The sequence below is a fragment of the Mycobacterium sp. pV006 genome, from assembly GCF_041287115.1.
GTDB lineage: Bacteria > Actinomycetota > Actinomycetes > Mycobacteriales > Mycobacteriaceae > Mycobacterium.
The window spans coordinates 112,075-168,484 of record NZ_JBGGKT010000011.1; the positions used below are offsets into that span (position 1 = coordinate 112,075).

The window sequence follows — 56,410 nt, forward strand, 5'->3', positions numbered from 1 at the left end:
CGGCGGTCCGGAAATGGTAGACCGCGTAGGCGGCCAGCACCGTCACGACGTAGGCCGGCATGATGCGGCGCACCCGGCGCCACGCGTAGCGGCGCACCGACGGGGCGGGCCGGCCGGCCGCCGCCCGACTCACCCACGGGCTGAACAACAGGAAACCCGACAGCACGAAGAAGATCGGCACACCGATCTCCATGCGCGAATACACCAGCCCGGAGAAGCCCTGAGGGTACTTGCCCGTGGTGTAGGCCGCGTGTGTCAGCACGACCAGCAGCGCTGCGACAGCGCGGATCCCGGTGAGCGAGTCGACGCGACCGGTCGCGGTCACCGACTCGAGGCCACCCTGGGCCTCTGTCCTGTCGGACAAGGTCACTTCGATTTGTACTTCCCGCGATGCGGTTTGGGGCCGCGATCGGGTTGCAGGTTGATCAGCTGACCCTGGATCCTGGTGTTCTCCAGCGCCTTCAGCGTCTTGTGGGGCAGCTTGGCCGGCAACTCCACCAGCGAGTAGTCCAGCTTGATCGCGATGTGCCCGAAGTCGCTGCGGTTCAGACCGCCCTCGTTGGCGATGGCGCCGACGATCGCGCCCGGGGCCACCTTGTGCCGCTTGCCGACCGCGATGCGATAGGTCGCCAGGTCGCTGCGCCGCTCCCGGGGGGCGCGGTCCTCGCGCATCGGCTTCTCGCGCCGCTCCCGCTTCTTCTCCGGTGGCGGCTCGGTCATCAGGAACTCTTCGCCGTCGCGGCTCTGCAACGCCAACGCCGCGGCGATGTCGGCCATCGGCACGTCGTGGTCCCGTTCGTAGGCCTCGACGAGCCGCCGGAACAGGTCCAGGCCCGGCGCGTTGAGCGCCTCGGTGATCGAGTCGCGGAACTTGGCCACCCGCCTCTCGTTGACGTCGTCGACCGAGGGCAGCGCCGATTCGACGAGCTTCTGCCGGGTGACGCGTTCGATGGCGTTGAGCAGATGGCGCTCCCGCGGGGTGACGAACAGCAGCGCCGCACCGGAGCGACCGGCGCGGCCGGTTCGGCCGATGCGGTGCACGTAGGACTCCGGGTCGTGCGGGATGTCGTAGTTGAGCACGTGGGAGATGCGTTCGACGTCGAGGCCGCGCGCGGCCACGTCGGTGGCGATCAGGATGTCCACCGAACCGTCCTTGAGCGCGTTGATCGTGCGTTCGCGGACGGCCTGGGGGATGTCGCCGTTGATGGCCGCCGCGGAGAATCCGCGGGCCCGCAACTTCTCGGCGACCTCTTCGGTGGCCTGCTTGGTGCGGACGAACACGATCATCGCCTCGAACGGCTCGACCTCGAGCAGCCGGGTCAGCGCGTCCATCTTGCGATGGCCGGAGACCTGGACATAGCGCTGGCTGATGTTCTCGGCGGTCTGGGTCTTGGCCTTGACCGTCACCTCGACCGGGTCGTGGAGGTACTTGGCGGTGATCTTCTTGATCGCCGGCGGCATGGTCGCCGAGAAGAGCGCCACCTGCTTGTACTCGGGGGTGTCGGCCAGGATCCGCTCGACGTCCTCGGCGAACCCCATCTGCAGCATCTCGTCGGCCTCGTCGAGCACCAGGTAGTCCAGGTGCGACAGGTCCAGGCTGCCCTTCTCCAGGTGGTCGATCACGCGGCCCGGGGTGCCGACGACGATCTGCGCGCCGCGCTTGAGGCCGGCCAGCTGCGGGCCGTAGGAGCTGCCGCCGTACACCGGCAGCACGTTGATCCGCAGGTGGGCGCCGTAGCGGCTGAACGCCTCGGCGACCTGCAACGCCAGCTCGCGGGTGGGCGCCAACACCAGCGCCTGCGTGTGCCGGCTGTCGGCGTCGATCTTCGACAGCAGCGGGATGGCGAACGCGGCGGTCTTGCCGGTGCCGGTCTGCGCCAGGCCCACCACGTCGGAACCCGCGAGCATCGCCGGGATGGTCTCGGCCTGGATCGGCGAGGGTGATTCGTAGCCGACGTCGTTGACGGCCTGCAGCACCGCTGGGTGAATCTGCAGGTCAGCAAAGGTCAGGTCGAGGGGTGCGTCAGCACTGTCCGGCGCCGGGTCCGAGGGGTTCATCGTGGCGCAAGTCTAGTGCCAACCGGCGGCGATTCCCGCCGCGAGCCTCGGCGGGGTGACCGGCGCGACACGGTACGGTGCGCTGTTGTGAAGTGGGCCGGGACCGTCGGGACCCTCGCCGGCGTGGTGGTGATCGCGGTGGCGGGATGCAGTTCGGGCGATTCCACCGCCTCGAAAACCCCGGGACCGACCGCCCCGCCGGCACCCACCTCGGAGGTTTCCGCGCCACCACCAGCCGCTCCGCCACCGCCCGGTCCCACCGTGGCCGAGGACCCGTGCGCGGTGAACCTGGCCGCGCCGGAGATCGTGCGCGCGATCTCCGAACTCCCCCGCGACCCCCGTTCGGGGCAGGGATGGAGTACCGAGCCGTTGGACGGCAACTACAACGAGTGCGCGCAACTGTCGGCGGTGATCGTGCGCGCCAACACCAACGCCGACAACCCCAACACCCGCGCGGTGCTGTTCCACCTCGGCAAGTTCATCCCGACCGGCGTGCCCGACACCTACGGGTTCAACAGCATCGACACGACCGCCAGCACCGGCGACACCGTGGCGCTGAAGTACTCCGACGGGACGGGCCTGGACAGTGTGGTGCGCTTCCGCTGGAACGGCAGCGGGGTCGAACTGATCAGCAACGCGCAACGCTGACCCCGCCGGGGTGTGGCCCGGGGCCGGGTGTCGGCGCACTGGCCTACAGTGGCGAGGGTGTTCGTCCTCGACGATCGCGTGGTGTTCAGCGCGTCCGACCTCGCCGCCGCGGCGCGCTGCGAGTATGCCCTGTTGCGCAGCTTTGACGCGCGGTTGGGTTGGGGCCCAGCGGTTTCCACCGATGACGACCTGCTGGCGCGCACGGCGACCCTGGGTGACGAACACGAACGACGTCACCTCGACCAGCTGCGCGGTGACGTCGACGTCACCGTCATCGGGCGGCCGCCGTACACCCTGGCCGGTCTGAGCGCGGCCGCCGAGCAGACGCTGCGCGCCGTCGAGCGGGGCGCGCCCGTGATCTATCAGGCCGCGATGTTCGACGGCCGTTTCGTCGGGTTCGCCGACTTCCTGCTGCGCGAGGACGGTCCCGACGGTCCGCGCTACCGACTGCGCGACACCAAGCTCGCCCGCTCGGTGAAAGTCGAGGCGCTGCTGCAGATGGCGGCGTACGCCCAGACGCTGATCCACGCCGACGTCGCCGTGGCCGACGAGGTCGACCTCGTGCTCGGCGACGGCGCCGCGGTGAGCTATCCCATCCACGAGTTGCTGCCGGTGTACCGGCTGCGCCGAGCCGCCCTGCAGGACCTGCTCGACCGCCATCTCGCCGGCGGTGTGCCGGTGGCCTGGGAGGACGAAGCGGTGCGTGCCTGCTTCCGGTGCGCCGAGTGTCAGACGCAGGTACGCGCGAGCGACGACCTGCTCCTGGTGGCCGGGATGCGGACCAGCCAGCGCGCCCGGCTCGTCGACGCCGGCATCACCACGGTCGCCGAGTTGGCGGCCTACGACGGCCCGACTCCGCCGGAGATGTCGCCGCGCACCTTCGTGGCACTGAGTTCGCAGGCGCGGCTCCAGGTTTCGGAACCGGTGGACGGCAAGCCGGCCTACGAGGTCATCGACCCGCAGCCTCTGATGGTGCTGCCCGACGCCGACAGGGGTGACCTGTTCTTCGACTTCGAGGGTGACCCGCTGTGGACCGAGGACGGGCACGAGTGGGGGTTGGAGTACCTCTGGGGCGTCCTGACCATGACCGACGACTTCCGCCCGCTCTGGGCGCACAACCGGGCCGACGAGCGCAAAGCACTGACGGACTTCCTCGAGCTGGTCCGCAAGCAGCGGCGCCGCCATCCCGGCATGCACGTCTATCACTACGCCGCCTACGAGAAGAGCGCCCTGCTGCGGCTGGCCGGCCGCTACGGCGTCGGCGAGGACGACGTCGACGAGTTGCTGCGCGACGGGGTACTCGTCGACCTCTATCCGTTGGTGCGCAAGAGTATCCGCGTCGGCACGGAGAACTACAGCATCAAGTCGCTGGAGCCGCTGTACATGGGCGGTGAACTGCGCACCGGCGACGTCACCACCGCCACCGCATCGATCACCGAGTACGCGCACTACTGCGAGCTGCGCGACAACGGAGACCTCGACGAGGCCGCCACCGTCCTCAAGCAGATCGAGGAGTACAACCGCTACGACTGCCGCTCCACCCGCCGCCTGCGCGACTGGCTGATGGCCCGCGCCATCGACTGCGGGGTCCCACCGCGCGGACCGATGGTACCCGGACCCACCACACCGCAGCCGCCGGCAGACCCGCCCGACCGCGTCGAGCAGGCCCTGTGCGCGTTCGCCGGGGACCCGGTCGCCGAACGCAACCCGGAACAGGTCGCCGCTGCGATGTTCGCCGCGGCCAAGGGTTTTCACAGACGCGAGGCCAAGCCGTTCTGGTGGGGACACTTCGACCGGGTCAACAACCCTGTCGAGGAATGGGCCGACACCAGCGGAGTCTTCCTCGCCGACCGACACGACATCGTCGCCGATTGGCATCAACCGCCCAAGGCCCGCAAACCACAACGCCACGTCCGGCTGTACGGACAGTTGGCCGCCGGGGACCTCGACTCGACGATGTTCGCGTTGTACGAGCCGCCCGCCCCGGCCGGGTTGGCCGACGATCCGGACCGCCGCGGGTACGGCAAGGTCTCGGTACTGGAGTGCGACAACCCCGACGCCCCCACCGAGGTGTTGATCTGCGAGCGTCCGCCCAAGGACGGCGGCGTCTTCGACCAGGTGCCGTTCGCGCTCACGCCGGACGCGCCGATCAACACCAAACCCATGCAGGAAGCGATCGCCGCCGCCGCGGAGGCGGTCGCCGATGCGCTGCCGCACCTGCCCCGCGACGCGGTCACCGACATACTGCTGCGCCGACCGCCGCGGACCGTCAGCGGCGCGTCGCTGCCCCGCACCGGCGATGTCGTCGCCGACATCACCGCGGCGCTGCGCGACCTCGACTCGTCCTATCTGGCGGTGCACGGACCGCCGGGTACCGGCAAGACGTTCACCGCGGCGCGGGTCATCGCGGACCTGGTGAACACCCACCGGTGGCGGATCGGGGTGGTCGCCCAAGCCCACGCGGTCGTGGAGAACCTGTTCACCGGCATCATCGCCGCAGGCGTGGACGCCGCAGTGGTCGGTAAGAAGACGAACTCGGGCACCGCGGCCTGGACCGCCCTGGACAACGCGGACTTCGCGCCGTTCATCGCCGGGAACGACGGCTGCGTGGTCGGCGGCACGGCGTGGGACTTCTCGAACGCCAACAAGATCGCCGCGGAGAGCCTGGACCTGTTGGTCGTGGAGGAGGCCGGCCAGTTCAGCCTCGCCAACACCATCGCGGTGGCACGCGCGGCACGTAATCTGCTGCTGCTCGGTGACCCCCAGCAGCTCCCGCAGGTCAGTCAGGGCACACATCCGGAGCCGGTCGACGGCTCCGCGCTCGGATGGCTGGTCGACGGCCACCACACCCTGCCCGAGGAACGCGGGTACTTCCTGGACCGCTCGTTTCGGATGCACCCCGCGGTGTGCCGCGCGGTGTCCGACCTGTCCTACGAGGGCCGGCTGCGGCCCGAGGCCGTCGCACTCACCCGCCGCCTCGACGGTGCTCCCGCCGGGGTGCGCACACTGCTGCTCGACCACGCCGGCAACGCCACCGACAGCCCGGAGGAGGCCGCCGCGATCGTCGCCGAAATCCTTCGCCTACTGGGTCGCCGCTGGACCGACGAGGACGGTTCCCGACCGTTGGAGCAGCGCGACGTCCTGGTGGTGACGCCGTACAACGCGCAGGTGATGACGGTGCGCCACCACCTCGACGCGGCGGACCTCACCGGGGTGCGGGTGGGCACGGTCGACAAGTTCCAGGGACAGCAGGCACCCGTGGTGTTCGTGTCGATGACGGCGTCCTCGATCGGCGACGTTCCGCGCGGAATGTCGTTCCTGCTCAACCGAAACCGTCTCAACGTCGCTGTCAGCCGCGCGAAGTATCTGGCCGTCGTCGTGCGGTCGGCGCAGCTGACCGACTACCTGCCGGCGACCCCGGACCGGCTGGTGGAGCTCGGCGCGTTCCTGTCGTTGACCACATGTGATACACCGACGAGGTGACCGAATCCCTGGCCGATCACCTCGCCGGCATCGTCGGGGCGCGCCACGTCAGCACCGACGCCGACGTGCTCGCCGGACGCAGCATCGACCACACCGGCCGTTACCGCGGCCGCGCGCGGGCGCTGGTCCGGCCCGGTTCGGCCGACGAGGTCGCCGCGGTGCTGACCGCCTGCCGGCAGGCCGGGGTGCCGGTCACGGTGCAGGGCGGTCGCACGTCGTTGGTGGCCGGCACCGTCCCCGAGCACGACGACGTACTGCTGTCCACGGAGCGACTGCGTGACATCGGTACGGTCGACGTGGTCGAGCGTCGGGTGCACGTCGGCGCCGGGGTCACCCTCGCCGAAGTGCAGAAGGCCGCCGCGGCGGCCGGTCTGGTGTTCGGCGTCGATCTGGCCGCCCGCGACACCGCCACCGTGGGCGGGATGGCCTCGACCAATGCCGGTGGCCTGCGGACGGTCTGCTACGGGAACATGGGCGAGCAGATCCTGGGACTGGATGTGGTCTTGCCCGACGGCTCGTCGGTGCGCCGGCACAGCAACGTCCGCAGCGACAACACCGGCTACGACCTGGCGTCGCTGTTCGTCGGCGCCGAGGGCACGCTCGGGGTGATCACCGGCCTGGACCTGCGACTGCACCCCGCTCCCCGGGCGCGGATCACCGCGGTCTGCGGCTTCGCCGACCTCGACGCGCTGGTGGCGGCCGGTCGCGAGTTCCGCGACCTCGACGGGATCGCGGCCCTGGAGTTGATCGACGCGCGAGCCGCGACGTTGACCGCCGAACACGCCGACGTGCGCGCACCGGTCGCCGGCGACTGGCTGCTGCTCGTCGAGCTGGTCGGTGCGCGCGAAGACGCTCTGACCGAGCGGCTCGCCGACGCGCTCGACGGGGCCGACCTGACCGACGAGCCCGCCGTCGGAACCGACGTCGCCGCCGCGCAACGCCTGTGGCAAGTCCGCGAAGCCATCGCCGACGTGCTCGGTGTCTACGGTCCCCCACTGAAATTCGATGTCTCGCTGCCACTTTCGGAGATCTCGGCGTTCGCCACCGCTGCCGCGGCACTCGTCGCAGGACACGCACCCGATGCGATTCCGGTGTTGTTCGGGCACGTCGGCGAGGGCAACCTGCACCTGAACCTGGTGCGCTGCGTTCTCGACGGCGACGCCGAACGCGCGCTCTACTCGGCGATGATGGAACTCATCGACGAGCACGGCGGCAACGTGAGCTCGGAACACGGCGTGGGCTCCCGCAAACGCGAATACCTGTCGATGTCGCGCACCGACGCCGACATCGCCGCGATGCGTGCAGTCAAGGCCGCGTTCGATCCGACCGGCTTCCTGAACCCGGCGGTGTTGTTCAATTAGCCTGGCGGGCAGTGACCAGCATCGAAACTGACTATCTCGTGGTCGGGGCGGGCGCCATGGGTATGGCGTTCGTCGACACCCTGCTGTCGGAGACCACCGCCTCCGTCGTGCTCGTCGACGAGAACCACCAACCGGGCGGGCATTGGAACTCGGTGTATCCGTTCGTCCGGCTGCACCAGCCGTCGGCCTACTACGGGGTGAACTCGCGGCCGCTGCCGTCCGAGGACCGCATCGACGAATCCGGGTTCAACGCGGGCTTTTTCGAGCTCGCGTCCGGTCACGACGTGTGCGCGTACTACGACCAGGTCATGCGCCACCACCTGCTGCCGACCGGACGGCTGTCGTATCACCCGTCCTCGCGGTACCTCGGCGGGAACCGGTTCCGCACCCTCGACGGTCGCGAGCACACGGTGACGGTGCGCCGTCGGGTGGTCGACGCCACCTATCTGCTGACCGTGGTGCAGTCGATGCGGCCGCCGCCGTTCACGGCCGCCGACGGCGTGGAGGTGATCTCCCCCGGCGAGCTGCCGCGCAGCGCCGCTCGGCACGAACACTTCACCATCGTCGGCGGCGGCAAGACCGGCATGGACTGCTGTCTGTGGTTGCTACGCAACGGAGTCCCGGCCGACCGGCTGCGGTGGATCATGCCGCGCGACTCCTGGCTTCTCAACCGTGCCCACGTGCAGCCCGGCGCGCCGTTTCTCCGGCAACTCCGCGCCTCGATCGGCGCCCGGATGGCAGCGGTCGACGAGGCGCGTTCGGTCGAGGATCTGTTCGACCGACTCGAGGAGACCGAGAACCTGCTGCGCCTCGATCCCGCGGTGCGCCCGACCATGTATCACTGCGCGATCGTGTCGGTCGTCGAACTCGAGCAGTTGCGCCTGATCACCGACGTCGTGCGGCTGGGCCACCTGCAGCGCGCCGAACGTGACCGCCTGGTCCTGCGGGACGGATCGGTGCCGACGGCACCGTCGCTGTTCATCGACTGCACTACCGAGGGGTTGCCGCGTCCGCCGTCGGTGCCGGTGTTCGACGGTGACCGCATGGTGTTGCAGAGCGTGCGCGGCTGCCAGCAGGTGTTCAGCGCCGCGTTCATCGCGCACGTGGAAGCTGCATATCCCGACGACGAACTGCGCAACGAGTTGTGTGTGCCGATCCCGCATCCCGACGCACCGCTGGATTGGCTGCGGATCCTGCTCAGCGACAACCGGGCTCACCTGCGTTGGGTGCAGGATCCCGGGTTGATGGACTGGTTGAGGTCGGCTCGACTGAACGTGTTACGCGACGTGTTCCCCTCGTTCCCGGACAAGCCGCGGGTGCAGGAGAAGGCGATCGGGGCGCTGTCGGTGGCGTTGCGCAAGACCAACGATCGGCTCGCCGAACTGATGGCCGCTGCTCAGTGACGGGAGTGCCGCCCGTAGCGTTCCGGCTCCTCGAGCACGGCTGAGCCGTTGACGCGCGGCTCTTCCGGTTCGTCGAGCATGCGGTCCAGGATGAGTCGCCAGGCGTGCTGGGTGGTCTCGGTCTCGTCGGGGGCGGGGTGTTCGACATGATCGACGTCGGTGCCCGGGTCCTCGACGAGGAACTCGACGTAGTCGTCGTCGTCCAGGGCGTACCCGTCGTCGGCGTCCCAGCCGTCCCGATCGTCGGGACTGTCCACGACCGTCGGGGTGACCAGGGGTGAGTTGGGGAAGCCCAGGAAGAAGATCGCGGCGACCACACCGAGCAGCGCCACCGCCGCCGGCAGCAGCATGGCCTGCGACATCGCCGCCGCGAACGGCTCCCGGAGAAACGCCGGCAGAACCTGGACCGAGGACTCGGGTCGCGCGTCTGCGGCTCCGGGCATCTCGGCCGACAGCCGCGACGCCATGAACGCCGCCATCCCGGCGCTGCCCAGGACCGACCCGACCTGTCGGGTGGTGTTGTACACGCCCGAGCCGGCGCCGGCGAGCTGGGCGGGCAGGTTGCGGGTCGCCGTGGCGGCCAGCGGAGACCAGATGAACGCCATCGCCACGCCGAGCACCGTGATGGGAAGCACCAGCCGCCAGATCGGCGTGGTCGGGGTCATCTCGATCGACAGCCAGGTCACCCCGATCGCGAGCGCGGCGAAGCCGAACCCGATCACCGAACGGGGATGGGCCCGGTCGACGATCCGGCCGACGAACGGCGCGAGCACACCGGTGGCCACCGCCATCGGCGCGACCAGCATCGCGGCCCGCGTCGGGGACAGACCGCACACCGACTGCGCGTAGAACATCAACGGCAGCAGCATCCCGGTGGCCACGAACCCGATCGTGGCGACACCGAAGTTGGAGATCGAGAAGTCCCGGTCACCGAAGATGCGCAACGGCACCAACGGCTCACCGGTGTTGATCGACTGCCAGTAGACGAACGCGACCATCACGGTCGCGCCGACGGCGATCGAAGCCCAGATCCAGGGTGCCCACTGGTTGGCTTGGCCTTCCTGCAGCGCGAACACGATGAGGAACAGCCCGATCCCGGAGAGCAGCACACCGGGGATGTCGAAGTGGTGGGTCTGGGTCGGCAGCGCGGGCACCAGCCACACCGCGAGCACCAGCCCCAGAACACCGATCGGCACGTTGACGATGAAGATCCACGGCCAGCCGAAACCGTCCACCAGCACGCCGCCGGCGAGAGGGCCGACCAGTGTGGCCACCCCGGCGGTGGCACCCCAGACGCTCATCGCCACCCCTCGGCGGTGGGCGGGGAAGGTGCGGGTGATCACGGTCAGCGTCTGCGGCGTCAGCAGCGCCGCACCGATGCCCTGCAGCACCCGGGCGGCCACGAGCATGCCGATGGTGTCGGACAGACCGCACCACAACGACGCGACCGTGAAGATCGCCAGACCGGCCAGGTAGATGTTCTTGGGACCGAACCGGTCGCCGAGGCGGCCGGCCACCAGCAGCGGGACGGCGTAGGCCAGCAGGTAGGCGCTGGTCACCCAGATCACCGCGTCGTAGCCGACATTCAGGCTGGCCATGATCGCCGGGTTCGCCACGGCCACGATGGTCGCGTCGACCAGGATCATGAAGAACCCCACCAGCAGTGCCCACAGGGCCGGCCAGGGACTGGCCGTCTGCGCACGGGTGAACAGGGATCGCGGCATCACAAACTCGACTGGTGGGGGTTCGTCAGGGGTGGGGGCGACCGGAACGGTCGCGCCCGACGGTACGGGCGCACCGCACCGCCGACAAGTCCGCGGGGAACGTGTCGGAGCTCAGCCTTGCAGGACATCCGCGGGTGCCGGTGCGGCCTCCCGAGGTCCGGTGACTTTGTGCGACCCGGTCACCACGAGCGCCACCAGCGCCAGCACGACGCCGGACGCCATCACGATCGCCATGGCCAGTTCGTCGTTGCCGAGGATGCCCACCAGGGGCGCGACCGCGGCGCCGCCGGCGAACTGCACGGCACCCAGCAGAGCAGCGGCGGTGCCTGCGGCGTCGGGATGACGGGTCAGCGCCACCGCCGGTGCGTTCGGGATCACCAGGCCCATCGCGCCGAGGATCGCCCAGACCGGCACCACGAACCCGACCACGCCGCCCACCCCGGTGACCGCCAAACCGACGAAGATCAGCCCGGAAACCGCGGCACCGACCAGCGCCCACACCATGATCTGCTGCGGTGCGAAACGCCGCAGCAGCACCACATTGCACTGGGTGGTGCCGATCAGCGCGATGGCGCCGGCCCCGAACACCAGCGCGAACGCGGTCTGCCCGAGCCCGAAGCGGCCCTGCAGGACGAACGAGGCCCCAGCGATGTAGGCGAACAACCCCGACATGCCCAGTGCGGCGACGAGCACGAGGATGACGAACCGCACATCACGCAGCAACTCCAGGTAGGTGCGCGCGATGCTGCCCACCCGCGCCGAGCGGCGGTGGTCCGGCGGCAGGGTCTCCGGCAGCGCCAGCGCCGCCATCACCAGCAGCGCCCCGGCCACCACGACCAGCGCGGCGAACACCCAGTGCCAGGATCCGTGCAGCAGCACCGCCGCCCCCAGCGAGGGCGCCAGGACGGGCGCCACGCCGAGCACGAGCATCAAACGTGACATCACGGTGGCGGCCACCGAATCGGTGTACAGGTCACCCACGACGGCGATGGCGACCACCATCCCGGCGGCGGCACCCATGCCCTGCAGTCCACGCGCGATCCCGAGCATCGTGATGTCGGTGGCGAACATGCACAACAGGGACGCCAGCATGTGCAGGACGATCCCCGCGATCAACGGCTTGCGCCGGCCCAGCGCGTCCGACAGCGGACCGATCACGAGTTGACCGAGCGCCAACCCGGCCAGGGTGCCCGTCAACGTCAACTGCACGACCGACGACGACACCGACAGTTCCTCGGCGATCTTGGGCAACGCGGGCAGGTACATGTCGATGGTCAGCGGACCCAGCGCCACCAACAGACCGAGCACCACGATCATCCGAGTGCGTCCCGGCTGCCTCACGTTCACGTCAGGGGATACTGCCATGAGATTGATTAGCGTCGCTTTCCAATAATTTCTTCCCGATTCCGCCGATCGTGACGCGATCGGTCCGCGCACGGCGCCTTGACCGGCACGACTGCCGCAACGACTAGCCTGGTGTGCGCGGTAGACACAGGAGGGGGCGACGATGAGAGCCCGGTCACGTACCAAAGGCGAGTCACCGGCGATTCCCGACGAGGACCCCGGCGCCGTCGCCAAGGCCCTGTCGCGCGTCATCGAAGGCGGGACGCGGGTGCAGGGACCGGCGGTCAAGAACTACGTCGGCCGCTTGCGGGCCGACCAGCCCGACGCCTCACCCGCCGACATCGTCGCCGCGCTCGACCGGCGATACCTCGCCGCGGTCCTGGCCAGCGGTGCGGCGGTCGGGTCGGCGGCGGCGTTCCCCGGGATCGGCACCCTGGTGGCGATGTCGGCGGTGGCCGGCGAGACCGTCGTCTTCCTGGAGGCCACCGCGCTGTACGTCCTGGCGTTGGCCGAAGTCCACGGCATCCCGATCGACGAGCGGGAACGTCGACGGGCACTGGTATTGGCCGTCCTGGTCGGCGAGGACAGCAAGCGCGCAGTCGGCGACCTGCTCGGGCGACGACGGGTCAGCGGCGGCTGGCTCTCCGATGGTGCGGCGTCGTTGCCGCTGCCGGCGCTGTCGCAGCTGAACACCCGACTGGTGCGGTACTTCGTCAAGCGCTACACCCTCAAACGCGGGGCGATCGCATTCGGCAAGTTGATGCCGGTCGGTGTGGGTGCGGTCGTCGGTGGTGTCGGAAACCGCTTGATGGGCAAGAGGATCGTCGCCAACGCCCACGCGGCGTTCGGGCCGCCGCCGGCGCGGTGGCCGTCGACGTTGCACCTCGTGCCCGCGCAACGTCCGTGACCGGGTTCGTCCGGCCGTCGCCGTTGCATGCTCCGGCAACTGACGGAAGCGCTAGCCTTTATACGGCGGACAAGCGGGGTACCCGCACGCAAGGTCGAAAATGAGCACACAGGGTCGAGATTGAGGTGGCCGGCTGCCACGGGGCGGCGTCGGCCGGAAGCGAAGAATCGAGGCGAACAGCAGCCGTGAACTCCCCTTCACCATTCGGTCAGAACGAGTGGTTGGTCGAAGAGATGTACCGCAAGTTCCGCGAGGATCCCTCGTCGGTGGATTCGAGTTGGCACGAGTTCCTCGTCGACTACAACCCGGAGCCGACCGCCGAGGCCGCCTCCAGCGGTAACGGCCGAGCCTCCTCGGCGCCGATCTCGCCCCCGGAACCGGCGCCCGCACCGCCGCCGAAGAGTTCCGCCGCCAACGGCACCGCAGAACGCAAGGCCAAGCCGGCCGAAAAGCCGGCAGACAAGCCCGCCTCGGACGACAAGACCGCCGAGAAGGCGCCGCCGAAGTCGGCGGAGAAATCCAAGGCCGCCCCCAAGCCGCAGAAGTCTGAGCAGAAGACCGAGAAGAAGCCGGCACCGCAGAAGAGCGCCGACAAGGATTCCTCGCCGAAGGAAGACGAGAAGACCGTGCTGCGCGGCGCGGCCGCGGCCGTGGTCAAGAACATGAACGCCTCGCGCGAGGTGCCGACCGCCACCAGCGTGCGCGCGATCCCTGCCAAGGCGATGGTCGACAACCGCATCGTCATCAACAACCATCTCAAACGCACCCGCGGCGGCAAGATCTCGTTCACCCATCTGCTGGGTTACGCGATCGTGCAGGCGGTCAAGAAGTTCCCCAACATGAACCGCCACTACGCCGAGGTCGACGGCAAGCCGGTGGCGGTGACCCCGGCGCACACGAATCTTGGCCTGGCCATCGACCTGCAGGGCAAGGACGGCAAACGGACCCTGGTGGTCGCGGCGATCAAGAACTGCGAGACCATGCGGTTCGGCCAGTTCATCGCGGCCTACGAGGACATCGTGCGGCGCGCACGCGACGGCAAACTGACCGCCGAAGACTTTGCGGGCGTGACCATTTCGTTGACCAACCCGGGCACCATCGGCACCGTGCACTCGGTGCCGCGGTTGATGCAGGGGCAGGGCACGATCGTCGGCGCCGGCGCAATGGAATATCCGGCGGAGTTCCAGGGCGCCAGCGAGGAGCGCATCGCCGAACTCGGTGTCGGCAAGCTGATGACGCTGACGTCGACCTACGACCACCGCATCATCCAGGGTGCGGAGTCTGGCGACTTCCTGCGCACCATCCACGAGTTGCTGCTCGACGACGAGTTCTACGACGAGATCTTCCGTGAGCTCGGCATCCCCTACGAGCCGGTGCGCTGGCGCATCGACAACCCGGACTCGATCGAGGACAAGAACGCCCGCGTCATCGAGCTGATCGCGGCCTACCGCAACCGCGGCCACCTGATGGCCGACATCGACCCGTTGCGGCTGGACAACACGCGCTTCCGCAGCCACCCCGACCTCGACGTCAACACCCACGGCCTGACGTTGTGGGACCTCGATCGCGAGTTCAAGGTCAACGGCTTCGGCGGGCAGACCAACAAGAAGCTGCGCGATATTCTCGGCCTGCTGCGCGACGCCTACTGTCGCCACATCGGTGTCGAGTACACCCACATCCTCGAGCCCGAACAGCAGCAGTGGCTGCAGGAACGCGTCGAGATCAAGCACGAGAAGCCGACGGTCGCCGAGCAGAAGTACATCCTGAGCAAGCTCAACGCCGCCGAAGCGTTCGAGACGTTCCTGCAGACGAAATACGTTGGCCAGAAACGATTCTCACTGGAGGGCGCGGAGACCGTCATCCCGATGATGGACGCCGCCATCGACCAGTGCGCCGAGCACGGCCTCGACGAGGTGGTCATCGCGATGCCGCACCGCGGCCGGCTCAACGTCCTGGCCAACATCGTCGGCAAGCCGTACAGCCAGATCTTCACCGAGTTCGAGGGCAACCTGAACCCGTCACAGGCTCACGGCTCCGGTGACGTGAAGTACCACCTCGGCGCCAACGGCACCTACATCCAGATGTTCGGCGACAACGACATCGCGGTGTCGCTGGTGGCCAACCCCAGCCACCTCGAAGCCGTCGACCCGGTGCTCGAAGGCATCGTCCGCGCCAAGCAAGACCTGCTCCACGTCGGCGAAGAGGCCGACGGATCCAAGCAGTTCACAGTCGTGCCGATGATGCTGCACGGTGACGCCGCCTTCGCGGGTCAGGGCGTGGTGGCCGAGACGCTGAACCTGGCGCTGCTGGACGGATACCGCACGGGCGGCACCATCCACATCATCGTCAACAACCAGATCGGCTTCACCACCTCGCCGAGCGATTCGCGCTCCAGCGAGTACTGCACCGACGTCGCGAAGATGATCGGCGCGCCGATCTTCCACGTCAACGGCGACGATCCCGAAGCCTGCGTGTGGGTGGCCAAGCTCGCCGTCGACTTCCGGCAGAAGTTCAAGAAGGACGTCGTCATCGACATGTTGTGCTACCGCCGCCGCGGCCACAACGAGGGCGACGACCCCTCGATGACGCAGCCGACCATGTACGACGTCATCGACACCAAACGCGGGGTCCGCAAGTCCTACACCGAGGCGCTGATCGGTCGCGGCGACATCTCGATGAAGGAAGCCGAAGACGCGCTGCGCGACTACCAGGGCCAGCTGGAACGGGTCTTCAACGAAGTCCGGGAGCTGGAGAAACACGCGGTCGGACCGAGCCACTCGGTGGAGTCCGACCAGATGGTGCCCGCCGGGATGAAGACCGCGGTGGAGAAGGCTCTGCTGCAGCGGATCGGCGACGCGCACCTGTCCTACCCCGAGGACTTCAGCGTCCATCCCCGGGTCAAACCGGTGCTCGAGAAGCGCCGCGAGATGGCCTACGAGGGCAAGGTCGACTGGGCGTTCGCCGAGCTGCTCGCCCTCGGGTCATTCCTCGCCGAGGGCCGCGCGATCCGGCTGACCGGCCAGGACACCCGTCGCGGCACGTTCACCCAGCGTCACTCGGTGATCATCGACCGCAAGACCGGCGCGGAGTTCACACCGCTGCAGCTGCTGACCACCGACGCCGACGGCAACCCGACCGGCGGCAAGTTCATGGTCTACGACTCGGCGCTCTCGGAGTTCGCCGCGGTCGGGTTCGAGTACGGCTACTCGGTGGGCAACCCCGACGCGCTGGTGCTGTGGGAGGCGCAGTTCGGCGACTTCGTCAACGGCGCGCAGTCGATCATCGACGAGTTCATCAGCTCCGGTGAGGCCAAGTGGGGCCAGCTCTCCGACGTGGTGCTGCTGCTGCCGCACGGCCACGAGGGGCAGGGCCCCGACCACACCTCGGGACGTATCGAGCGGTTCCTGCAGCTGTGGGCCGAGGGCTCGATGACCATCGCGGTGCCGTCCACCCCGGCGAACTACTTCCATCTGCTGCGCCGGCACGGCCTCGACGGGATCCACCGGCCGTTGATCGTGTTCACCCCGAAGTCGATGCTGCGCAACAAGGCCGCGGTCAGCGATCTGAAGGAGTTCACCGAGGCCAAGTTCCGCTCGGTGCTCGAGGAACCCACCTACTCCGACGGCACCGGCGACCGGTCCAAGGTCACCAAGCTTCTGCTGACCAGCGGCAAGCTGTACTACGAGCTGGCGGCGCGGAAGAAGAAGGACGAACGCGACGACGTGGCGATCGTGCGGCTCGAGCAACTGGCGCCGCTCCCGCGGCGGCGGCTGGCCGAGACCGTCGATCGCTACCCGAACGCCAAGGAGCGGTTCTGGGTGCAGGAGGAGCCGGCGAACCAGGGTGCCTGGCCCACGCTGGGCCTGACGCTGCCGGAGGTGCTGCCCGACCACTTCGGCGGCATCAAGCGGATCTCACGGCGCGCGATGTCGGCGCCGTCGTCCGGATCGTCGAAGGTGCACGCCGTCGAACAGCAGGAGATCATCGACGAGGCGTTCGCCTGACCGTGGCGGCCGCACCGGCGGCGTGGCGGTCAGCCGAAGAACGAGAACGGTCGCCCGTCGGTCAGTGCGGTCACCGCACGCGGACAGAAGATCTGGATGGCCAGCCCGGTGAAGACCGTGGCCACCCCGACCGGACGTCCGAGCGCGTCGGCCACCTCGGCGGCGACGTTGGCCGCGTTCTGACCGGGTTCGACGAGCAGCGGGCACACCGATTGACCCAGCCGCACCGCGGTCGCATCGTCGACGATGTCGATGCCGGAATTGCGCAGCGCGGCCAGGAACACGTCCGCACCGGTGTCGGCCTGCGCCGAGGGCGCGGCGACGAGGGCACCCGCGACACCCACCGACGCCACCAACGAAGCCAAGGACTTCACCATCATGTCTGGTGTGTCGTCGCGCGCGGGCCGTCTATTACGCCGACCCGGCCGCACCGCCCCTGATGTACACGGGACCGCGAGTACCGATTAACCTCGACACGAGTCGACCTCGACAAGGAGTGGATATGCAAGGCTTCGCCGGGAAGGTGGCCGTCGTGACCGGGGCCGGGTCAGGCATCGGTGCGGCACTGGCCGTCGAACTGGGCCGCTCGGGCGCCCATGTGGCGATCAGCGACATCGACACCGAAGGCCTCGCCGTCACCGAGGAGAAGCTCAAGTCCATCGGAGCCCAGGTCAAGGCCGACCGCCTGAATGTGACCGAGCGCGAAGCCTTCGAGGCCTACGCCGAGGATGTCGCCGCGCACTTCGGCAAGGTCAACCAGATCTACAACAACGCCGGGATCGCTTTCGTCGGTGACGTCGACGTCACCCCGTTCAAGGACATCGAACGCGTCATCGACGTCGACTTCTGGGGCGTGGTCAACGGCACCAAGGCCTTCCTGCCGCATCTGATCGCCTCCGGCGACGGTCACGTGGTCAACGTGTCCAGCCTGTTCGGCATCTTCTCGGTGCCGGGTCAGGCGGCGTACAACTCCGCGAAGTTCGCGGTACGCGGCTTCACCGAGTCGCTGTACCAGGAGATGTCCATCGCCGGACATCCGGTGGCGGTCACCAGCGTGCACCCCGGCGGGATCAAGACCGCGATCATGCGCAACTCGACCGCAGCCGAGGGCGTCGACCGGGAGAACCTGACCACCTTCTTCGACAAGCGGTTGACGATGACGACGCCGGAGAATGCCGCCAAGGAGATCCTCGACGCGGTGCGCAAGAAGAAGGCCCGCGTGCTCGTCGGGCCCGATGCGAAGGTGCTCGACTTCCTCGTCCGGCTGACCGGGGCGCGCTACCAGACGCTGTTCTCCACCGCGATCTCGCGGTTCCTGCCCGCGGTGCACTGACACCCCACCAGCACGAACGAGTTGAACCAGGAGTGAACATGGAAGGCTTCGCCGGAAAAGTGGCGGTCGTGACCGGCGCCGGTTCGGGCATCGGCCGGGCACTGGCGCTCGCGTTGGGACGGTCGGGCGCCAAGCTGGCGATCTGCGACGTCGACACCGAAGGTCTGGCCGAGACCGCCAGGCAGCTCGAAGCCCTTGGCGCAGAGGTGAAGTCGGATCGGCTGGACGTGACCGAGCGCGCGGCGTTCGAGGCCTACGCCGACGACGTCGTCAAACACTTCGGCAAGGTCAACCAGATCTACAACAACGCCGGCATCGCCTACACCGGCGACATCGAGGTGACCCACTTCAAGGATCTGGAGCGGGTCTTCGACGTCGACTACTGGGGCGTGGTCAACGGCAGCAAGATCTTCCTCCCCCACCTGATCGCCTCCGGCGACGGCCACATCGTCAACATCTCCAGCGTGTTCGGCCTGCTGGGCATGCCCGGTCAGGCGCCGTACTGCGCGGCGAAGTTCGCCGTCCGCGGGTTCACCGAGGCGCTGAGCCAGGAGATGGCGCTGGCCGGTCACCCCGTGAAGGTCACCTGCGTGCACCCCGGCGGCATCAAGACCGGGATCGCCCGCAACATGACCGCCGCCGACGGACTCGACCCCAAAGAACTGGCGCACGAATTCGACACCCAGATGGCCCGGACCACACCGGAGGAGGCTGCGCGGGTGATCCTCGACGGCGTGCGCCGCCGCAAGCGGCGGGTGCTGATCGGTAACGACGCCCGCGCGTTCGAAGCCGTCACACGGATCACCGGATCCGGCATCCAGCGCATCCTGCCGAAGATCCTTGCCCGCGCCAACCACAAACCGCGGCGTTGACCTAGCGGCCCACCCCGAGGGGGTGGGACTGCAACCACTCGTCGGCCACCAGACCGGGCTCTGTCCCCTCCGCGACCTGCCGGCGCATGTCGGCCAGCGAACCGGTGTCCAACACACCGGCGATCTCGTTGAGCGCCAACACCTGTGACTCGCTGAGCTCGTTGCGGCGGTACAGCGGCACGATGTTCTCTGCCCGGATCAACGACTGCTCGTCGGTGAGTATCACCGCCTCCGACGGCACGTCCGGCGCCGCCGACGTGGTCCACGCTGCCTGCACCTGCGACGACTGCAGCGCGGCGAACATGGCGTCGGTGTCCGGGAACCGCTGCACCGACACGCGACAACTGCCCACTCGTTCCGGCGTACGACCTCCCTCGACCGCACCGACGGTCGTCTCGTCGCAGCGCCGCAGAAAGGCGGTGACGTCGCGCGCACCCCATGCCTGTTCGGTCTGTTCGGTGACCGCGAGGGTCGGCTTGTCGTCCGCCGAAACCGTGTAATCGCCCGCGGCGATGCCTTCGGGCAGGACCGAGAGCAGCTTGCGGTACACCAGGGTGTCGGAGCGCGCCGCGGCGGTCGGATCGAAACGCATCAGCAGCTGCCCGGTGAACCCGGGCACCACCGTCGCTTCACCGGCATCCAACTGACGCAGGGGGTCGGCGGCGGCGACGACGTGGGCGGGGTTGCCGTAGTAGCGCAACGCGGCTACGTACAGGGAGGCGATGAGCTGGGCTTGCGCATCCTCGGTCGCAGCGACCGCGATCGGCGGGGGCGGGGAATGACCGCCACATCCGGCGAGCGCCGCCACCGTCCCGAGCGCGGCGATCCATCGCCGCGCCCGCCGCCACATCGTGGTGCGGGTCAGTCGACCGCGTCCTCGACTGCTGCGGCCACCGCTGCCGCCACCGCAGGTCCGACACGCTGATCCAGCGCACTCGGGACGATGTGGTCGACGGCGAGATCGTCGCCGACCACCGAGAAAATTGCTTCCGCCGCAGCGACTTTCATTCGCTCAGTGATGCGGCGGGCATGGGCGTCCAGCGCGCCACGGAACACCCCCGGGAATGCCAGCACGTTGTTGATTTGGTTGGGGAAGTCGCTGCGACCGGTGGCGACCACCGCCGCGTGCCGGCGCGCCGCGTCGGGGTGGATCTCCGGGTCGGGGTTCGACAGGGCGAAGACGATGCCGTTCGGGGCCATCGTCGCGATCAGTTCCTCGGGCACCAAGCCCGCGGACAGACCGAGGAACATGTCGGCGCCGTCGAGGGCTTCTGCGACGCCACCGGTGCGGTTGGCCGGGTTGGTGCGCTGTGCCAGTTCGGCTTTGAACGAGTTCAGATCCTCGCGCCCGGTGTGGATGATGCCTTTGGAATCGAGCACCGTGATGTCGGTGATGCCCTTGGCGAGCAGGATGTTCGTGCACGCCACGCCGGCGGCGCCGGCGCCGGAGACCACCACGCGCAGAGCGCTCATGTCGCGGTCGAGCACCTTGCACGCGCCCATCAGCGCGGCCAGCACCACGATCGCGGTGCCGTGCTGATCGTCGTGCATGACCGGGCAGTCCAGCGCCTCGATGACGCGGCGTTCGATCTCGAAGCAGCGGGGCGCCGAGATGTCCTCGAGGTTGACCGCGCCGAACGTCGGCCGCAACCGGATCAGTGTCTCGACGATCTCGTCGGGGTCCTTGGTGTCGAGCACGATCGGGATCGAGTCCAGACCTGCGAACGCCTTGAACAGCGCGCTCTTACCCTCCATCACCGGAAGCGAGGCCGCCGCACCGATGTCGCCCAGACCGAGGACGGCGCTGCCGTCGCTGACCACGGCGACCAACCGGTGGGCCCACGTGTACTTTGCCGCGAGCGTGCGATCGGACGCGATGGCGCGGCTGACCTGCGCGACACCAGGGGTGTAGGCGATCGACAGCGCCCGCTGGGTGTCCAGCGGGGACGTCAACTCGACCGAGAGTTTGCCGCCCTCATGGAAGTCGAAGATCTCGTTGTCTTCGACGACGACCTGCGGAGTACGCGTCGTCGAGGAGGGCTCGGGCATGGACACAGCCGCTTCTTCCACCACGGGCGTCAGGGTAGTCCACCCCGAAACCTCACTTCGTCCGGTTCCCCGGCGGTGAGGCCGATCGGCACCGACGAGCGCGTAGCATCCGTAGCTGTCCGGCGAGAGGAAGAGCTGATGGCGTCGTTTCGCACGCGCTCGCGCAGTCGCCACCTCCCCGACGTGCCGATCGCCGACGCGATGGTCGACTGCGGCGTCTACCGCAACGGTGTGCGACTGCCGGGCTCTTTCACTCCCGACGATGCCCTGAACCGGGTTCGCGAGATCGAATCCGCAGGTGAGTCAGCGTTTGTCTGGATCGGCTTGCATGAACCCGACCACCAGCAGATGCAGTCGATCGGGGAGAAGTTCGCGCTGCACCGACTCGCGATCGAGGACGCGGTGCACGCCCACCAGCGTCCGAAGCTGGAGCGCTACGACGACACCTTGTTCCTGGTCCTCAAGACCGTCACCTACGTCGAGCACGAATCGATGGCCAAGGCGCGGGAGATCGTGGAGACCGGCGAGATCATGATCTTCGTCGGCCCCGATTTCGTCGTGACCGTCCGGCACGGCGAGCACAGCGGTCTGGCCGGTGTGCGCCGACGACTCGAGGCGGCACCGTCGACACTGGAGTTGGGTCCCTACGCCGTCATGCATGCGATCGCCGACAGTGTGGTGGACAGCTACCTCGACGTCACCGACCTCGTCGAGGGCGACATCGACGCGATGGAGGAGAACATCTTCTCGCCGCGCTCCCAGACCGACATCGAGAGCATCTATCTGCTCAAGCGGGAGGTCCTGGAATTGCGGCGCGCCGTCGGTCCGCTGGCGACCGACCTGGCCCGCGTCAACTCCGAGCACACCGACCTCATCCACGTCGAGATCCGGCGGTCCATGGGCGACGTGCTCGACCACACCATCAAGGCCGCAGACCGCATCGCCAGCTATGACGACCTGCTCAGTTCGCTGGTGCAGGCGGCACTGGGCAAGGTCGCCATGCAGCAGAGCCAGGACATGCGCAAGATCTCGGCGTGGGTGGCGATCGCCGCCGTGCCGACGGCTCTGGCGGCGATCTACGGCATGAACTTCGACCACATGCCCGAGCTGGAATGGTCCTGGGGGTATCCGGCCGTGCTCGCGTTGATGGCCGCGGTGTGCGTGCTGCTCTACCGGACATTCCGGCGCAACAGCTGGCTCTGACCCTCAGGTGGGATTGGCGGCCCGGCGGGCGGGATCGCGCACGTCCACCCCGTCCTGCCGCCACGCCTCCCGCATGGCCTCGGCTCCTTTGAGTCGCACCCACGCCGCCTCGGTCGCGGTGATCGGCACCGCGGCGAACACCACCACCGGAGACATCGGTTCCGGCAGCGCGATGTCGTCGATGTCGCTGCGCCCCAACAGGAAAGCGGTGAAGGGCGCACCCTGCCACAGCGGGGTCTCCAGATCGATCAGCGCGTCCGGTTCGAGCACCAGCCCCTCCACCGCCGGGGCCGCGGCGAGGATCGCGATGGACCGCGCCAACCCGACCGGCGAAGGCCCACGCAACGTCACGGTCACCTCTGCGCGCGGCCCGGTGACGGGATCGGCGACGAACTCTGCCGCATCGGCCATCGGGTGGCGGCTGCAGCCCAGCGAAACATAATGCGCCGCAACGTCTGAGGCGTCAGCGAACCGCAGGATCCCCATGCGTTCGGTGCCCAGGAACGTGACGGAGGCTTCGTCGGGTTCCGGACTGCCCGAACGGGCGAAATGCTCCAGCAGGTGGTCGCGGACCGTCGCGAGAATGTCGGCCACGACGTCAGATGTGCAGTCGCGCCAGCAGATCCCGGCCGCGCTCGGCGTTCTGCGGATCGCACAACACGTCGTAGCGCCCGGCGACCAACTGCAGCGTCGAGCTGAAATCCCTTGTCCCGCGCGCCATCGCATACGGGATCGCCGAGGTGATCAGACCGAAGAAGACACCCGCGATCAGACCGGTGACCAAGGCGCTCCACGGGTTGGGGCTGAAGAACCCGAGGATCAGACCGATGAAAAGGCCCAGCCACGCGCCGGTGAGCACACCACCACCGAGCACCTTCGGCCAGGTCAGACGCCCGGTCACGCGTTCGACCTGCATCAGGTCGACGCCGACGATGGTGACCTGCTGCACGGGGAATTCCTGATCGGACAGGTAGTCCACGGCGCGTTGCGCTTCGGCATAGGTCGGATACGAACCGATCGGCCACCCCTTCGGGGGCGTCGGCAGGCGCGGCTGCCGGCCCTGCCCGGACACCGGGACACCGGGTGTTGCGCCGGGGCTCTGCCCTGGCTGGAACGGGCTGGTCATCGCGGTCACTCCTTCACGAACACGTTGTGTGTCAACGGCGTCATCCGGGTCAACGAGTCGGGCGCCGATATTGTGCCCGACGTCGCGCTCACCTCGTCATCTCGGTCGGCCTCGGTTCCTACGATAGGTTGGCCACCATGACAAGTTCGGACGACGACGCACGCCGAAACGACCCCGACGAGTCCTCCGCGAGCGGGTCCGAACCGTCGCCGTCCGGCTACGAAGCTCCGTCCATCGAGCAGTCCGGGCTCTACCCACCGCCGCCGGCCTACCCCCCGCCGCCCGCCTACGGCGCACCGCCGGCCGACGGCGGATTCGCCACGCCCGGCTATCCCCCGCCGCCGGGTTACGGACCGCCCCCCGGTGACTACCCGACCCCGGCGTACCCGCCGCCTGCCTATCCGCCGCCGTATCCCGACGCCGGCGCCTACCCGCCGCCCTACGGCGGTGCACCCGGCGGCTATCCCCCGGGATATCCGGGTCCGGACTGGGGATACCCGCCGGCCGGCTACCCACCGCCACCGCAGGGCACCAACACGATGGCGATCGCCTCGCTGGTCGCCTCGATCATCGGCATCTGCTGTGGACTCGGCTCGGTCGTGGGCATCGTGCTCGGCGTCATCGCGCTCAACCAGGTCAAGGAGACACGGCAGTCCGGCCACGGTCTCGCCGTCGCCGGCATCGCCGTCGGCGTCGTGACCCTGGTGATCTCGGTGGTCTGGACACTGCTGGTGATGGCCGCCGGCAGCAGCTGACGACTAGGCCGGCGGCACGAAGCGCTCGCCGGTGCGCTGCATCCCGGCGGCACGGCCCTTCCCGGCGATCACCAGCGCCATCTTGCGGCTGGCCTCGTCGATCATCTCGTCGCCCAGCATCGCCGCCCCACGGGCACCACCGGCGTGCGAGGTGTGCCATTCGTAGGCCTCGAGGATCAACTCGGCCCGGTCGTAGGCCTCCTGTCGGGGGCTGAAGATCTCATTGCCCGCGGCGATCTGGTCCGGATGCAGCACCCATTTGCCGTCGTAGCCGAGCGCGGCAGATCGTCCTGCCACCCGACGGAAACCGTCGACGTCGCGCACCTTCACATAGGGCCCGTCGATCGCGGCGATGCCGTTGGCGCGGGCGGCGATCAGGATCCGCATGAGCACGTGGTGATACGCGTCGCCGAGGTCGTAACCTTCGGGCTGCTCGCCGACCTCCAGCGTGCGCATGTTGAGACTGGCCGCCAGGTCACCGGGGCCGAGCACCAGTGCCTGCACCCGCGGCGCCGCGGCGATCGCGTCGATGTGGGTCAGTCCCTTGGCGTCCTCGATTTGGGCCTCGATACCGATCTGCCCGATCGGCAAACCGTGCGTGGCCTCCAGCTGACTCAACAACAGATGCAGGGCGTGCACGTGAGAGGCGTCGGTGACCTTCGGCAGCAGCACCACGTCCAGGTGCGCCCCGGCCCGGCCCACCACCTCGATCACATCGGCGTGTGTCCACGGGGTGGTCCAGTCGTTGACACGCACCCCACGCAACTGGCCGGCCCACCCGGGCTCACCCAGCGCGTCGGCAACCTGAACGCGCGCTTGATCTTTCGCGTCTGCCGCCACTGCGTCCTCGAGGTCGAGGAACACCTCGTCGGCGGCCAGGGTCTTGGCCTTCTGGATCATCTTGACGCTGCTCCCCGGCACGGACAGGCACGTCCGGCGGGGTCGATACCGGTTATCCACGACCACACTCTTTACCCTTGACAACCATGGCGTCGGTCAACAGGGTCTATGCAGCCCGGCTCGCGGGCCTGGTCGTGCTGGGCCCCGACGGTGAGTCCATCGGCCGCGTGCGTGACGTGGTGATCGGGATCAGCGTCGTCCGGCAGCAACCCCGGGTGCTCGGCCTGGTGATCGAATTGCTGAACCGCAGAAGGATTTTCGTGCCGATTCTGCGGGTGACGGCGATCGAACCGGGCGCGGTGACGCTGTCCACGGGCAACGTCTCGCTGCGCCGCTTCTCGCAGCGCCCCGGCGAGGTGCTGGTCCTCGGCCAGGTACTCGAGACCCGGGTGCGCGTCGACGACCCCGACCTCGAACACCTGGCCGGGATCGAAGTCGTCGTCGTCGACCTCGCGATCGAGCAGACCCGAACACGGGACTGGATGGTGACCAAGGTCGCGGTCCGCCAGCAGCGGCGGCTCGGCCGCCGCAGCAACGTCTACACCGTGGACTGGAACCACGTTCACGGGCTCACCCCGTCAGGTCTGGCGATGCCCGACCAGGGCGTCGCGCAGCTGCTCGAGCAGTTCGAGGGACAGCGGCCCATCGAGGTGGCCGACGCGATCCGCGAACTGCCCGCCAAACGCCGCTACGAGGTGGTCAACGCGCTCGACGACGAGCGGCTGGCCGACGTGCTCCAGGAGTTGCCCGACGACGACGGCATCGCGGTGCTGCGGCAGCTGTCGACGCAGCGCGCCGCCGAGGTGCTCGAGGCGATGGACCCCGACGATGCGGCCGACCTGCTGGGCACACTCGCACCCGGCGACGCCGAGAAGTGGCTGCGCCGGATGGATCCCGAGGACTCCGAGGACGTGCGCCGCCTGTTGAGCCACTCCCCCAACACCGCCGGCGGTCTGATGACGTCGGAACCCGTGGTGCTGGCACCTGATGCCACCGTGGCCGAAGCGCTGGCCCGCGTGCGTGACCCCGACCTGAGCCCGGCGCTGGCGTCGTTGGTGTTCGTCGCCCGGCCACCGACGGCCACACCGACCGGCCGCTACCTCGGGTGCGTGCACCTGCAGCGGCTGCTGCGCGAACCCCCGGCCGAACTGGTCTCCGGCATCCTCGACACCGACCTGCCCAACCTGCGTCCCGAGGACTCGCTCGGCGCGCTGACCCGCTATTTCGCGGCCTACAACCTGGTGTGCGGACCGGTCGTCGACGAAGAGAACCATCTGCTCGGCGCCGTCTCGGTCGACGACGTGCTCGACCACCTGCTGCCTGACGACTGGCGGGAACGCGAAGCCGAACCGGTCATCCTGACGGGCGAGCACACCACGTGAGCGAACCGTCGGCACGACAGCGCCTCGACACGCCGCGGACCTCGAGGTCCCTGGCGCCTCGTTTCGACATCGAAGCGGTGGGGCGGTTCAGCGAGAACATCGCCCGCTTCCTCGGGACCGGCCGCTATCTGGCCATCCAGACCATCGTCGTGATCGTCTGGATCCTGCTGAACCTCGGCGCGTTCGCCTGGCAGTGGGATCCGTACCCGTTCATCCTGCTCAACCTCGCATTCTCCACCCAGGCGGCCTATGCCGCGCCGCTGATCCTGCTGGCCCAGAACCGTCAGGAGAACCGCGACCGCGTCTCGCTCGAGGAGGACCGGCGGCGCGCCCAGCAGACGAAGGCCGACACCGAGTACCTGGCCCGGGAATTGGCGGCCCTGCGGTTGGCGGTCGGCGAAGTGGCCACCCGCGACTACCTGCGTCGCGAACTCGACGAGATCCGCGATTTGATCGCCGAACTGCGCGGCGAGGACGGTTCGGGTGACCCGGACAGAGCCCGATCCGACCCCGGCGAGCGCAGACCGCGGAAATCGGGTTGAGACAGGTGCGGCGATTGTTGTTACGCAGTTGTAGCCGAATAGGTATGGTGACCTGGTTCACGAGCTACGACGGCTAGGACGGTTGAGTGCACATTAGGGCAGGATCGGCCCTCGGATCAGCGAGGAGTCGAGCTGGACGAGTAGTGCGGAAGCCGGCCTTCGGTGTCGCCGCTGTGCTCACGCCGCTGGTCCTGGCCGGCGCTGTCGGGGCGTCCGCACCGACCACTCTGGCGTCGCGTGACGCGGCCGTCGTGCCGCTGGCCGCGGTGGTGCCGCCGCCGAAAGACCCGTCGGGACCCGCGGTCGTCGCGGTCGCCAAGCCCCCGGCCCCGGTGCGCGTCGCCGCGTCGAACGCCTCGGCTCCCCCGCCTGCGGCGGTGGTCAACGCCCCCGGAACCCTGCGCATCCCGTCGATGGCGTTGGCGGCCTACCGCAACGCCGAGGCGATGATGGCCTCGGCAGCGCCGAACTGCGGTGTGAGCTGGAACCTGCTGGCCGGCATCGGCCGGATCGAGTCGATGCACGCCTACGGTGGCGCCACCGATGCCCGCGGCACCGCGGTGCGTCCCATCTACGGCCCGGTGCTGGACGGTTCGCTGCCGGGCAACGAGATCATCGTGCAGAGCCGCACCGCCGACCGCGTGACCTACGCCCGGGCGATGGGTCCGATGCAGTTCCTGCCCGGCACGTGGTCGCGCTACGCGTCCGACGGTGACGGGGACGGCAAGGCCGACGTCCAGAACGTCTTCGACGCCTCGCTGGCCGCCGCCCGCTACCTGTGCAGTGGCGGAGTGAACCTGCGCAACCAGGCCGACGTCATCGGGGCCATCCTGCGCTACAACAACTCGATGGCCTACGCGCGCAACGTCCTGGCCTGGGCCGCGTCGTACGCCACCGGGGTGGTCCCGGTCGACCTGCCGCCGATCACCGGAAGCGTGCCCGAACTCGAGACGGCGACCATGATGGCCAGCCATCTGGACCGCCAGGAGGGCCTCGGGCCCGGCCTGCCCCGCAATGCCACCGGTCTGCCGGCCGACGATCCGCTGTCGCTGATCCCGCTGATGACGCGCACCGACGCGGCCAGCCAGATCAACACCAATGTGCCGGGCTTCGTGCCCGGGCAGTCCCTGGGTCCGCTGCCTGGACCGGCGTCCGAGCTCGCCGCCGCGCCGCCGGCTGTGGCGCCTCCGCCGCCGACCTGGGTGCCGCCGTGGATGCAGCCCGCGCAGCAGGAACCCGAGTGCGCGGTGTTCTGCATCAAGTCGACCCCCGTTCCGGCGGCCGGACCCGCGCCGGGTCTCGGCCCCGTGCCGGCCATCGCGCCGGTGCCCGGGGTTCCCGCCGGTCCGCCGGCTCCGGGTCCCGTGCCCCCTCCGGCAGCCGGCCCCGCGCCGGTTGCGCCCGCGGTCGGGGTGCCGCCCGTGCTCGGGCCCGCGCCCGGCCCGGTGGGCTGACGCCCGCATTCGGGGAGCTCCGCTGGTGAGGCCTAGACTCGCCAGTGATGTCTGCTACCGCGAACGACCTGGAATCGGCGGTCCGCGCCGCGCTGACCAAGGTGATCGACCCCGAACTGCGCCGTCCGATCACCGAGATCGGCATGGTCAAGAATGTGACCGTCGAGGCCGACGGGTCGGTACATGTCGAGATCTACCTGACCACCGCCGCGTGCCCGAAGAAGACCGAGATCAGCGATCAGGTCAGCCGGGCCGTCAGCGACGTGCCGGGAACCGGCTCGGTCAAGGTCTCCCTCGACGTGATGAACGACGAGCAGCGCGCCGAACTCCGTCGCCAGCTGCGCGGGGACTCGCGCGAACCCGTCATCCCGTTCGCCCAGCCCGGTTCGCTGACCCGCGTCTACGCCGTCGCCAGCGGTAAGGGCGGCGTCGGCAAGTCCAGTGTCACCGTCAACCTGGCCGCGGCGATGGCCGCGCGCGGCCTGACCGTCGGCGTGGTCGACGCCGACATCTACGGCCACTCCGTCCCCCGCATGATGGGCACCGAGGACCGGCCCGTCCAGGTCGACTCGATGATCGTGCCGCCGGTGGCCCACGACGTCCGGGTCATCTCGATCGCGATGTTCACCCAGGGCAACACCCCGGTGGTGTGGCGCGGCCCCATGCTGCACCGCGCCCTGCAGCAGTTCCTGGCCGACGTCTACTGGGGCGACCTCGACGTCCTGCTGCTCGATCTGCCGCCCGGCACCGGCGACATCGCGATCTCGGTGGCGCAACTGATCCCCACCGCGGAGATCCTGGTGGTGACCACCCCACAGATGGCCGCCGCCGAGGTCGCCGAACGGGCCGGCGCGATCGCGCTGCAGACCCGCCAACGCATCGCCGGCGTGGTCGAGAACATGGTCGACGGTCCGGTGCTGAAGATGTTCGGCGAGGGCGGCGGCCGCAAGGTCTCGGAGAACCTGTCCCGCGCGGTCGGCGCCGACGTGCCGCTGCTCGGGCAGGTGCCGCTGGACCCCGATCTGGTATCCGCCGGCGACGCCGGGGTGCCGCTGGTGCTCAGCGCGCCCGACTCCGCCGCCGGTGCCGAACTCCGCAAGATCGCCGACGCGCTGGCAGGACGCAAGCGCGGTCTGGCCGGTATGTCGCTGGGTCTGGACCCGGCGGGACGGTAGGTCTGCGGCGGGTCCTCTTACCGTCAGGCTGATCCAAAGGGTCGAGCCCTCGGGCGTCGGTACGTCTAATGGGCATGTCCCGCGCCGTTCCGGCCGCGGGAGCGCCCCAGATGCCCTGATCCCGGAGGTACCCGATGCCCAAATTCCTGCTGCGCGCTCTTGTCGCGTCCGCCGTCGTCGCGTCCGGGGTCGCGTGCTCGTCGGGGAACTCCGACGACGGTCTGACCCTGCGCATCGGCGCCACCTCGGTCACCGGGACACCGGCCGGCTCCCTGGGCTGGGGTGACCGTGAGGGCATCCTCGCCGAGAAGCTCAAGGCCGCCGGCGTGGAGAAGATCGAGTACTCGTTCTTCCAGTCCGGCAGCGACGCCGTCTCGGCGCTGATCGCGGGCGCCGTGGATGTTGCTGCGGTGGGCGACAATCCGGCGTTGACCGCGCGGGGACGCAACGCCGACGTGGAGCTGCTCGCGTTCGATCAGGTCAACCAGGACATCCAGATCATCGGCGCCAAAGGCGGTCCCACCGATCTGAAGGGACTGGTCGGCAAGACGATCACCGCGCCGCAGGGGACGATCCGGGACCGCACGGCCCGGCAGTTGATCGCCGCGGCGGGACTGACCGGTCAGATTGAGGTCCGCGACGTGCCGACCCCGGAGTCGATCGCGGGGCTGAACTCCGGTTCGATCGACGCCACGGTGGTCAGCGGTTCCAGCGCCGCTGAACTCGAGGAGCGCGGCTTCCCGATCCTGGACAGCTTGTCCCGGCACGGTTTCGGTGCGACCGGGCTGAACATCTCGTTGAAGTCCTTCACCGAGAAACACCCCGAGTTCCGCGCCGCGTGGCAGGACGCGGTGACCTCCGTCAACAAGGACATCGCCGAGAACTTCCCGGCGTTCCTGCAGTGGGTCGCCGAGACCGACGACACCAAACTCGCCCACGTCGAGAAGAGCTACAGCGTGCGGGAATTCAACACCGAACCGATCCCGGCGGTCGGCGTCGAGCAGCTTCAGGCGGCCTACGAGTTCCTGCTCGAAGACGGCCGGGTCGAGACGCCGTTCTCGGTCACCGAGTGGGCCGAGCAGTCGTCATGACCGCCGTCATCGCAGCTCCCTCGACGCCGCTGACGCGTCCCGACCTGATCGACCTCGCGGCCACCCGCCGGTCCCGCAACGCGCTGTGGGCGCGCGTGCCCCGGCCCGTGCGTCGGCTCACCGCACCGCTGTTGATCCTGGCGACGTGGTGGATCGGTTCGGCCACGGCGTTGCTCGACGCCGATCTGTTCCCACCTCCGACCCAGGTCGCCGCCACCGCGTGGCGGCTGCTGGTCGAGGGACAGCTGGTCACCCATGTCGGCACCTCGGCGGGGCGGGTGCTCACGGGCACCGTCCTGGGCATCGCGATCGGCGTGGTGCTCGCGGTGCTCGCCGGCCTCACCCGCACCGGTGAGGACCTGCTCGACTGGACCATGCAGATCCTCAAGGCCGTACCGAATTTCGCGCTCACCCCGCTCCTGATCATCTGGATGGGTATCGGTGAGGGACCGAAGATCGTCCTGATCACCACCGGCGTGGCGATCGCGATCTACATCAACACCTACTCCGGGATCCGCGGGGTCGACCGCCAGCTCGTCGAGATGGCGCAGACGGTCGAGGCCCGCCGTTCGACGCTGATCTCTCAGGTGATCCTGCCCGGCGCCATGCCCAACTTCCTGGTCGGGCTGCGGCTGGGCCTGTCCAGCGCCTGGCTGAGCCTGATCTTCGCCGAGATGATCAACACCACCGAAGGCATCGGCTATCTGATGTCGCGCGCGCAGACCAACCTGCAGTTCGACGTCTCGCTGTTGGTGATCGTCATCTACGCGGTGGCCGGGCTGTTGTCCTACGCGCTGGTGCGACTGCTGGAGCGGCTGCTGCTGTCGTGGCGCAACGGTTTCGAGGGTGTGGCATGACGTCGGTCAAGGCGGTCGGCATTCGCGGCCTCACCAAGTCGTTCGGCGACCAGACGGTGCTGCGCAGCCTCGACCTCGACATCGCCGACGGCGAGTTCGTCGCCATGCTGGGGCGGTCCGGCTCGGGCAAGAGCACCCTGCTGCGGGTGCTGGCCGGCCTCGACGAGCAGGTCGACGGTTCAGTGGTGGTGCCGCGTTCACGTGCGGTGGTGTTCCAGAGTCCGCGGCTGCTGCCCTGGCGCCGGGCGCTGGCGAACGTCATCTTCGCGTTGGCCGACGAGGGTGTCGACCGGGCCGGCCGCATCGCCCGGGGACGCGCCGCCCTGGCCGAGGTCGGTCTGAGCGACAAGGCCGACTCCTGGCCGCTGTCGCTGTCCGGTGGTGAGGCACAACGTGTTTCACTGGCCCGGGCGTTGGTGCGCGAACCGGATCTGATGCTGCTCGACGAACCTTTCGGTGCGCTCGATGCGCTCACCCGGATCAAGATGTACGGCCTGCTGCACGACCTGTGGTCGCGGCGTCGCATGGCGGTGCTGCACGTCACCCACGACGTCGACGAAGCCATCCTGCTCGCCGACCGGGTCGTCGTCCTCTCCGAGGGCCGGATCTCGCTGGAGCGCACCGTCGACCTGCCGTTCCCGCGATCGCGCTCCGATCACGGATTCGCCGAGCTGCGCCGCACCCTGCTGGCCGAACTGGGCGTGCGAGAGGAGGTGGGTCATGACCACACCGGATCTGCTCAGCCATGACGCCGACGTCCTGGTACTCGGGGGCGGACCCTCGGCGACCTGGGCGGCAATCTCGGCGGCCGAGAGCGGCAGCCGGGTCGTCCTGGCAGACAAGGGATACTGCGGTACCAGCGGCGCCACCGCCTCCGGCGGCACCAACCTGTGGTCGATCCCGCCGCACGGATCGGCCCGGAAACGCGCGGTCAGGGACGGCGAGCTCGCCGGTGGCCGGATCACCGACTACGAGTGGATGTTCCGTGTGCTGGAGACCTCGTGGGAACGGGTCGAGCAGCTCGCCGGATGGGGCTACCCGTTCGCCACCGGACCCGACGGCCGTCCGCTGCGCTCCAGCCTGCAGGGCCCGGAGTACATGCGGCGGATGCGGCGCAAGGCCCATCGCAGCGGCGTCCTGATCCTCGACCACCACCCGGCGTTGGAACTGCTCACCGACGCCGACGGCGTGGTGGCCGGCGCCGCGGGCATCGCCCGTCAGGACGGGGGCCGCCCGTGGCGCGTCACCGCCGGTGCGGTCGTCCTGGCCACCGGCGGCACCGCGTTCCTGTCCGGGTCCTTCGGCACCAACGTCAACACCGGTGACGGGCTGCTGTTCGGCGCCGAGGTGGGCGCCGATCTGTCGGGCATGGAGTTCGCGACCGCGTACGCGCTGGCACCGGAGTGGGGCCTGCACACCAAGGGCCGGATGTTGCAGTGGGGCAGCTTCTACGACGAGCACGGCGAACCGATCACCGCCCCGGGCAACAGAACCGGACGGCAGGCCGCACAGTGGGCGCTGACCCAGGGCATCCGGGTGTTCGCCCGCGTCGACCGGGTTCCCGACCAGGCGCGCGCCCTGATGCGGACCGCGCAACCGAACTACTTCCTGCCTCTGGACAAGGCGGGCATCGACCCCTTCACCACGGCCTACCCGATCCGCATGGTCCACGAGGGCACGGTACGCGGCACCGGCGGCCTGCGGATCGTCGACACCCGCTGCGCGACAACGGTTCCCGGGCTGTTCGCGGCCGGGGACGTGGCAACCCGGGAGTTGATCGCCGGCGCGGTCAGCGGCGGCGGCAGCCGCAACGCATCCTGGGCCATCACCTCGGGCACGCTGGCCGGGCGCGGCGCCTCCGAATTCGCCCGCAGCCTCGCCGGCCGGGCGCACCGGCGCGTGACCGTCGACGAGGCCCGGCTGGGTCTGCGCGACGCGGTCACCTCCGACGCCCCGCGGGTCGACGACGTCGTGCGGGCGGTGCAGTCACACATCCTGCCCCCACAACGCAGCTATCTGAAATCGGCTGCCCGCCTTCAGGAATCGGCAACAGCACTGGACACCGTGTGGCGTGATCTGGCCGGCGGGCTGGCGCCGGTGGCGCCTCGCGAGCGGTACAAGACGCGGCAGGCGGTCGCGCTGACCGCGGCGGCGCGGTGGAGCACCGCGGCGTCGTTGGCTCGCACCGAGACCCGCGGCATGCACCGCCGAGAAGACCGGCCACACCTCGACGAACGCATGACCCACCGCCTGCTCGTCGGCGGACTCGACACGGTGTGGACGGCACCGGATCCGGTGGCTCCGCGGCTCCTGCGCGACGAGATCGACGAAGTCAGCGCATGATCGAGATCGTCAGCGCGCAGGCCTGCATCGCGTGCGACCTGTGCATCAAGGTGTGCCCGACCGACGTCTTCGAGCGCGGCCCCGACGGGATCCCGGTGATCGCACGGCAGTCGGACTGCCAGACCTGCTTCATGTGCGAGACCTACTGCCCGGTCGACGCCCTCTACGTCGCACCGCTGGCCGGACCGGCCGGCCCGGAGAGCCCGCACACCGACGAGGCGGCCGTGGCCGCGGCCGGGCTGCTCGGCGGCTACCGCGAGATGGTCGGGTGGGGACGCGGACGCAAGCCGGGCTCCCGCCTCGACGCCAATGCGCTGCTGGCCACCTATCCGGCACTGCCGGAACCGACCCTGTCGGTGCCTCTCGAGGACGACGAGATCGCCGACGACACGTGGCGGCACACGGGGACCCGACCCGCCGGCGTCGTGACCTAGGTGGCGTCGGTGTCGAACGGCGCCGGCGCACCGGGCGCCGACGGTGGCGTCGGAGTCGGCGGGGCCGGAGTGGGTCCCGGACCGGACTGCGGTTTGGTGGGGGTATCGAAGCGGCCGGTCAGAAACGAGTCGTCGCCGTCGAGCAGATGCTTGGTCAACGCCGCGCGCGGCGTCATCCCTCGTAGCTTCTGCAGCTCGGAAAGCGGTTCACGCAGATCGTCGAACTCCGGCCCGAGATCCTGGCGCAACTGGTTGGTGGCGCCGGTGACGTAGTCGCGGGCCTGCCGCAGCGCGTTCGACGTCCAGCGGATGGCGCCGGGCAGACGCTCGGGCCCGAGGATCACCAGGCCGGCGATCACCAGGACCAGCATCTCGCCCCAGCCGACGTTGGCGAACATGACTAGGTGCTGTTGTCCGGGTTGGGCGTCACCATCAGCGTCACCCGTCGACCTTCCCGGACCACCTCGATGGGTGCCGGTTCGCCGATCTTCAACTTGCGGACGGCGACGACGAACTCGTCGGCGTCGGCGACCTCGCGGTCACCGACCTTGACGACGACGTCGTTTTCGAGGATGCCGGCCCGCTCGGCCGGACCACCCGCCGTGACGTTGGCGATCTGAGCGCCGCTGGCGACGTCGTTGCTGACCGACCGTGCCGTCAGACCGAGGGTCGGATGCGCGATCTTGCCGTTCTGGATCAGGGTCTCCACGACCTGCTTGACCTCGTTGACCGGGATCGCGAAGCCCAGCCCGCTGGCGCTGTCGGACAACGACTTGCCCGCGGTGTTGATACCGATGACCTCGGCGTTCATGTTGATCAGCGGACCGCCGGAGTTGCCGTGGTTGATCGAGGCATCGGTCTGCACGCCGTCGATCACGGTGTCGGTGTCGGTGCCGTCACCCGACAGCGGGATCGGCCGGTTCAGCGCGCTGATGATGCCGTGGGTGACGGTGCTGCGCAGACCCAGGGGCGCGCCGGCGGCGATGACTTCCTCACCGACGATGATCTTGTCCGAATCACCCATCCGGGCGACCGTGAGGTTGTCGACGTTGTCGACCTTGAGCACGGCGAGGTCGGTCTTGGGGTCACGGCCGACCAGGTTGGCCGGCACTTCCTTGCCGTCGTTGAACACCACGGCCATCTTGAACTTGCTCGGGTTGGTGGCGGCTTCGGAGATCACGTGGTTGTTGGTGACGACGTAGCCGCGGCCGTCGATGACCACCCCGGAGCCCTGCGCGCCCTCGGCGTCACTCTTGGCCTCGATGGTGACCACCGAGTCGGCCACCGCGGCGGCCACGCGGGCCAACTGCCCTTCCGGACGCTCGCCGGAATCGTTGGTCTCGAGCGTGATCTTGGACGTGGTGAACGCCTCGGTCACCTCGGCGGTCTTGCGGCCGACCCAACCGCCGGCGACCCCGAGGACCAGCGCGACGATGCCGAGGACCGCCAACGCGACATAGGACACCCGCCCGCCGAACAGCACGTCCCGCACACCGAGCTTGCCGACCGGGGCGCTGGCGACCACTGGGGGGCCCGGCGCGACCGCGGGCGACCCCAGAGCGACCGGCGCACCCGGGTTGCGCCAGGGATCGTCGAAGTCGTCGGCGTCGGCGTTCTTCTCGGCCTCGAGTGCGCCCGCGTCGGTCGGATGCCGTTGCAGCGACTCCCCGCCCGGGTAGGGCCGGCCGAACGCCTCGGCCAACACCGGATCGGGAGACTGGTTCGTGGGGGTGTACTCACCCTGGTCGCGGTGCTTCTCGGCACCGAGGAACGAGCCCTGCACACCCGGGGGCCGACCGAACGCGCGCTGGGACGCCGGATCCACCGGCGGGCGCGACACCGGGCGCGGTTCGAGACGTTCCCGACCGGTCTGGTCCAGATTGGTCACCCGTAAATCACCCTACTGTTCGGGCGTCAGCCAGCGCCGACGCGCGTCGATAAACGACCGCACCTACCCTACCGAGGCTTGCGGCGCTGACGCTGCACGCCGTCACCGAGCTGTGACCGGTCGGCCGGCTCCGGCTCGGGGGGGAGGTGATGCGGAATCTCGGACAACAGACCGAGCAGCGAACTCGGCATCGAGACCGGGCACGAGTCCCGCAGCGCTTCGCGGGTCTGGCTCTGGGCGTCGACCTCCATGGCACAGTCCGGGCACACCGACAGGTGCTGGGCGGCCCGCAGGTGCGCGGTCATCCGCAGTTCCCCGTCGACGTATGCCGCGATGGCCTCGACGGACAGGTGCTCGGTGGAGCCGAACTGCCGCGGCCCCACCGGCGCGTCGCTCTGCGAGGCAAACGGTGACGGTAGCCAGGAGAACGCGCGACGGAACGCATGGCCACGCTCGAACACCACCTGACTCCTTTCCGCTGGGCCCGTCGACGGACGTACTTCGAATGTAGCGCGACAGGCTCGAGTCGGCGCGGGGACGTCAGGCCGACCGGGCGGTCTCGATCTCGGGGTGGCGCGCCAGATAATCGCGCAGCGCCTGCCGGCCGCGGTGGATGCGGCTGCGCACCGTGCCCAGCTTGACGCCGAGCGTGGCGCCGATCTCCTCATAGGACAGTCCCTCGATGTCACACAGCACCACCGCGGCACGGAACTCCGGCGGCAGCGAATCCAGCGCGGCCTGCAGGTCCGGCGCCAGTCGCGAGTCGTGGTAGATCTGCTCGGGATTGGGCTCGTCGGCCGGTACACGCTCGTAGTCCTCGGGCAGCGCCTCCATGCGGATGCGCCCGCGACGCCGCACCATGTCCAGGAACAGGTTGGTCGTGATGCGGTGCAGCCAGCCTTCGAAGGTGCCGGGCTGGTAGTTCTGCACCGACCGGAACACCCGGATGAACGTCTCCTGGGTCAGGTCCTCGGCGTCGTGCTGATTCCCGGACAGGCGGTAGGCCAGCCGGTACACGCGGTCGGCATGCTGGCGGACCAACTCATCCCAGCTCGGCATCGTGGTCTTGTCGCCGGTGGCGTCGAAGACGGCCGTGCCGGTGAGTTCGTCGCTGGGCTCGACCCATTCACCGTCGGTGAACTGCTCGAGGTGCGCCATGGTCACGGGCGCAGCGATGGTGCCGGTCTGTGCGGAATGGGTGGTGATCGCTTGTTCCTCCACATCGGTCGGGACATCGGACGGCTCCGCTGCACGGCATGCGCCGGCGCGGTCGGACCGCATGACTTCGACAACATCCACCTGCGCATCGTTGTTCCCGGGAGCCGGGGACGCTGGCGTCGGGCGGTCGGTCATGGAATCACCGTCTCCTGTCGTGGTGTGCCAGGCATATGAGCTAACTGAACTTTTCCTGAGAACACCGCCTACCCCGTTCTCGACCAGCGGAAACAGTGGTGATTCTGGCCACCGGGACCGGGCGTGTCGCAGTAGCTCGGGTTCGCGGCTGCCTCTACGCTGCGGGCATGTCCAGCACCGATCAGCCGCCGGGTCCGCGACCGTCGCCGGCCGAGGCCATCGTCGCCCACGCGGAGCACTCGATTTCCGAGGATGCGATCGTCGCGGCGGCCCGCGAACGCGCTGTCGACATCGGCGCGGGCGCGGTGACCCCGGCCGTGGGCGCGTTGCTCTGCGTGCTGGCGAAGTTGACCGGTGCGCGCGCGGTGGTCGAGGTGGGCACCGGCGCCGGTGTCAGCGGGCTGTGGCTGCTGTCCGGGATGCGCGAGGACGGTGTCCTGACCACCATCGACGTCGAACCCGAACATCAGCGCATCGCCAAGCAGGCCTACACCGAGGCCGGCGTCGGCCCCGGCCGCACGCGGTTGATCAGCGGGCGCGCCCAGGAGGTGCTGACCCGGCTCGCCGACGAGTCCTACGACCTGGTGTTCATCGACGGCGACCCGCTCGATCAGCCGCAGTTCGTCGTCGAAGGCGTGCGGTTGCTGCGTCCGGGGGGCGCCATCGTGGTCCACCGGGCTGCCCTCGGCGGACGCGCCGGCGACGCGTCGGCCAAGGACAACGAGGTGGCCGCGGTCCGCGAGGCAGCCCGGCTGATCGCCGAGGACGAGCGGCTGACCCCGGTGCTCATCCCGCTGGGCGACGGTCTGCTCGCCGCCGCGCGCGACTGACGTTTCTCTCCCGAGCACTCCCCCAAAGCCCGCGAGCACTCCCCCAAAGCCCCCATTTCCGCGCGAAATTGGGGGCTTTGGCGTCTGCTCGCCATTGACCAGAGACTGAACGGGCGTTTAGTCTATTGAACATGCGTTCAGCCGACGACCTGACGACCAGCGCGCGCATCCGGGAGGCCGCGGTCGATCTGTTCGGCCGCGAGGGGTTCGGCGTCGGGGTGCGTGCGATCGCCGCCGCGGCAGGCGTCAGCCCGGGTCTGGTCATCCACCACTTCGGCTCCAAGGACGGCCTGCGCAAGGCGTGCGACGACTGGATCACCGAGACCATCCGCACAGGCAAAACCGAGTCCATCGCTTCCGCCGACCCCGCGACGTGGTTCGCGCAGATGGCCGAGATGGAGGGCTACGCCCCGCTGATGGCCTACCTGATGCGCACTCTGCAGACCGGCGGCGATCTCGCAAAATCACTGTGGCGCACCATGATCGACGATGCCGAACAGTACATCGAGGCCGGTGTGCGCGCCGGCACCATCAAACCCAGCGCCGACCCGAAGGCCCGCGCGAAGTTCCTCACCCTCAGTGGCGGCGGAAGTTTCCTGCTCTACCTGCAGATGCACGACAACCCGACCGACCTGCGCGCAGTGCTGCGCGACTACAGCGAGGACATCATGCTGCCCGCGCTGGAGCTCTACACCAACGGTCTGATGGCCGATCCCACGATGTACGACGCCTTCAGCGCCCGGCGCGCACAGGGACGGCCCCTGACATCGACGGAAGGAGAACATTATGAGTGACGGTCCGGCGGTCGAGATCCACGGGCTGTGCAAGTCCTTCGGCCGCACCCGCGCTCTCGACGGCCTCGACCTGACCGTCGAGCGCGGCGAAATCGCCGGGTTCCTCGGTCCGAACGGCGCCGGCAAGTCCACCACCATCCGCGTGCTGCTCGGGCTGCTGCGCGCGGACTCCGGCACGGTGAGACTGCTCGACGGCGACCCCTGGCGCGATGCGGTGCGCCTGCATCGCCGGATCGCGTACGTGCCCGGCGATGTCGTGCTGTGGCCGAACCTGACCGGCATGCAGGCCATCGAGTTCCTGTCCTCGCTGCGCGGTGCGGACGGCGTCGACACCGCCCGGCGCGACGAGCTCATCGAACGCTTCGAGCTCGACCCGCACAAGAAGGCACGCACCTACTCCAAAGGCAACCGCCAGAAGGTGGCGATCATCGCGGCGTTCTGCACCCGAAGCGAACTGTTCATCCTCGACGAACCCACCTCCGGCCTGGATCCGTTGATGGAGCAGGCATTTGCCCAGTGCGTTCGCGAGGTCGCCGAGCGCGGCTCGGCGGTGCTGCTGTCCAGCCACATTCTCGCCGAGGTCGAGAAGCTCTGCGACAGCGTGACGATCGTGCGGGCCGGGAAAACGGTCCGCTCCGGCAGCCTCGCCGAGTTGCGCCACCTGATGCGCACCACCGTCTCGGCCCGCATCCGCGAACCGGCCCGGCTGGACCACGCACCCTACGCACACGACCTGCATGTCGAGCAGGACCGCGTGCGGTTCTCCGTCGACCGCGCCGACCTCGACCGCGCGATGAACGATCTGACCCGCCACGGCCTGACGGATCTGACGGTCGCGCCGGCGTCGTTGGAGGACATGTTCCTGCGCGAGTACCACGGTGCGAACCGATGACCGCCACCATCCGCGCGGCCTCGCCCCGCCACGCTGCCTCGTCGGCGGCGTCGCCGTGGACCGGAACCGGGCACCTTCTGCGGCTGGCGCTGCGCCGCGACCGCCTGCGCCTGACGGTGTGGATCGTGGTCCTCACGGCGTTGGTCGGCTACACACCGGGCGCACTGGAACTCGCCTATCCGGACGAGGCGCAGCGACTCGCACGCATCGAACTGCTCAAGACACCCGCAGGAATCCTGTTGAGCGGACCCATGTTCGGCGTCAACGAGACCGCCCTCGGCACGATGCTGGCCAACGAGCTGATGTTGACGTTGATCGTCGCCACATCGATCCTCGCGGTCCTGACCATGGTGCGGCACACCCGTGCCGCGGAGGAGGACGGCAGCGCCGAGCTCGTGCTGGCCGCGGCGGTGGGACGCCAGGCGCGCACCGCTGCCGCGTTGGCCGTGGTCGTGGTGACCTGCGCCGTCCTGACGGCGACGATGACGGTCGCGCTGGGCGCGGCCGGTCTCGCCGTGGTCGACAGTGCGGCGATGGCGCTCGGCGTCACCGCGGTCGCCGTGCTGTTCGCGGCCGTCGCCGCCGTCACCGCGCAACTCTGGCGTACCGCGCGCAGTGCTACCGGGTCTGCGCTGGCCGTCCTGGGCGCCGCCGTCCTGGTCCGCGGCCTCGGCGATGTCATCGACCACTCCGGCAGCGCGCTCAGTTGGTGCTCGCCGATCGCATGGGCACAGCAGATGCGGGCGTTCGCAGGCCTGCGGTGGTGGCCGCTGGCGGCGGTGATCGCCGCGACGACGGTGCTGGTGCTCGTCGCGGCGGCACTGGAACGGCGCCGCCAGTACGACCAGGGCACCATTGCCGCCACCGGGGACCGGCCGGGGGCGCGCCGAGTCGGTGGAGTGTTCAGCCTCCACACCACCCTGCAGCGGGGCCAGACCGTCGGCTGGACGATCGGCTTGTTCGCCGCCGGACTGGTGTTCGGTTCGATGACCCAGGCGTTGCTCGATGCCGCCGTCGACAACGAGCTGATCACCCGGATGCTCTCCGCGGAGGGCACCGACGGGGTGTACACGGTGATGACGCAGTTCCTGGCCGCCACAGCGAGCGCGTATGTGGTCTCGTCGGTGCTCCGAGTGTGGGCCGACGAACGTAAGGGCCTGGGGGAAGTGGTTCTGGCCCAACCGGTTTCGCGGTGGTGGTGGCTGTGCTCGGCCGTGCTGTCGGCGATCCTGGGCGCGGCGGTGCTGATGTTCTTCGCCGGGTTGGGCAACGGGCTGGGAGCGGCGCTGACGGTCGGCGACGCGAACACCGTGATCCGGCTGACCGGCGCCGGTCTGGCGTTCGTTCCCGCGTTGGCGGTGTTGGCCGCGGTGGCCGCCCTGGCGGTGGCGGTGCAGCGGACGTGGATCGGTTGGCTGGCAGTGGCTTTCGTCGTCTCGACACTGTATCTGGCTGCGTTGCTGCGTCTTCCGCAGTGGCTGGTGGACCTGTCCCCCATCGGTCAGATCACCGCACCCCGCGAGTTGCCCCTCGGCGCGATGGCGGTCATGGTGGCCGCGGCGATCGCGCTGACCGTCCTGGCCGCCGCGCTGTACCGGCGCCGCGACGCTGCCTGAAAGCGCCAACGAGCGGGTATCCGGTCGGCATGCAGACCTTCCTGCCGTGCGCCGGCTTCACCGACTCTGCGCGCGTGCTCGACACCCGCCGGCTCGGCAAGCAGCGGGTGGAGACGATCCAGGTGCTGCGGGCCCTGACGGTGCCGGGGTACGGGTGGCGACACCATCCGGCTGCGGCCATGTGGGCCGGCTACGAGGAGGCCCTGGTGCGCTACGGCCTGCAGGTGTGCCGGGTCTGGTGCGAGCAGGGTCGCGCGGACAGCTGCGCGACCACGCTGGCCGAGGATCTGGCCGCGGGCACCGGGCTCACGACGATCCGTACCGAAGACGCACTGGCGTCCGCGGGAGAGCTGCCGCCCTGGCTCGGTGACCCTGCGTTTCATCGCAGTCACCAGTCCGCGCTGGTCCGCAAGGATCCTGGGCACTACCGGCCGGTGTTCGGCGACGTGTCCGACGATCTGCCCTACGTCTGGCCTGCCTCGGACCGGGAGCGTCGCGTCCCGCTCGGGTGACGGTCAGATCCAGACGCCCTTGCCCACGGCCACCACGCCGCCGGCACTGATCGAGAACCGTTCCCGGTCCTTGTCCAGGTCGACGCCGACCATCTCGCCGGGGCCGACGACGACGTTCTTGTCCAGGATCGCGTGGCGGACCACCGCACCGCGGCCGATGCGGACCCCCGGCATCAGCACACTGCCCTCGACGATGGCGCCCTCGTCGATCGAGACGTTCGACGACAGCACCGAGTTGCGCACCGAGGCCGCCGAGATGATGCTGCCCGCCCCGACGACCGACTCCTGCGCCGACCCGCCGTTGACGAACTTCGCCGGCGCCAGGTTCTCCGAGCCGCCACGGATCGGCCAGCGCTTGTTGTACAGGTTGAAGATCGGGTGCACCGACACCAGATCCATGTGCGCGTCGTAGAACGCATCGAGTGTCCCGACGTCGCGCCAGTAACCGTGGTCTCGTTCGGTCGCGCCGGGCACCTCGTTGTTGCTGAAGTCATAAACCGCGGCCATGCCGTCGGACACCAGCCGCGGAATGATGTCACCGCCCATGTCATGGTCGGAGTCGTCGTCCTCGGCGTCGGCGCGCAACGCGTCGATGAGCACCTTGGTGGTGAAGATGTAATTGCCCATCGACACGAATGTCTGCGTCGGGTCGTCGGGGGTGCCCGGCGGGTCAGCGGGCTTCTCGATGAACGAGCGGATACGGCCGGAATCGTCGGCGTCGATGCAGCCGAAGGCGGTGGCCTCCGCTCGCGGCACCCGGATGCCCGCGACAGTGGCGCCCGCGCCGCTGTCGATGTGCTGACGGACCATCTGCTCGGGGTCCATCCGGTAGACGTGGTCGGCGCCGAAGATGACGATGTAGTCCGGATCCTCGTCGTAGATCAGGTTCATCGACTGATAGATCGCGTCGGCCGAACCGGTGTACCAGCGCGGGCCGAGTCGCTGCTGCGCGGGCACCGGGGTGATGTACTCACCGGCCAGCCCGGACAGCCGCCAGTTCTGCGAGATGTGCCGGTCCAGCGAATGCGACTTGTATTGCGTGAGAACACAGATTCGCAGAAATCGCGCGTTGACCAGATTCGACAGGACGAAATCGATCAAGCGGTAGGCACCCCCGAAGGGCACGGCAGGCTTGGCCCGATCGGCCGTCAGCGGATAGAGCCGCTTGCCCTCGCCCCCCGCAAGGACGATGCCAAGCACGTGTGGCGCTTCCCTCATGCTGCCAACCTATCCGCACCCCGCGATGGCGGCCAACCATTCGGGTCGCCCGAACCGGACTGTCGGTGGCGACAATTTTCGCTCGTCGCAGTCGATGCCGAAGTTGGATACCGTCAGGAGCATGCGGGTGGCGATGATGACACGGGAATATCCACCCGAGGTCTACGGCGGTGCAGGCGTACACGTCACCGAACTCGTCGCCCAGTTGCGTCACCTGTGCGAAGTCGACGTGCACTGCATGGGCGCCGAACGGCCCGGCGTGACGGTGGCCGCACCCGATCCGGCGCTGCAGGGCGCCAACCCGGCGCTGGCGATGTTGTCGGCGGACCTGAACATGGTCAACGCCGCCTCCGCAGCCACCGTCGTGCACTCCCACACCTGGTACACCGGGCTGGCCGGTCACCTGGCGGCCCTGCTCTACGACGTCCCGCATGTGCTGACCGCACACTCGTTGGAGCCCATGCGTCCGTGGAAGGCCGAGCAGCTCGGCGGCGGCTACCGCATCTCCTCGTGGGTCGAGCGCACCGCGGTCGAATCGGCAGCCGCGGTGATCGCCGTCAGCTCCGGCATGCGGGCCGACGTCCTGGCCACCTACCCCGCGCTGGATCCCGAGCGGGTCCATGTGGTGCGCAACGGGATCGACACCGATGCGTGGTATCCCGGCCCACCCGATACGCAGGCCTCGGTGCTGGCCGCGCTGGGTGTCGATCCCGCACGGCCGATCGTCGCGTTCGTCGGGCGGATCACCCGGCAGAAGGGCGTGGCGCACCTGGTCGCCGCGGCCCATCACTTCGCGCCCGACGTCCAACTGGTGCTGTGCGCGGGCGCCCCGGACACACCCGAGATCGCCGAGGAGGTGGCCTCGGCGGTGCAGCGGCTGTCCGCGGCACGTTCCGGTGTGTTCTGGGTGCGGGAGATGCTGCCGACCGAGAAGATCCGCGAAATTCTGTCGGCAGCAACGGTTTTCGTGTGCCCCTCGGTGTACGAACCGCTGGGCATCGTCAATCTGGAGGCGATGGCCTGCGCGACGGCGGTGGTGGCCTCCGACGTCGGCGGCATCCCTGAGGTGGTCGACCACGAGCGCACCGGCCTGTTGGTGCACTACGACGCCGACGCTCCGACGGACTTCGAGCGCGGCCTGGCCGAGGCGGTCAACACCCTGGTGGGCGATCCCCAACGCGCGCACCGCTACGGGGACGCCGGACGCCGGCGGTGCATCGACGAGTTCTCCTGGGCGCAGATCGCCCAGGAGACCCTGCAGATCTACCGCCGGATCAGCGCGTAGCCGCGGAACGCGTCAGCTGGTGACGTTCTTGAGTTCGTCGCCGAGTGCTGACGCCTCGTCCGGTGTGAGTTCGACGACGAGCCGGCCACCGCCCTCCAGCGGTACCCGCATCACGATGCCGCGCCCCTCCTTGGTCGCTTCCAGTGGACCGTCTCCAGTCCGGGGCTTCATCGCCGCCATCGAGTGCTCCCTCCACAATGCGCATGCCCGTCAGGGCGCGGTGTGTCCGTGCGAGCCGGCCAACCGCCCGCGAAGGCAATGCCGACGGCACCCGGCTCTGAACTGCTACAGACCTCCATTGTTCCCTATCCCGGGCACATCGTGTGCAAAGACCCGGCGATAACGCTCAGCACGCCCCGCGCGGCACCCAGCAGTTCGCGACGTGGTCGTCGACCATCCCGGTCGCCTGCATCAACGCGTACGCCGTCGTCGGCCCCACGAAGCGGAACCCGCGGCGCTTGAGTTCCTTGGCCATCGCGGTGGACTCCGGAGTCACCGCAGCCACCCGCGACAGGTCGACCGGACGGGGCCGGGTGGCCGCGTCCGGCGGTGCGAACGACCAGAGCAACTCGCCGAGGTCGACTCCTTGCTCGGCCAGGTCCACCGCGGCCCGCGCGTTGGAGACGGTCGCTTCGATCTTGGCGCGGTTGCGCACGATTCCGGGGTCGGCCAGCAACCGTTCGACGTCGCGATCGGTGTAGCGGGCCACCGTGTCGACATCGAAGCCGTCGAACGCGGCCCGGAAGTGCTCCCGCTTGCGCAGGATGATCAACCACGACAGCCCACTTTGGAACGCCTCCAGGCTGATCCGCTCGAAAAGCGCTGCCGAGTCGCGCAACGGACGGCCCCACTCGTTGTCGTGGTAGTCGCGGTACAGCGCGAAATCCTCTGCGGAGAGCCGGGATCGGTCGATCCAGCCGCACCGGATCCGCCGGTCCTCGGTCACGCCGGTCACGGCTGCTCCCGGGAACCGACGCTGCCGGGCCCCTCCGCGCCGGGGTGCACGGGTTCGGTGACGCCGCGCTCGGCGGCCAACTCCGCACGCAGGGCGTCGATCTCGCGACCCAGCCGCTCGAGCACCCAGTCGACTTCGCTGGCTTTGTATCCCCGCAACGTCTGGGTGAACTTGAGCGCATCGACGTCGGAACCGGTGATGTCGGCGACCGGCAGCACGGTCGGTGTGGTCGCGCGCGGCAGGGGTGGCAGCACCTCACCGCGACCGAACAACACGCTGCCGACCGCGAACAGCACGATGCCGACGAGGACGAGCACCACGAGGTAGAGCAGGACGAGCGTCACCCCTCGATATTGCCTGACCGCTCACCGGGGCACGCGCGTCGACGCGAGATCGTCAGCGCGGCCGCAGGCTGACCATCGGAGGGCGGTCGGTCAGTGAGACCGTCGAAGTGCGGGCGCTGTAGTCCTCGCCGTCGGCGAAGAACTGCGTCAGACCGATCCCGGAGTCCGGGATGCCGCAACGTTGCAGCAGCGTGGCGATGACCTGGCGGCTCATCGACGCCAGTTCCGTCAGCGGACGGTTGCGGTGGGTCCGCACCCCGAGGTTGACCTGCGCGATCGCGTCGAGTCCGAGGCGGTCGTAGGTATCGACGAGCAACCCGATCTCCACGCCGTAGCCCGGCGCGAACGGCACCGAGGTCAACAGCTCGCGGGTGCCGGCGTACTCCCCGCCCAGGGGCTGGTACAGGCACATCAGCTCGGGTCGCAGCGCGGCCAACAGCGGCCGGGCCACCAGCTCGGTCACCCGCCCCCCGCCGTTGGCGTCCTCGCCGCCGCCGACCTTCAGGGGACGCCGGTAGAACCCTTTCACCAGGTGCACGCCCTCGGTCGTCAGCAGCGGTCCCAGCAGCTTGGGCACGAACATCGGGTCCGGGTTGAGCAAGTCGGAGTCGACGAAGACGACGATGTCGCCGGTGGTGGCGGCCAGGGACCGCCACAGCACCTCGCCTTTGCCGGGTGCGGGCGCGATCTCGGGCAGTGCGACCTCGCGGCTGACCACCCGCGCACCCGCCGCCACGGCGCGGATCTCGGTGTCGTCGGTGGATCCGGAGTCCAGCACGACCAATTCGTCGACCAACCCGCCGAGCAGCGGCGCGATGGATTCGACGACACCGCCGACGGTGTCCTCCTCGTTGAGCGCGGGCAGCACCACCGAGACGGTGCGGCCCCGCTTGGCGGCTTCGAGTCCGGCGACGGTCCAGTTCGGCCGGCTCCAGCTGTGATCGGTGAGCCAGCGGTGCCGGGCCACCTCGTGTGTTTGCAGTTCGTTGACGCGATCAGACAACACGGTCATGCGAGTCCCCTCACCGTACGTTTCGGCGGACGGGCGCCTTTGATCGACGCAACCATCTCCAATACCCGACGTGTGGGTCCGACCTCGTGCACCCGGAACATCGCCGCACCATCAGCGGCCGCCAGAGCGGTCGCGGCCAGGGTGCCCTCGAGGCGTTCGGTCAAACCCACACCCAGAGTTTCCCCGACGAAATCCTTGTTACTCAGTGCCATCAGGACCGGCCATCCAGTGTTTACAAGGTCTTTCACATGACGCAACAAACTAAGACCGTGATGAGTGTTCTTGCCGAAATCGTGGGTCGGATCGATCAGGATCCGGTCGCGCGAAACCCCGAGTGAGACGGCCCGCCGGGCCGCGGTGGTCACCTCCGCGATCACGTCGTCGACGACGCCGCGCTCGGTGATGCCGTAGTTGACACGGAACGGGCGGGTGCGCGGCACGGCACCGCCGGTGTGGGAACACACCAATCCCGCGTCGAACTCCGCGGCGACCCCGGCGAGCTCCGGGTCGTGGCCACTCCAGGTGTCGTTGATCAGGTCTGCGCCGGCCGCGCAGGCCTGCTTGGCGACGTCGGCCCGCCAGGTGTCGACGGAGATCAGCTGGTCGGGGAACGTCGCGCGCAGCCACTCGATGAACGGCACGACCCGCGCGATCTCCTCGTCGGCGTCGACGACTGCACCCGGCCCGGCCTTCACACCGCCGACGTCGATGACGTCGGCCCCTTCCTCGACGACGCGGTGGGCCGCCTCCTTGGCGGCCTCGTCGGCGAAGGTCGCCCCGCGGTCGTAGAACGAGTCCGGCGTCCGGTTCACGATCGCCATGATCAGCGCCCGGTCACCGGCCACCGGTCGTCCCAGAAACGTCGAGGTCACTCCCTCAGGCTACGTTCGCGACCAATCGGCCGGTGACGCCCGCGCTACTTGGGCTTCTTGCCGGCCGCGACTTCCTGCAGGTACTCGTCGTAGAACGGCACATAGCCCTCCTCCTTGCCGGAGAGCACATAGATCGGGTCGTCGATCTTGACGTCGTCGTCGTCGCCTTCGCCGCTGGATCCGCCGTAGCCCTCTTTACGCAGGTCGACCTTCTGGCTCTTGAAGGTCGAGGTGTAGGCGATCTCCTCGACGATGCGCACGAACAGCGGCACCGCGTAACCGGGCAGCTTGCTGTAGGCGGCATCGGCGAGTGCCTTGCCGTCGAACTCCTGCCCGTCCCTGAGCTGGATCGCGACCATGCCGGCCTTGCCTCCGGTGTCGGGCACCTCGACGCCGTAGACGGTGCATTCCTCGACCTGCTCGTCGGCGGCCACCGCGGCCTCCACCTCGGTGGTCGCCACGTTCTCGCCCTTCCACCGGAACGTGTCGCCGAGCCGGTCGGTGAACGAGGCGTGCCCGAAGCCCTGGTAACGCATCAGGTCACCGGTGTTGAACCAGACGTCACCCTTCTTGAACGCGTCGCGGACGAGCTTCTTCTCCGATTCCTCGTCGTCGGTGTAACCGTCGAAGGGCTGGAAGCTGCTCACCTTCGACAGCAGCAGGCCGGGTTCGCCGTCCTTGACCTTGCGGACGCGGCCGTCCTTGTCGCGGACCGGCTCGCCGTCCTCGTCGTACTCCACGTAGGCCACCGGGCTGGGGCAGATGCCGGTGGTCTTGTCGAGGTTGAAGAAGTTCACGAACGCGGTGTTGCTCTCGCTGGCCGAGTAGAACTCGCAGACCCGTTCGATGCCGAAACGTTCGGTGAACTCGTCCCAGATCGCCGGCCGCAGGCCGTTGCCGCAGATCACGCGGACCTTGTGCTGGCGGTCGGTGGGCTTTTCGGGCTGGTTGAGCAGGTAGGCGCACACCTCGCCGATGTAGACGAATGCGGTGGCGTCGTAGCGGATGACGTCGTCCCAGAATTTCGACGCCGAGAACGACTTGCCGATGGCCAGGGTGGCACCGGAGTTCAGCACCGACGACAGCGCCACGGTCAGCGCGTTGTTGTGGTAGAGCGGCAGGCAGCAGTACAGCGTGTCGTCGCTGTTCAGACGCATGCCGAGGCCGCCGAAACCGGCCAAGGCGCGCAGCCAGCGGTAGTGGGTCATCACGCTGGCCTTGGGCATGCCGGTGGTGCCCGAGGTGAAGATGTAGAACGCCTTGTCCTTGGCCAGCACCTCCGACGTGCTCGCCGGATTGGCGGTCGAGGCGTTCTCGGCCAACTTGTTCAGCTCGTCGAGGGTGATGACCGCGTCGGTGTCGGCGCCGGAGTCGGCGATCGCGTCCACGAAATCCGACTCGGCGACTGCGACGGTGGCCGACAGCAGGCCCATGCTGTGTTTGAGCACCTCGTCGCGCTGGTTGTAGTTCAGCATCCCGGAAATGGCGCCGCACTTGACCGCAGCGAGCATCAGCAGGATCGGTTCGGGTGAGTTGCGCATCATGATGCCGACGACGTCGCCCTTGCCGACGCCCTTGTCGGACAGCACCGCCGCGTAGCGGTTCACCGTCTCGTTGGCCTCGCGATAGGTGATCTCGCGGTCCTCGAAACGCAGGAAGACGTTGTCCGCGTACTGCTCGGCCCGGTCCTGGAACACCTTGCCGATCGATGTCTTCGCCGAGGGCCGGGCGCCGAATCCGGTCACGACACCCCGCAGCATCGTGGGGGTGTCCTTCAGCAGACCCGGCACTTGCTTGGCGAGATCGAGCAGCCCCACGCTGCTTCGGGTCCCCGACTTGTTGGTCATAGTTGCCGCTCTTCCTCCGCTGTCGATGTGTGGGTCACCCTAGCCAGGTGCGCAGGCGGCCAGAGCGGCTTCGACGTCGTCGACGACGGTGAGGATGCGCATCGCGTCCTGCCCGACGTATCCGGTCCCGACCAGCCCGCGCAACCAGGCCAGTAGCCCGTCGTAGTGCCCGACGGTGTCGAGCATCACGATCGGTTTGTTGTGCATACCCAAATAGGACGCTGTCCAGGCTTCGAAGAACTCCTCGAGGGTGCCGATGCCGCCAGGTAGCGCCATGAATGCGTCCGCCCGGTCCTCCATCACCTGTTTGCGCTCGCGCATGGTGTCGGTGACGACGAGCTCGTCGGCGTCGGTGTCGGCGACCTCTTTGTGGATCAGCGCCTTGGGGATGACTCCGACGGTGTAGCCGCCCGCGGCGCGCGCGGCCTCGGCGACCGCTCCCATCGCCGAGACGTTGCCGCCGCCGGTCACCAACGTCCAACCCCGGCGTGCGATACCGGCTCCCACCTGCCGTGCCAGCTCGATCAGTTCCGGGTGTGTCGGGCCGGAGGCGCAGTAGACGCACACGGCCCATTCGCGGTCGGGATCTCGGGACACGGGCTCAAACCTAGCCATAGACTCCGGCGGTGCCTGTGCCTCTACCGGTTGGCTGGGTGACCGCGCCGGCCGAACCTGCGCTCAGCGAGGTTGAGGCCGCGTTGCGCGCTCGCGCGGGTGCGGTGCTGGTGGGTCCCGCCGGGGTGGGAAAGACGACGCTGGCCCGCCAGATCGCCGGTCGTCTGGCCGGCGATTTCCCTCGCGTGGATTGGGTGCGTGCGAACGCCACGTCGGCGCCGGTTCCGTTCGCGCCGTTCGAGCACCTGGTCGACATCCCGGCCACGGGAAAGATCGCGGCGGTGTCGGAAGCCGCCCGCCGCCACCTCGGCGACGGGCGGCTGCTGGTCGTCGACGACGCGCACCTGCTCGATCCTCAGTCGGCGGCGCTGATCTACCAGCTCTCGTCGCAGGGATCCGTGACGCTGCTGTTGACCGTGTCCACGGACGGCGCGGATTCGGAGGTCCGGCTGCCCGCCGAGGTCGCCGCCCTGTGGCAGGACGGACTCGTCGCCCGGGTCGAGCTGCATCCTCCGGGGCACGAGGACACCCGGTTGATGACGCGGGTGCACCGCGTCGTCGGGCAGCTGTCCCCGCACGTGGCTCGCGTGCTGGAGTTCCTGGCCGTCGCCGATCCCCTGCCGTTGGAGACTGCCGCGCAGCTGACCAGCGCCACCGATGTCGAGGCCGCGCTGCAGTCGCAGGCGGTGGTCCTGGACGCGGACGGGTTGCGACCGGCACACCCGTTGTTCGTCGACGCGGTGCGCGACGTCCTGGGTGGACCGGAGCTGCGGCGGCTGCGCACCGCGGTCGCGGGTCGTCTACCGGCAGAGGGGGTGGTGGCCCTGCTGCGCCGCGCGGTCCTGGCCGTCGACAGCGACTGGACCGCACCCGACGGGGAACTGCGCGATGCCGCCACCGAGGCGCTGCGGCTGGGTGCCCTGGAGTTGTGTGAACGGCTGGGGCGGGCGGCGCTGGTACACGACGCGTCCGATCTGGGTGCACGCCTTGCTCTCGGGTACGCGCTGGCCTGGCAGGGACGCGGACGGGAGGCCGAGGACGTGCTCGCGGTGGTCGATCCGGGAAGCCTGTCGGAAACCGACCTGTTGGCGTGGGCGCTGCCGACAGCGGCCAACCGCTTCTGGATGCTGTCGCAACCCGAACATGCGACCGCGTTCCTGCAGAGCACCCGCGCGAAGCTGACCGCACCGGCCGCTCGCGTCACCGTCGATGCGTTGTCGGCGACGTTCGCGATGAACTCAGGGAATCTCACGCGGGCAGCCGAACTGGCGGATTCGGTGCTGACGTCTCCCGATGCCGACGACACCGCCGTCGGGTGGGCGGCATCGGCGGCGGCGTTGACCTCGGCACGCAGCGGCGACTTCGCGCGCGTCGACGACCTGGCCGAGCGCGCGGTCGCCGCCGGACAGCCCGGATTGTTGCGCTACACCAGTGGATACGGGCAGGTGACTGCGCTGGTGATGCGTGGGGATCCGGATCGGGCGGCGGCGCTGGCTCGGCGGCTGACCGACCTCGCGCAGCGTCGGCAACCGGGCCGCGCGATCGGTGAGGTGCTGCAGGCCGACGTGCTGATCGCCCTGGACGAGCCTCGCGGGGCGGCCGATCTGCTGCGCCCCGCGGCGGCCACGTTGGCGCCGACCGGATACTCCTGGGGCCCGCTGGCGTGGATGCTGCTGGCGCAGGCCCTGGGTCGGTTGGGTCTTGCGGTGGAGGCGGCAAAGGCGTTGTCGCGCGCGGAATCCCGCCACGGGTTGAAATCGATGCTGTTCGCTCCCGAGCTGGCGCTGGCGCGCGCCTGGACGAACTCGGCCCGGCGCGACCCGGTCGCAGCGGTGGCGGCGGCCCGCGACGCCACCAAGGCCGCGCTGCGCGGCGGGCAGAACGCGGTGGCGTTGCGCGCGCTGCACACCGCGGTGCTGCTCGGCGACGGACGCGCCCTGGACACTCTGACGCGGGTGAGCGACGAGATCGACTGCGCGTTCGGCCGTTCGGTCATCGCGCAGGCGCGCGGCTGAACCGTCTCGCCGCGCGGCCGCGCGGTTAGGTCACCTCGGTCAGGGTCCGGTTCTCGAGCCGGAGTTCGCGGTGGACGTCGAGTGCGCTGAGGAACGTCTCGTCGTGGCTGACGACGACGAACGCGCCTCGATAGGAGCGCAGCGCGTCTTCGAGTTGGGCCACCCCGGCCAGGTCGAGGTTGTTGGTCGGCTCGTCGAGCAGCAGCAGTTGGGGAGCCGGCTCGGCGAACAGCACGCAGGCCAGCGTGGCACGCAGCCGTTCGCCCCCGGACAGGGCACGAACCGGTCGGTGCACTGCGTCGCCGCGAAACAGGAACTGCGCCAACAGGTGCCGACGCCGGGTCAGCGGCAGCTCCGGAGCGGACGCGGCGAGGTTCTCGTCCACCGTCGCGCCGTCGTCGAGCAGGTCGAGGCGCTGCGAGACGTAGGCCGACGATCCGTCGGCGATCACCAGCGAGCCCTGTTGCGGCGCGAGGTCTCCGGACAGCACGCGCAGCAGCGTCGTCTTGCCCGCGCCGTTGGGTCCGGTGAGCGCGATGCGTTCGGGTCCGCGCACGGTCAGGTTCACCTTGTCGAGGATTCGGCGTCCGTCGAGATCGACGCAGATGTCGTCGGCGGCCACCACGATCCGTCGCGCCGCCACGTCGGTGTCCGGTAGATCCAGCACCAACGCGTCCTCGTCACGCAGCGCCTGTTCGGCGTCGGCGAGTCGGGCACGGGCATCCTCGACGCGCCGGTTGTGCACCCCGGTCACTCGGCCGGCTGTCTCCTGCGCACGCCGCTTCCGGGCGCCGGCAACGATCTTCGGCAGACCGGCGTCGGCCAGGCCGCGCGCGGCGCGCCCGGCGCGGCGATCGGCGCGCTCGCGGGCCGCCCGGAGCTGACGCTGCTGCCGCTTCAGATCTCGCTCGGCGTTGCGGACCGAAGCGTGTGCGGCATCGGCTGCTGCCGTCACCGCAGCCCGGTACGCGGTGAAATTCCCTCCGTAGAAGGTGATCTCACCGTTGCGCAGTTCTGCGATGTTGTCCATACGGTCCAAGAGTGCGCGGTCGTGGCTGACCGCCACCAGGCATCCGCGGTAGTCCTCGAGCCCACGGTAGAGCCGGCGACGTGCCGCAGCGTCGAGGTTGTTGGTGGGCTCGTCGAGCAGGAGGACATCCGTGCGGCGCAGCAGTTGTCGGGCCAGACCCAGGAAGACCATCTCGCCGCCGGACAATGTGCGCAGGGGCCGGTCGAGCGAAAGGTGCCCGATACCGAGCCGCTCCATTTCGGCGCGGCTGCGCTCCTCGATGTCCCAGCCGTCGCCGATCGTGGCGAACACGTGGTCGCTGGTATCGCCGGCACTCAGCGCAGCGAGCGCGTCGAGCACCGGGGCGACGCCGAGCAGGTCGGCCACGCAGCCGCCCGGACACAACGGCAGGGTCTGCGGCAGGTAGCCGAGGGAGCCGTCGACGGTGACCGCACCACGGGTGGGAGCAAGCTCATCGGCGATGATGCGCAGCAGGGTGCTCTTACCGGCGCCGTTGGCGGCGACCAGACCGGTGCGTCCCGCGGTCAGGGCGAAGGTCAGGTCCGAGAACAGCTCGGAGCCGTCGGGCCAACAGAATCCGAGATCGCTACAGACCACAGAGGCAGACATGGGGAAGCGCTTTCCGTGTGCGGGCGCGGGCCCGCGGATCGAACAGGACAGCGTGCCGGACTCAGCCGGTGACGTCGTCTCCCCACATGCCTTTCAGGCTAGAAGCGCGGTCAACCGATTAAATAGCGCCGCAGCATCTCGGTGGCCGCGGTGATCTTCTCGACGGCGACGTGCTCGTCGGCCCGGTGCGCGAGGTTCGGGTCGCCGGGCCCGTAGTTCACCGCGGGGATGCCCATCGCGGCGAACCGGCTCACGTCGGTCCAGCCGTACTTCGCGCGCACCGCGCCGTCTGCCGCGGCGACCAGAGCGGCGGCCGCCGGGCGGGTCAGGCCAGGCAGCGCCCCGGCGGCCGAATCGGTCAGTTCGATCGCGACGTCGAGACCCTCGAACACGTCGCAGACATGCGCGTAGGCCGCCTCGACGCTGCGGTCGGGCGCGAAACGGAAGTTCACCGTGACGGTCGCCGCGTCGGGGATCACGTTGCCCGCGATGCCGCCCGCGATTCCCACCGCGGACAGGCCCTCCCGGTAGACGCAGCCGTCGATGTCCACATCGCGCGGCCGGTAGTCGTTGAGCCGGGCCAGCACGTCACCGAGTTTGTGAATGGCGTTGTCGCCCAACCATGACCGCGCCGAATGGGCACGGGTGCCCGCGGTGGAGATCCGCACCCGCAGCGTGCCCTGGCAGCCCGCTTCGATGTATCCGTCCGACGGTTCGCCGAGGATCGCGACGTCGGCCTGCAGCCACTCCGGCAACTCGCGCTCGATGCGGCCCAGACCGTTGGCGGAGGCTTCGATCTCCTCGCAGTCGTAGAGCACCAGCGTGATGTCGTGGGCGGGTTCGGCGATCGTGGCCACCAGGTGCAGGAACACCGCGTCTCCGGCCTTCATGTCCGAGGTGCCGCAGCCGTGCAGCAGACCGTCCTGCAGACGGCTGGGCAGGTTGTCCGCGGCCGGCACGGTGTCGGTGTGCCCGGCCAGCAGCACCCGCGACGGCTTGCCGAGGTTGGTCCGGGCCAGCACCGCGTCGCCGTTGCGGATGATCTCGTAGCCGGTGGTCTGTGCCCGCAGCGCGGCCTCGATCTCGTCGGCGATGCGTTTCTCCTGCCGCGACTCGCTGGGGATGTCGACCAGCGCAGCAGTCAGTGCAACCGGGTCACCGTGTAGATCGAGCGCCACGGCCCTGACGGTAGCCTGAGCGCCGTGACTTCTGCATCAGGCATCGGTTTGGCGACGATCACAGCGGACGGGACCGTCCTCGACACCTGGTTCCCGGCACCCGAGCTCAGCGGTGACGGCCCGACCGGCACCACCCGGTTGTCGGTGGCCGAGATCCCCGAGGAACTCGCCCAGCTCACCGGGCGTGACGAGGACCGCGACGTCGAGGTCGTCGCGGTCCGCACCGTCATCGCGTCGCTGGACGACAAGGCCGTCGACGCCTACGACGGCTACCTCCGCCTGCACCTGCTGTCGCACCGGTTGGTCGTGCCGCACGGCCTGAATGCCGACGGGCTGTTCGGTGTGCTGACCAACGTCGTGTGGACCAACTTCGGGCCGTGCCAGGTGGAGGGCTTCGAGACGGTGCGCGCCCGATTGCGCCGCCGGGGTCAGGTCGCCGTCTACGGCGTGGACAAGTTCCCGCGGATGGTCGACTACGTGCTGCCCTCGGGTGTCCGCATCGCCGACGCCGACCGGGTCCGGCTCGGTGCGCATCTGGCGTCCGGCACGACGGTGATGCACGAGGGCTTCGTCAACTTCAACGCCGGCACGCTGGGCAGCTCGATGGTGGAGGGCCGCATCTCGGCGGGTGTGGTGGTCGACGATGGTTCCGACATCGGCGGCGGCGCCTCGATCATGGGGACGCTGTCGGGCGGCGGCACCGAGGTCATCTCGGTCGGCAAGCGCTGCCTGCTCGGCGCGAACGCCGGACTGGGCATCTCGCTCGGGGACGACTGCGTGGTCGAGGCCGGCCTCTACGTGACCGCGGGCACGAAGGTGCAGACCGCAGACGAGCGCAGCGTCAAGGCGCGCGAGCTGTCCGGCGCGAACAACCTGTTGTTCCGCCGCAACTCGCTGTCGGGGGCGGTCGAGGTGGTCAAGCGCGACGGTACGGGCATCTCGCTCAACGAGGCGCTGCACGCCAACTGACCCTGTTGCCTTGTTGGGCCGAGCGCGCGTGTTTGCCCCTCGCCACGCCGGGCGGATTCAAGCGGTGGCTGCGGCGTATGCGGACGGGTCTGAGAGTAGTCGGTCGAGTTCTTCAGCGGGTGTGCGGA

51 protein-coding genes (1 of these 51 cut by a window edge) are annotated in these 56,410 nt (G+C 69.1%); 27 read left to right on the forward strand and 24 right to left on the reverse strand.

Annotated features, from left to right (window positions below; genetic code table 11):
• Positions 1–370 carry the start of an acyltransferase family protein gene (locus ACAG25_RS17825; protein WP_370489789.1) on the reverse strand. It extends 785 nt beyond the left edge of the window, so 370 of the gene's 1,155 nt are visible here — the first part of the coding sequence; it begins with the start codon at positions 368–370; the stop codon falls past the left edge of the window.
• Positions 367–2,058 (reverse strand): DEAD/DEAH box helicase, encoded by a 1,692-nt coding sequence (locus tag ACAG25_RS17830; RefSeq protein ID WP_370489790.1) that lies wholly within the window; start codon positions 2,056–2,058, stop codon positions 367–369. The genes ACAG25_RS17825 and ACAG25_RS17830 overlap by 4 nt, the downstream gene beginning before the upstream one ends.
• An 87-nt stretch (positions 2,059–2,145) precedes the next feature.
• Here ACAG25_RS17830 and ACAG25_RS17835 point away from each other — a divergent pair, with 87 nt between their 5' ends.
• The 4 genes from ACAG25_RS17835 to ACAG25_RS17850 are packed head-to-tail and all read left to right on the forward strand — an operon-like array spanning position 2,146 to position 8,953.
• Positions 2,146–2,706: an LppP/LprE family lipoprotein gene (locus ACAG25_RS17835; RefSeq protein WP_370489791.1), complete on the forward strand. Its 561-nt coding sequence runs from the start codon at positions 2,146–2,148 to the stop codon at positions 2,704–2,706.
• Positions 2,707–2,763: 57 nt separating this feature from the next.
• A complete protein-coding gene (locus ACAG25_RS17840) occupies positions 2,764–6,189 on the forward strand; it encodes a TM0106 family RecB-like putative nuclease (RefSeq protein ID WP_370489792.1) in 3,426 nt (1,141 codons plus the stop codon).
• Positions 6,186–7,550, forward strand: coding sequence for an FAD-binding oxidoreductase (locus ACAG25_RS17845; RefSeq protein ID WP_370489793.1), 1,365 nt, complete (start codon positions 6,186–6,188; stop codon positions 7,548–7,550). Before ACAG25_RS17840 ends, ACAG25_RS17845 begins: the two co-directional genes overlap by 4 nt.
• Positions 7,551–7,561: 11 nt before the next feature.
• The gene (locus ACAG25_RS17850; protein WP_370489794.1) at positions 7,562–8,953 is read left to right on the forward strand and encodes an NAD(P)/FAD-dependent oxidoreductase; all 1,392 of its coding nucleotides are present in this window, start codon (positions 7,562–7,564) and stop codon (positions 8,951–8,953) included.
• Here ACAG25_RS17850 and ACAG25_RS17855 read toward each other — a convergent pair.
• Both ACAG25_RS17855 and ACAG25_RS17860 read right to left on the reverse strand, forming a co-directional pair.
• Positions 8,947–10,677, reverse strand: a complete 1,731-nt coding sequence (locus ACAG25_RS17855) for an MFS transporter (RefSeq protein WP_370489795.1) — start codon at positions 10,675–10,677, stop codon at positions 8,947–8,949. The two genes, ACAG25_RS17850 and ACAG25_RS17855, sit on opposite strands and share 7 nt — an antisense overlap.
• 111 nt (positions 10,678–10,788) lie before the next feature.
• Positions 10,789–12,042: a multidrug effflux MFS transporter gene (locus tag ACAG25_RS17860; protein ID WP_370489796.1), complete on the reverse strand. Its 1,254-nt coding sequence runs from the start codon at positions 12,040–12,042 to the stop codon at positions 10,789–10,791.
• 142 nt (positions 12,043–12,184) lie between these two features.
• Here ACAG25_RS17860 and ACAG25_RS17865 point away from each other — a divergent pair, with 142 nt between their 5' ends.
• Both ACAG25_RS17865 and ACAG25_RS17870 read left to right on the forward strand, forming a co-directional pair.
• Positions 12,185–12,928 (forward strand): hypothetical protein, encoded by a 744-nt coding sequence (locus tag ACAG25_RS17865; RefSeq protein ID WP_370489797.1) that lies wholly within the window; start codon positions 12,185–12,187, stop codon positions 12,926–12,928.
• 233 nt (positions 12,929–13,161) lie between these two features.
• Positions 13,162–16,932 carry a multifunctional oxoglutarate decarboxylase/oxoglutarate dehydrogenase thiamine pyrophosphate-binding subunit/dihydrolipoyllysine-residue succinyltransferase subunit gene (locus ACAG25_RS17870; RefSeq protein ID WP_370489847.1) on the forward strand — a complete coding sequence of 1,257 codons (3,771 nt, stop codon included), beginning with the start codon at positions 13,162–13,164 and terminating at the stop codon, positions 16,930–16,932.
• Positions 16,933–16,961: 29 nt separating this feature from the next.
• Here ACAG25_RS17870 and ACAG25_RS17875 read toward each other — a convergent pair whose 3' ends face one another.
• Positions 16,962–17,312 (reverse strand): DUF732 domain-containing protein, encoded by a 351-nt coding sequence (locus ACAG25_RS17875; protein WP_370489798.1) that lies wholly within the window; start codon positions 17,310–17,312, stop codon positions 16,962–16,964.
• Positions 17,313–17,434: 122 nt separating this feature from the next.
• On the opposite strand from ACAG25_RS17875, the gene ACAG25_RS17880 reads away from it, so the two are divergent.
• Complete coding sequence (locus ACAG25_RS17880; RefSeq protein ID WP_370489799.1) at positions 17,435–18,265, forward strand: SDR family NAD(P)-dependent oxidoreductase; 831 nt, start codon at positions 17,435–17,437, stop codon at positions 18,263–18,265.
• Positions 18,266–18,303: 38 nt separating this feature from the next.
• On the forward strand, positions 18,304–19,137 hold the full coding sequence (locus tag ACAG25_RS17885) for an SDR family NAD(P)-dependent oxidoreductase (protein ID WP_370489800.1): 834 nt from the start codon (positions 18,304–18,306) through the stop codon (positions 19,135–19,137).
• A 1-nt stretch (position 19,138) separates the two neighbouring features.
• On the opposite strand, the gene ACAG25_RS17890 is transcribed toward ACAG25_RS17885, so the two are convergent.
• Together ACAG25_RS17890 and ACAG25_RS17895 are read right to left on the reverse strand one after the other, a co-directional pair.
• The gene (locus ACAG25_RS17890) at positions 19,139–19,987 is read right to left on the reverse strand and encodes a glycine betaine ABC transporter substrate-binding protein (protein WP_370489801.1); all 849 of its coding nucleotides are present in this window, start codon (positions 19,985–19,987) and stop codon (positions 19,139–19,141) included.
• Between the two features lie 11 nt (positions 19,988–19,998).
• A complete protein-coding gene (locus ACAG25_RS17895) occupies positions 19,999–21,186 on the reverse strand; it encodes an NADP-dependent malic enzyme (protein ID WP_370489802.1) in 1,188 nt (395 codons plus the stop codon).
• A gap of 138 nt (positions 21,187–21,324) precedes the next feature.
• On the opposite strand from ACAG25_RS17895, the gene corA reads away from it, so the two are divergent.
• Positions 21,325–22,389 carry a magnesium/cobalt transporter CorA gene (corA, locus tag ACAG25_RS17900; protein ID WP_370489803.1) on the forward strand — a complete coding sequence of 355 codons (1,065 nt, stop codon included), beginning with the start codon at positions 21,325–21,327 and terminating at the stop codon, positions 22,387–22,389.
• Between the two features lie 3 nt (positions 22,390–22,392).
• Here the strand turns inward: corA and ACAG25_RS17905 are convergent, their stop codons facing one another.
• Both ACAG25_RS17905 and ACAG25_RS17910 read right to left on the reverse strand, forming a co-directional pair.
• Positions 22,393–22,983: a suppressor of fused domain protein gene (locus ACAG25_RS17905; protein WP_370489804.1), complete on the reverse strand. Its 591-nt coding sequence runs from the start codon at positions 22,981–22,983 to the stop codon at positions 22,393–22,395.
• A 4-nt stretch (positions 22,984–22,987) separates the two neighbouring features.
• Positions 22,988–23,515, reverse strand: a complete 528-nt coding sequence (locus tag ACAG25_RS17910; RefSeq protein WP_370489805.1) for a general stress protein — start codon at positions 23,513–23,515, stop codon at positions 22,988–22,990.
• 137 nt (positions 23,516–23,652) lie between these two features.
• Between ACAG25_RS17910 and ACAG25_RS17915 the strand changes: the two genes are divergently transcribed.
• Positions 23,653–24,270: a DUF4190 domain-containing protein gene (locus ACAG25_RS17915; protein WP_370489806.1), complete on the forward strand. Its 618-nt coding sequence runs from the start codon at positions 23,653–23,655 to the stop codon at positions 24,268–24,270.
• Positions 24,271–24,273: 3 nt separating this feature from the next.
• Here ACAG25_RS17915 and ACAG25_RS17920 read toward each other — a convergent pair whose 3' ends face one another.
• Positions 24,274–25,230, reverse strand: coding sequence for a CoA ester lyase (locus tag ACAG25_RS17920; RefSeq protein WP_370489807.1), 957 nt, complete (start codon positions 25,228–25,230; stop codon positions 24,274–24,276).
• A 26-nt stretch (positions 25,231–25,256) separates the two neighbouring features.
• On the opposite strand from ACAG25_RS17920, the gene ACAG25_RS17925 reads away from it, so the two are divergent.
• The 9 genes from ACAG25_RS17925 to ACAG25_RS17965 all read left to right on the forward strand — a co-directional run bounded on the left by ACAG25_RS17925 (position 25,257) and on the right by ACAG25_RS17965 (position 34,448).
• The gene (locus ACAG25_RS17925) at positions 25,257–26,552 is read left to right on the forward strand and encodes a magnesium transporter MgtE N-terminal domain-containing protein (protein WP_370489808.1); all 1,296 of its coding nucleotides are present in this window, start codon (positions 25,257–25,259) and stop codon (positions 26,550–26,552) included.
• Positions 26,549–27,094, forward strand: a complete 546-nt coding sequence (locus ACAG25_RS17930) for a DUF1003 domain-containing protein (protein ID WP_370489809.1) — start codon at positions 26,549–26,551, stop codon at positions 27,092–27,094. Before ACAG25_RS17925 ends, ACAG25_RS17930 begins: the two co-directional genes overlap by 4 nt.
• Positions 27,095–27,180: 86 nt before the next feature.
• Complete coding sequence (locus ACAG25_RS17935) at positions 27,181–28,548, forward strand: lytic transglycosylase domain-containing protein (RefSeq protein ID WP_370489810.1); 1,368 nt, start codon at positions 27,181–27,183, stop codon at positions 28,546–28,548.
• A 47-nt stretch (positions 28,549–28,595) separates the two neighbouring features.
• Positions 28,596–29,723, forward strand: a complete 1,128-nt coding sequence (locus ACAG25_RS17940; protein WP_370489811.1) for an Mrp/NBP35 family ATP-binding protein — start codon at positions 28,596–28,598, stop codon at positions 29,721–29,723.
• Between the two features lie 134 nt (positions 29,724–29,857).
• Entirely contained in the window at positions 29,858–30,814 is a 957-nt protein-coding gene (locus ACAG25_RS17945) for an ABC transporter substrate-binding protein (protein ID WP_370489812.1), read from the forward strand.
• Entirely contained in the window at positions 30,811–31,671 is an 861-nt protein-coding gene (locus tag ACAG25_RS17950; protein WP_370489813.1) for an ABC transporter permease, read from the forward strand. Before ACAG25_RS17945 ends, ACAG25_RS17950 begins: the two co-directional genes overlap by 4 nt.
• Positions 31,668–32,420, forward strand: coding sequence for an ABC transporter ATP-binding protein (locus ACAG25_RS17955; RefSeq protein ID WP_370489814.1), 753 nt, complete (start codon positions 31,668–31,670; stop codon positions 32,418–32,420). Before ACAG25_RS17950 ends, ACAG25_RS17955 begins: the two co-directional genes overlap by 4 nt.
• Positions 32,392–34,014 carry an FAD-binding protein gene (locus ACAG25_RS17960; RefSeq protein WP_370489815.1) on the forward strand — a complete coding sequence of 541 codons (1,623 nt, stop codon included), beginning with the start codon at positions 32,392–32,394 and terminating at the stop codon, positions 34,012–34,014. The genes ACAG25_RS17955 and ACAG25_RS17960 overlap by 29 nt, the downstream gene beginning before the upstream one ends.
• A complete protein-coding gene (locus ACAG25_RS17965; RefSeq protein WP_370489816.1) occupies positions 34,011–34,448 on the forward strand; it encodes a 4Fe-4S binding protein in 438 nt (145 codons plus the stop codon). The genes ACAG25_RS17960 and ACAG25_RS17965 overlap by 4 nt, the downstream gene beginning before the upstream one ends.
• Here the strand turns inward: ACAG25_RS17965 and tatB are convergent.
• The 4 genes from tatB to sigE all read right to left on the reverse strand — a co-directional run bounded on the left by tatB (position 34,445) and on the right by sigE (position 37,617).
• Positions 34,445–34,846 carry a Sec-independent protein translocase protein TatB gene (gene tatB / locus ACAG25_RS17970; protein ID WP_370489817.1) on the reverse strand — a complete coding sequence of 134 codons (402 nt, stop codon included), beginning with the start codon at positions 34,844–34,846 and terminating at the stop codon, positions 34,445–34,447. The genes ACAG25_RS17965 and tatB overlap by 4 nt on opposite strands.
• A gap of 2 nt (positions 34,847–34,848) precedes the next feature.
• Positions 34,849–36,336 carry a S1C family serine protease gene (locus tag ACAG25_RS17975; RefSeq protein WP_370489818.1) on the reverse strand — a complete coding sequence of 496 codons (1,488 nt, stop codon included), beginning with the start codon at positions 36,334–36,336 and terminating at the stop codon, positions 34,849–34,851.
• Positions 36,337–36,404: 68 nt separating this feature from the next.
• On the reverse strand, positions 36,405–36,800 hold the full coding sequence (gene rseA, locus ACAG25_RS17980) for an anti-sigma E factor RseA (RefSeq protein ID WP_370489819.1): 396 nt from the start codon (positions 36,798–36,800) through the stop codon (positions 36,405–36,407).
• A 76-nt stretch (positions 36,801–36,876) separates the two neighbouring features.
• Positions 36,877–37,617 carry an RNA polymerase sigma factor SigE gene (gene sigE, locus ACAG25_RS17985; RefSeq protein WP_370489848.1) on the reverse strand — a complete coding sequence of 247 codons (741 nt, stop codon included), beginning with the start codon at positions 37,615–37,617 and terminating at the stop codon, positions 36,877–36,879.
• A 239-nt stretch (positions 37,618–37,856) separates the two neighbouring features.
• Here sigE and ACAG25_RS17990 point away from each other — a divergent pair, with 239 nt between their 5' ends.
• From ACAG25_RS17990 to ACAG25_RS18010, 5 genes are all read left to right on the forward strand, one after another.
• On the forward strand, positions 37,857–38,519 hold the full coding sequence (locus ACAG25_RS17990) for an O-methyltransferase (RefSeq protein ID WP_370489820.1): 663 nt from the start codon (positions 37,857–37,859) through the stop codon (positions 38,517–38,519).
• Between the two features lie 131 nt (positions 38,520–38,650).
• On the forward strand, positions 38,651–39,313 hold the full coding sequence (locus ACAG25_RS17995; RefSeq protein WP_370489821.1) for a TetR family transcriptional regulator: 663 nt from the start codon (positions 38,651–38,653) through the stop codon (positions 39,311–39,313).
• Positions 39,306–40,205, forward strand: a complete 900-nt coding sequence (locus tag ACAG25_RS18000) for an ABC transporter ATP-binding protein (protein WP_370489822.1) — start codon at positions 39,306–39,308, stop codon at positions 40,203–40,205. Before ACAG25_RS17995 ends, ACAG25_RS18000 begins: the two co-directional genes overlap by 8 nt.
• Positions 40,202–41,821 carry an ABC transporter permease gene (locus tag ACAG25_RS18005; RefSeq protein WP_370489823.1) on the forward strand — a complete coding sequence of 540 codons (1,620 nt, stop codon included), beginning with the start codon at positions 40,202–40,204 and terminating at the stop codon, positions 41,819–41,821. The genes ACAG25_RS18000 and ACAG25_RS18005 overlap by 4 nt, the downstream gene beginning before the upstream one ends.
• Positions 41,822–41,850: 29 nt before the next feature.
• Complete coding sequence (locus ACAG25_RS18010) at positions 41,851–42,333, forward strand: MSMEG_6728 family protein (RefSeq protein ID WP_370489824.1); 483 nt, start codon at positions 41,851–41,853, stop codon at positions 42,331–42,333.
• Between the two features lie 3 nt (positions 42,334–42,336).
• Here ACAG25_RS18010 and glgC read toward each other — a convergent pair whose 3' ends face one another.
• Positions 42,337–43,551: a glucose-1-phosphate adenylyltransferase gene (gene glgC, locus ACAG25_RS18015; RefSeq protein ID WP_370489825.1), complete on the reverse strand. Its 1,215-nt coding sequence runs from the start codon at positions 43,549–43,551 to the stop codon at positions 42,337–42,339.
• A 121-nt stretch (positions 43,552–43,672) separates the two neighbouring features.
• Here glgC and glgA point away from each other — a divergent pair, with 121 nt between their 5' ends.
• On the forward strand, positions 43,673–44,836 hold the full coding sequence (glgA, locus tag ACAG25_RS18020) for a glycogen synthase (RefSeq protein WP_370489826.1): 1,164 nt from the start codon (positions 43,673–43,675) through the stop codon (positions 44,834–44,836).
• Between the two features lie 12 nt (positions 44,837–44,848).
• Here the strand turns inward: glgA and ACAG25_RS18025 are convergent, their stop codons facing one another.
• The 7 genes from ACAG25_RS18025 to ACAG25_RS18055 form a co-directional block, all read right to left on the reverse strand.
• Positions 44,849–45,016, reverse strand: a complete 168-nt coding sequence (locus ACAG25_RS18025; protein WP_066829768.1) for a DUF3117 domain-containing protein — start codon at positions 45,014–45,016, stop codon at positions 44,849–44,851.
• A 166-nt stretch (positions 45,017–45,182) separates the two neighbouring features.
• The gene (locus tag ACAG25_RS18030) at positions 45,183–45,791 is read right to left on the reverse strand and encodes a DNA-3-methyladenine glycosylase I (protein ID WP_370489827.1); all 609 of its coding nucleotides are present in this window, start codon (positions 45,789–45,791) and stop codon (positions 45,183–45,185) included.
• Positions 45,788–46,135, reverse strand: a complete 348-nt coding sequence (locus ACAG25_RS18035) for a DivIVA domain-containing protein (RefSeq protein ID WP_370489828.1) — start codon at positions 46,133–46,135, stop codon at positions 45,788–45,790. The genes ACAG25_RS18030 and ACAG25_RS18035 overlap by 4 nt, the downstream gene beginning before the upstream one ends.
• A gap of 52 nt (positions 46,136–46,187) precedes the next feature.
• A complete protein-coding gene (locus tag ACAG25_RS18040; RefSeq protein WP_370489829.1) occupies positions 46,188–47,147 on the reverse strand; it encodes a glucosyl-3-phosphoglycerate synthase in 960 nt (319 codons plus the stop codon).
• The gene (gene folP, locus ACAG25_RS18045; protein WP_370489849.1) at positions 47,144–47,968 is read right to left on the reverse strand and encodes a dihydropteroate synthase; all 825 of its coding nucleotides are present in this window, start codon (positions 47,966–47,968) and stop codon (positions 47,144–47,146) included. The genes ACAG25_RS18040 and folP overlap by 4 nt, the downstream gene beginning before the upstream one ends.
• Positions 47,969–48,063: 95 nt before the next feature.
• A complete protein-coding gene (gene fadD6 / locus ACAG25_RS18050) occupies positions 48,064–49,866 on the reverse strand; it encodes a long-chain-acyl-CoA synthetase FadD6 (RefSeq protein ID WP_370489830.1) in 1,803 nt (600 codons plus the stop codon).
• Positions 49,867–49,905: 39 nt separating this feature from the next.
• Positions 49,906–50,463, reverse strand: a complete 558-nt coding sequence (locus ACAG25_RS18055) for a TIGR00730 family Rossman fold protein (protein ID WP_370489831.1) — start codon at positions 50,461–50,463, stop codon at positions 49,906–49,908.
• A 29-nt stretch (positions 50,464–50,492) separates the two neighbouring features.
• Here ACAG25_RS18055 and ACAG25_RS18060 point away from each other — a divergent pair, with 29 nt between their 5' ends.
• Positions 50,493–52,496: an AAA family ATPase gene (locus ACAG25_RS18060; RefSeq protein ID WP_370489832.1), complete on the forward strand. Its 2,004-nt coding sequence runs from the start codon at positions 50,493–50,495 to the stop codon at positions 52,494–52,496.
• A gap of 25 nt (positions 52,497–52,521) precedes the next feature.
• On the opposite strand, the gene ACAG25_RS18065 is transcribed toward ACAG25_RS18060, so the two are convergent.
• Both ACAG25_RS18065 and dapE read right to left on the reverse strand, forming a co-directional pair.
• Positions 52,522–54,135: an ABC-F family ATP-binding cassette domain-containing protein gene (locus ACAG25_RS18065; RefSeq protein ID WP_370489833.1), complete on the reverse strand. Its 1,614-nt coding sequence runs from the start codon at positions 54,133–54,135 to the stop codon at positions 52,522–52,524.
• 110 nt (positions 54,136–54,245) lie between these two features.
• Positions 54,246–55,313: a succinyl-diaminopimelate desuccinylase gene (gene dapE, locus ACAG25_RS18070; protein ID WP_370489834.1), complete on the reverse strand. Its 1,068-nt coding sequence runs from the start codon at positions 55,311–55,313 to the stop codon at positions 54,246–54,248.
• A 15-nt stretch (positions 55,314–55,328) separates the two neighbouring features.
• Between dapE and dapD the strand changes: the two genes are divergently transcribed.
• On the forward strand, positions 55,329–56,282 hold the full coding sequence (gene dapD, locus ACAG25_RS18075) for a 2,3,4,5-tetrahydropyridine-2,6-dicarboxylate N-succinyltransferase (protein WP_370489850.1): 954 nt from the start codon (positions 55,329–55,331) through the stop codon (positions 56,280–56,282).
• The last annotated feature ends 128 nt before the right edge of the window (positions 56,283–56,410 follow it).

Bases quoted from the DNA above. Each gene is read 5' to 3' on its own strand.
- ACAG25_RS17875 (WP_370489798.1), bottom strand. From the start codon at position 17,312: ATGATGGTGAAGTCCTTGGCTTCGTTGGTGGCGTCGGTGGGTGTCGCG.
- ACAG25_RS17830 (WP_370489790.1), bottom strand. From the start codon at position 2,058: ATGAACCCCTCGGACCCGGCGCCGGACAGTGCTGACGCACCCCTCGAC.
- ACAG25_RS18025 (WP_066829768.1), bottom strand. From the start codon at position 45,016: ATGGCGGCGATGAAGCCCCGGACTGGAGACGGTCCACTGGAAGCGACC.
- ACAG25_RS17910 (WP_370489805.1), bottom strand. From the start codon at position 23,515: ATGACCAGCCCGTTCCAGCCAGGGCAGAGCCCCGGCGCAACACCCGGT.
- ACAG25_RS18000 (WP_370489822.1), top strand. From the start codon at position 39,306: ATGAGTGACGGTCCGGCGGTCGAGATCCACGGGCTGTGCAAGTCCTTC.
- ACAG25_RS17915 (WP_370489806.1), top strand. From the start codon at position 23,653: ATGACAAGTTCGGACGACGACGCACGCCGAAACGACCCCGACGAGTCC.
- ACAG25_RS17990 (WP_370489820.1), top strand. From the start codon at position 37,857: ATGTCCAGCACCGATCAGCCGCCGGGTCCGCGACCGTCGCCGGCCGAG.
- ACAG25_RS17965 (WP_370489816.1), top strand. From the start codon at position 34,011: ATGATCGAGATCGTCAGCGCGCAGGCCTGCATCGCGTGCGACCTGTGC.
- ACAG25_RS18005 (WP_370489823.1), top strand. From the start codon at position 40,202: ATGACCGCCACCATCCGCGCGGCCTCGCCCCGCCACGCTGCCTCGTCG.
- ACAG25_RS17945 (WP_370489812.1), top strand. From the start codon at position 29,858: ATGCCCAAATTCCTGCTGCGCGCTCTTGTCGCGTCCGCCGTCGTCGCG.
- fadD6 (WP_370489830.1), bottom strand. From the start codon at position 49,866: ATGACCAACAAGTCGGGGACCCGAAGCAGCGTGGGGCTGCTCGATCTC.
- folP (WP_370489849.1), bottom strand. From the start codon at position 47,968: ATGGCGATCGTGAACCGGACGCCGGACTCGTTCTACGACCGCGGGGCG.
- ACAG25_RS17865 (WP_370489797.1), top strand. From the start codon at position 12,185: ATGAGAGCCCGGTCACGTACCAAAGGCGAGTCACCGGCGATTCCCGAC.
- ACAG25_RS17860 (WP_370489796.1), bottom strand. From the start codon at position 12,042: ATGGCAGTATCCCCTGACGTGAACGTGAGGCAGCCGGGACGCACTCGG.
- ACAG25_RS17950 (WP_370489813.1), top strand. From the start codon at position 30,811: ATGACCGCCGTCATCGCAGCTCCCTCGACGCCGCTGACGCGTCCCGAC.
- glgA (WP_370489826.1), top strand. From the start codon at position 43,673: ATGCGGGTGGCGATGATGACACGGGAATATCCACCCGAGGTCTACGGC.
- ACAG25_RS17925 (WP_370489808.1), top strand. From the start codon at position 25,257: ATGGCGTCGGTCAACAGGGTCTATGCAGCCCGGCTCGCGGGCCTGGTC.
- ACAG25_RS17960 (WP_370489815.1), top strand. From the start codon at position 32,392: ATGACCACACCGGATCTGCTCAGCCATGACGCCGACGTCCTGGTACTC.
- ACAG25_RS17880 (WP_370489799.1), top strand. From the start codon at position 17,435: ATGCAAGGCTTCGCCGGGAAGGTGGCCGTCGTGACCGGGGCCGGGTCA.
- ACAG25_RS17890 (WP_370489801.1), bottom strand. From the start codon at position 19,987: ATGTGGCGGCGGGCGCGGCGATGGATCGCCGCGCTCGGGACGGTGGCG.
- ACAG25_RS18065 (WP_370489833.1), bottom strand. From the start codon at position 54,135: ATGTCTGCCTCTGTGGTCTGTAGCGATCTCGGATTCTGTTGGCCCGAC.
- ACAG25_RS18040 (WP_370489829.1), bottom strand. From the start codon at position 47,147: ATGACCGTGTTGTCTGATCGCGTCAACGAACTGCAAACACACGAGGTG.
- corA (WP_370489803.1), top strand. From the start codon at position 21,325: ATGGCGTCGTTTCGCACGCGCTCGCGCAGTCGCCACCTCCCCGACGTG.
- ACAG25_RS17955 (WP_370489814.1), top strand. From the start codon at position 31,668: ATGACGTCGGTCAAGGCGGTCGGCATTCGCGGCCTCACCAAGTCGTTC.
- ACAG25_RS17855 (WP_370489795.1), bottom strand. From the start codon at position 10,677: ATGCCGCGATCCCTGTTCACCCGTGCGCAGACGGCCAGTCCCTGGCCG.
- ACAG25_RS18010 (WP_370489824.1), top strand. From the start codon at position 41,851: ATGCAGACCTTCCTGCCGTGCGCCGGCTTCACCGACTCTGCGCGCGTG.
- ACAG25_RS17870 (WP_370489847.1), top strand. From the start codon at position 13,162: ATGTACCGCAAGTTCCGCGAGGATCCCTCGTCGGTGGATTCGAGTTGG.
- ACAG25_RS17895 (WP_370489802.1), bottom strand. From the start codon at position 21,186: ATGCCCGAGCCCTCCTCGACGACGCGTACTCCGCAGGTCGTCGTCGAA.
- ACAG25_RS17885 (WP_370489800.1), top strand. From the start codon at position 18,304: ATGGAAGGCTTCGCCGGAAAAGTGGCGGTCGTGACCGGCGCCGGTTCG.
- ACAG25_RS17940 (WP_370489811.1), top strand. From the start codon at position 28,596: ATGTCTGCTACCGCGAACGACCTGGAATCGGCGGTCCGCGCCGCGCTG.
- tatB (WP_370489817.1), bottom strand. From the start codon at position 34,846: ATGTTCGCCAACGTCGGCTGGGGCGAGATGCTGGTCCTGGTGATCGCC.
- sigE (WP_370489848.1), bottom strand. From the start codon at position 37,617: ATGCGGTCCGACCGCGCCGGCGCATGCCGTGCAGCGGAGCCGTCCGAT.
- ACAG25_RS17995 (WP_370489821.1), top strand. From the start codon at position 38,651: ATGCGTTCAGCCGACGACCTGACGACCAGCGCGCGCATCCGGGAGGCC.
- glgC (WP_370489825.1), bottom strand. From the start codon at position 43,551: ATGAGGGAAGCGCCACACGTGCTTGGCATCGTCCTTGCGGGGGGCGAG.